Here is a 52,881-nt window from a genome sequence, read left to right as displayed (position 1 = left end):
CCCCTCAAACGCTCCCAACACCGCAACTGGCCGCAACCAGAACCGGCGACAGTCACCATCACCCAGCCAGGAGCAACCTAAAGTCACCGGCATTGAACCTAGGCCGCCAGGACCTAGGGCTTCCTCGCCAGGATCAGTTCGCGCCGCACGCCGTCGGCCATCAGGTCGCCGGGCTCGTCGGTCTCGGCGAACCCGTTGCGGTGGTAGAGGGCGATGGCCGCGTCGTTGTCGGGGTTCACCGCCAGCTTGAGGGTGGTGAACCCCTGCTCGGCGGCCCAGCGGGCGATCGCGCCGATCAGCCGGTCCCCCACGCCCCGGCCGCGCGCCGCCGGGCCGACCCACAGGGAGATCAGCTCGGCGGCCGCCCCGCCCTCGTCGGCCGGGACTCCGCTGGCCATCGCGACCGGGCGGCCGTCCAGCACCGCGACCAGGTCGAGGGCGCCGGGGATCTCCAGGCGGGAGCGCCAGCGGGCCTCGTGGTCGCCGGCGCCCTGCCAGTCCGCCAGGGCGGAGCCGAAGGCGTACGGCGCCTCGGTCAGCGCGGCCAGGCGCAGCTCGCGCCAGAGCGCCCAGTCGTCGGAGCCGAGCCGGCGCAGTTCGGGTTCGGGCAGTTCGGGTTCGTGCAGTTCGGACATGGTGCGGACCTTGCCGCAGGCCGGGCGGCACGGCAAGCGGATTACCCGGTTCAGCCCACGAGCGGCGGGTTGAGGCGGGCGAAGGCCTCCTGCCGGCGGTAGGGGAAGTACGGGTACGGCGCGGTGCGGGCGCTGGCCGCGTCGAGCCGGGCGACCTGCTCGTCGGTCAGCGACCAGCCGACCGCGCCGAGGTTCTGCCGCAGTTGCTCCTCGTTGCGGGCGCCGATGATGACCGAGGAGACGGTCGGGCGGCGCAGCAGCCAGTTGATGGCGATCTGCGGGACGGTGCGGCCGGTCTCGGCGGCGATCCCGTCGAGCGCGTCGACCACCCGGTACAGCAGTTCGTCCTCGACCGGCGGGCCGTAGTCGGCGGTGTCGTGCAGCCGGCTGTCGGCCGGGAGCGGCCGGCCGCGCCGGATCCGGCCGGTGAGGCGGCCCCAGCCGAGCGGGCTCCACACCAGGGCGCCGACGCCCTCCTCCTGGGCGAGCGGCATCAGCTCCCACTCGTAGTCGCGGCCGACCAGCGAGTAGTAGACCTGGTGGGCGGCGTAGCGGGGGCGGCCGTAGCGCTCGGCGACGGCGAGGGACTTCATCAGCTGCCAGCCGGAGAAGTTGGAGACGCCGGTGTAGCGGAGCTTGCCGGCCCGGACGAGGTCGTCGAGGGTGGCCAGTACCTCCTCGATCGGGGTGCCGGCGTCGTAGGCGTGCAGTTGGAAGAGGTCGAGGTAGTCGGTGCCGAGACGGCGCAGCGCGTCGTCCACGGCCCGGGTGAGGCGGGCCCGGGAGGTGCCGGCGTCCTGCGGGCCGTCGCCGGTCGGCAGGCCGGCCTTGGTGGAGACGAGCACCTGGTCGCGGCGGCCGCGGATGGCCTGGCCGAGGACCTCTTCGGAGGCGCCGTCGGAGTAGACGTCGGCGGTGTCGAAGAGGGTGACTCCGGCGTCGATGGCGATGTCGAGCAGGCGGCGGGCCTCCTGGACGTCGGTGGTGCCCCAGGCGCCGAACAGCGGTCCGCGGCCGCCGAAGGTGCCGGTGCCGAGGCTGAGCGCGGGGACCTTGAGGCCGGACGAGCCGAGTCGGCGGTATTCCATGGCGGTTGCCGTGCTGGTTGTCGTGTTGCTTTCCATGGCAGTTCTCCCCTCGGAGCCCTTAACGGGACTCCCATTCCGTTAGAATGGTTCGACCTTAGCAGGGCCCATCGACCTAATGGAACAGGAATCCCGTTAATGACTGCCGAGCCCTCCGCGCCGGACGCACCGGACACTCCGGACGCGCCGGAGACCCCCACGCCCGGGACGCGGCGCCCCGGTGGCCGCACCGCCCGGGTCCGCACCGCCGTCCTGCGGGCCGCCGAGGACGCCCTGGTCGAGCGCGGCTTCAGCGGGCTCGACCTCGGCGACGTCGCCCAGCGGGCCGAGGTCGGCCGGACCACCGTCTACCGGCGCTGGGGCACCACCAGCGCGCTGGTCGCCGACCTGCTCGCGGACATGGCCGAGCAGTCACTGCCGCGCACCCGCAGCGGCTCCCTCGCCGAGGACCTGCGGGCCAACGCCCGGCTGGTCCAGCGCACGCTGGCCGACCCCCGGCAGGGAGCGCTGTTCCGTGCGGTGATCGTCGCCGCCACCTGCGACCCTGACGCCGCCGAGGCGCTGCGGCACTTCTACCTGCGCCGGGTCGAGGAGTGGGCGCCGTGCGTCGCCGAGGCCGTCGAACGCGGCGAACTCCCGCCGGACACCGACGCGTTCGAGGTGGTCCGGGCCGTCTCCGCGCCGCTCTACTACCGGATGCTCACCACCGCCGAGCCGCTCGACGAGGCCGCCGCCGACCGCGCCGCGACCGCCGCCGAGGCGGCCGCCCGGGCGGGGGCGCACCGGCGGGAGAGCGTCTGACGGCGCCCGAGAACGCCCGGGAACGCCGCCGGCCGCGCAGTTCGACGAACTGCGCGGCCGGCGGGAGGGCGGGCGGTCCGGGGGCGACCCGGGGAGCGGCCTAGAAGAAGCTGTCGTCGTCGCCCTCGTAGTAGTTGTTCACAACCACCTCGGGCGTGTCGTCGCTGAACGCCTCGTTGAGCAGCGCGCCGCCGACCAGGCCGGCCGCGCCCGCGCCGATCAGCGCGCCGGTGCCGAAGCGGCGCCCGCCCTGGCCCGGCTGGCCCTGAGCGGGCTGGCCCTGGACCGGCTGCGGATAGCCCTGCTGGACCGGCTGCGGGTAGCCCTGCTGCGGGGTGTAGAACGGCGGCACGGTGGTCTGCACCCGCTGGGCGCAGGCGGCGCAGGTCTCGATCTGGCGCGGCACGCCCCACTGCGGCGACCACAGCACCGCCGTCGAGCCGAGGCCGTGCGAGGGGTCGAAGAAACACGTCACGGGGGAACTCCCTGGTCCTGGCTGGGTCATCGGGACAGCGGGCGCCACGGCGGGCACGGCGGGCGCCATGGCCGGCGCGGCGGGCACGACCGGAGCCGGCGGGGGCGCGGGGGCGGCGGGTGCCGGTTGCAGGACGTCCACCCCGAAGTCGGCGGCGATGCCCGCGAGCCCCGACGCGTACCCCTGCCCGACGGCCCGGAACTTCCAGTCCGCACCGTGCCGGTACAACTCGCCGAACACCATCGCCGTCTCGCTGCCCGCCTCGGCCGCCACGTCGTAGCGGGCCGTCTCGGCGCCGCCCTCCGGGTCGGTGAGCCGGATGTACGCGCCGCGGACCTGGCCGAAGCTCTGGCGCCGCTGCACCGCGTCGTAGACCGCGACCGCGAAGACGATCTTCTCCACCCCGGCCGGGACGTCCGCGAGCCGGACGTCGATCCGCTCCTGGTCGTCGCCGCCACCGGTGCCGCCCTGGTGGCGGACCGAACCGTCCGGGCTCTGCAGGTTGTTGAAGAAGACGAAGTGCTGGTCCGAGACGACCTTCCCGGAGGCGTCGCAGAGCAGGGCGCTGGCGTCCAGGTCGTACCCGGCGCCGGCCGTCCAGCCGAGGCCGACCCGTACGACCCGCAGCCCGGGGGCCTGCTTGCCCAGGGAGACGTTGCCGCCCTTCGTCAGGGCCACACTCATGGGACTCCTCCGCAACCGTTCGAATTACCGCTGTTTCCGCTGTTCGACCACGACAACGCTGTAGAGCTCGCGCCGGTTCCCGACTTCCCGTCAGTACTGGACGGGACGTTCCAGCAGGCCACGGGCCCGCGGCGCGGCCTTGCCGGCCGGGGCGCTCGGGCGGTGCGCCCTGGCGGGGCGTCGGCCCCCGACCTATTGTCAGGTGACATGACACGCCTTCGTCGCGCCGCCACCCTGGCCGCCGCCCTCACCGGCACCCTCGCCGCCCTGCTCGCCCCGGCCGCCGCCCAGGCCGGCCCGGCAGCCTGCCAGATCGTCGGCACCGCCCCGGTGGACACCGAACAGGCCCGGCTCCAGGACCAGCGGACGACCGCCTTCACCGAGCGCTCCGGCCTGCGCGACCTGCTCCGGGGCTTCCCCGCCGCCCTGTGCGCCGCCCGGAACACCCGGCAGGCGGAACGGGTGGCGGGCGCCTGGGGCCGGGCGCTCTGGCAGGCCGGGGTGGACCGGGCCCAGGGCCGGCGGCCCAGCGGCGAACTCCCCGCCCGCGACGACCGCCCCCTGTACTGGACCAGGCTCGCCATGACCGTCCAACTGGCCCGCTGGCAGCCCGGGTTCGACGTCGACCCGGCCGACCTCCGAGCCCGCTTCGAGGACGCCTCCCGGGGCCTCGACGACGGCTTCACCGCCGCGCCCGGCGTCCGGCGGATCTTCGTCAGCGGCTTCGACCCGTACGGCCTCGACACCGAGCCGCGCCGCGCCAACCCCTCCGGCGCGGCCGTGCTGCAACTGCACGGACGGCGGATCACCCTCGCCGACGGCAGCCCGGCCGAAGTCCGGGCCGTCCTGCTGCCGGTCCGCTACGGCGACTTCGACGACGGCGTCGTCGAGCGCGCCTTCGGCCCGCACCTCACCCCCGGCCCGCAGGCCGCCGACCTGATCACCAGCATCAGCCAGGGCTACCCGGGCCTGTTCACCCTGGAGGCCTGGGCCGGGCGGGCCCGCTCCGCCGATCCCGCCACCGACAACACCGGCACCCTCTCCGGCGGCACCCGGCAGCACCCGGTCACCGCTCCGGGCCTGGACGACGGCCCGGAGTTCATCCGCACCACCCTGCCCACCGACGCCATGACGGCCGTCCAGCAGCCCTACCCCGTCCGCCTCAACACCACCGTCACCGAGATCCCCGAGGGCGGCGTCGACCCCGTCGACCGCGCGGACGGCCCCACCCCCGGCTCCCGCGCCGTCGCCGGTGGCGGCGGCGGGTACCTCTCCAACGAGGTCGCCTACCGCTCCAACCGCCTGCGCCTCGACCTCGCCCCCGACCTCCCCGGCGGCCACCTGCACACCCCCGTGCTCACCGGCCTGCCCGCCCAGCAGGACCGCCTCACCGCCCCGGAGTTCGAGCAGAACGAGGCCGCCATCGCCGACCAGGTCCGCGAGATCCTGCGCCACGCCCGGTTCTGAGCCCCGGTGCCGCGCCCGGTTCTTGAGCCCCGGGCGCGGCGGGGACGGCTACTACACCGGCCGGGCGAAGCGCGTCCCCGCCGCGCGCGCCCGGGACTCGGCGATCTGCGCGTACGCGGCCTCCCGGTCCGCCCAGTGCGAGCCCTCGACCGACTTGCCGCGCTCCAGGTCCTTGTAGACCTGGAAGAAGTGGGTGATCTCCAGCAGGTCGAACTCGCGCAGGTCGCCGATGTCGCGCAGGTCGCCGTAGCGCGGGTCGTGGGCGGGGACGCACAGCACCTTCTGGTCCGGCCCGCGTTCGTCCCGCATCACCCACATGCCGACCGCCCGGCAGGTGATCACGCACCCCGGCACGGCCGGTTCGCCGCCGAGCACCAGCGCGTCCAGCGGCTCCGCGTCGCCGCCGAGGGTGCCCTCGACGTAGCCGTAGTCCACGGGGTAGCGGGTGGCGGTGAACAGGGTGCGGTCGAGGCGGATCCGGCCCGCCGCGAAGTCCATCACGTACTTGTTCCGCGACCCCTGCGGGGTCTCGATCAACACCTCGAACTCCACCGCCGCCTCCTCCTCTGCGCCTGGGGAGATTGTCCGCCGTCCCGGCCGTCCGGGCACCCTCCGCAAACGCCCTCCGCGGCCCGCTGGGGTCCGTTAGCATCCGGATCATGGGGAGTTGGCGTGTCACCGTCCAGGACCATCACCGGCGCAGCGGCGGGCGGCCGCAGGGGCGCCCGGAGGGGCCGCTGGCCCGCCACGGCGGCCTGGCGCTGTACGGGCGGGACGGCGAGATCAGCTGCGTCGACGCCGAGGGCCTGGTCCGCTGGCGCCGCCCCTGTGCGGGGCGCCCGAACGCGGCCCACCTCTCCGGCGGCCGGGCGCTGGTCACCACCGACTCCTTCGAGTACACCGCCTGGGGCCACCTCGGCCCGGCCCTGCTGCTGGACCTCGACGACGGCGCCCTGGTCGCCGAACTGCGCGGCGAGCGCGGCACGGCCCTGGGCGGCGGCCGCTTCGTGCTCGGCCTGGAGGGCTACGGCGCCTTCGACACCTGGGCCTACGACCGGGACGCCACCCTGGTCGACTCCTGGCGCAGCTACGGCCACTACGTGGTCGGCGGCGGCCTGCGCGTCGTCGAGACCGACCGCCGCCGGCCGACCGGGAGCCGGGTGGTGCGGCTGCTGCCCGGCGGGGGGATCGAGAGCGGCCCGCTGCTCGCCGACCCGCAGGCCCCCGCGCCGGTGGTGCTGGCCGACGGCACCGTCCTGGTGCTGGACGCGGGGGTGCTGCGCGCCGTCGGGCGCGACCTCGACACCACCGTGCTCGCCGAGTTGCTCCCGCTAACCGGCGACGACCTGCACCGGTTCACCGGCACGCTGCGCCGCACGGCCGACGGCCTGACCGTGACGCTCGTGGAGCGCCACCCGACCCGGATGGGCGGCTACACCACCCACCGCTGGACCCTCGGGCTGGAGTCGCCGAACTAGGGCGTGTCCGGCCGGGCGAACTGCTCTCCCGGCCCCCGGCGTTCCCCGGCGGCCACTCTCCGCGACCGCTCCCACGGAGCAGTACCGGGCGCGGGGCCGCTCCGGCGGCGGTAGGACGGACACAGACGTGCCCGGGAGGAGAGACCGTGAAGATCGTCGTCGACCTCAACCGCTGCCAGGGCTACGCGCAATGCGCGTTCCTCGCTCCCCGAGTGTTCGAGCTGCACGGGGAGGAGGCCCTGCTCTACACCCCGCAGGCCGCCGAGGACCAGCGTGACCGCGTCCGGCGGGCCGTCGCGGCCTGCCCGGTGCAGGCCATCGTGGTCGAGGAGGAGGGCCGGTCCGATGTCCGATGACCTCAAGAACGGCCGGATCGTCATCGTCGGCGCCTCGCTGGCCGGCCTGCGCGCCGCCGAGACGCTACGGGACGAGGGCTTCGCCGGGCAGCTGACCGTGGTCGGCGAGGAACGCCTTCCCCCGTACGACCGGCCGCCCCTGTCCAAACAGGTGCTGCTCGGGCGGGTGCGCGCCGAGGAGACCGCGCTGCCCCGGCGCCGCGAGGTGGACGCGCAGTGGAAGCTCGGCGTCCGCGCCACCGGTGTGGACGGGGCCGGCAGGCAGGTCCTGCTCGCGAACGGCGAGCAGCTGCCCTACGACCGGCTGCTGATCGCCACCGGCACCCGGGCCAGGCCCTGGCCGAAGGCCGAGCAGGCCGCACTCGACGGGGTGTTCACCCTGCGCACCGCCGAGGACGCGGCCGGCCTGGCCGAGCGGCTGGACGCCGGCCCGAAGCGGGTGCTGGTGATCGGCGCCGGGTTCACCGGCTCCGAGATCGCCTCCGCCTGCCGGGAGCGCGGTCTGGCGGTGACCGTCGCCGAGCGCGGCCCCGCCCCGCTGGTCGGGGCCCTCGGCGGGGCCTTCGGCGCCCTCGCGGCCAAGGTCCAGCTCGCCCACGGCGTCGACCTGCGCTGCGGGGTGACCGTCTCCGCGCTGACCGGCCGAGCGGGCCGGCTCACCGGCGCCGAGCTCTCCGACGGCACCCGGATCGAGGCGGACGTCGCCGTGGTCGCCCTGGGCGCCGTCCGCAACACCGAATGGCTGGCCGAGTCGGGGCTCGCCGCCGGTCCGCGCGGGGTGGCCTGCGACGCGGGCTGCCGCGCCTTCAACATGTACGGGATCGTCACCGACGACGTCTTCGTCGCGGGCGACGTCGCCCGCTTCCCGCACCCCCTCTTCGAGTACCAGCTGCTCTCCCTCGAACACTGGGGCAACGCGGTCGCGCAGGCCGAGGTGGCGGCGCACAACATGGTCAGCCCGGGGCCGCAACGGCGGCCGCACCTGAGCGTCCCCTCCTTCTGGTCCAGCCAGTTCGGGCTCAACATCAAGTCCGTCGGCGTGCCCACCTTCTCCGACCACGTGGTCCTCGCCCAGGGCTCGGTCGAGGAGCGCCGGCTCGTCGCGGTCTACGGGTACCGGGGCCGGATCACGGCCGCCGTCAGCGTGAACCGGGCCAAGTGGCTGGAGCACTACCAGCGGCTGATCGAGGCCGCCGCGCCGTTCCCGCCCGACTGGGACGGCGTGGAGCCGCCCGCCTCCCGCATCCCGGTCCCCTCCGACGTACCCGACCCGAAGGTGCTCTCGCACGGCCCGACTGTCGCCCTCACCGGCCACCTGCCCGACCGGCGGCTGACCCTGCGGCGCTGGGGCGGCTGAGCCCACCCGCCACCGCTCGACGGGCGCACGCCCACCGGGCCCCGCCGCCCGTCGAGGACCACTACCGCCGCCACCCCCGAGGAGCCACCGCGCATGGCCGCCGCCGACACCCTGTTCCGCCGGATCACCGACTACGCCAACCGCGCCGACCCCTACCCCCTGTACGCCGAGCTCCGCGACCACGGCGTGGCCCGCCAGGACGACGGCAGCTACCTGGTCGGCACCTACCACGAGGTCGCCGCGCTGCTGCACGACCCGAGGATCAGCTCGGACCGCCGCAACCGCACCATCCCGGACGAGATGCAGGGCAGCGTCCCGGTCGCCTTCATCGGCCGGGACGACCCCGAGCACGAACGGCTGCGCAACATCGCCATGCGGCCCTTCGGCCCGCCCCACGCGCCCGACCGGGTCGACGCCATGCACGACGAGATCGCGCGGATCACCGGGGAACTGGTCGACGGGCTCCGGGGCCGCGACCGGATCGACCTCGTCGAGGACTTCGCCTACCCGCTGCCGGTCACCGTCATCTGCCGGCTGCTCGGCGTGCCGCGCGAGGACGAGCCGCGGTTCCACGCCTGGTCCGAGACACTGATCGCGGGCTTCGACCCCACTCCCGACAGCGATCCGACCGAGCGCCAGCGCGCGGCCACGCAGGCCCGGATGGAGATGGGGCTGTACCTCGGCGAACTCGCCGAGAGCCGCCGGGGCAAGCCGTCCGACGACATGCTCTCCGCCTTCGTCAACGACCCCGGCCCGTCGGGCGGCTTCACCCAGACGGAGCTGATGGCCACCGCGGTCCTACTGCTCATCGCCGGGCACGAGACGACCGTCAACCTGATCACCAACGGCGTGCTCACCCTGCTGCGCCAGCCGGAAAGCCTGGAACTGCTGCGCGACAAGCCGGAGTTGATGCCGCGCGCGGTGGAGGAACTGCTGCGCTACGAACCCCCGGTCCAGCTGTTGCCGCAGCGCACCGCGCTCACCGACATCGAGGTCGCCGGGGTCACCGTCCCCAAGGGCGCGCCGCTGATCCTGGTGCTCGCCGCCGCCAACCGGGACCCTCTGCGGTTCCGGGAGCCCGACCGCTTCGACCCGAACCGCCCGGACAACCAGCACCTCGGCTTCGGCAGCGGCGTGCACAGTTGCTTCGGCGCACCGCTCGCCAGGGTCGAGGCGCAGCTCGCGCTCACCGCGCTCATCCACCGTCTGGACGGCCCCCGGCTGCTCCAGGACCCGCCCGAGTACCGGCGCAGCCCCGTCCTGCGCGGGCCCCGGCACCTGCCGCTCGCGCTGTCCGGCGTCAGGGACTGAGCAGCCCGGGCCCGGGAGGCCGATGCCGCCTCCCGGGCCCGGGCACGTTCGGCGGCGCTACGGGGTGCCGCGCACCACCGGCAGCTCCAGGAAGGACGGGTCGGCTCCACCGTGCCCGATCCGGTAGCTCGCCCGGCCGTCGGCCGGGAGCAGCTGGAAGGAGTCCGGGTTGGCGGCGGCGACGGTGAGCCGGATCCGCTCGCCGGCCCGGAAGAGCACCGCGACGGGTTGCAGGTCGATGGTGACCTGACGGGCCCGGCCCTGCGGGAAGGGCGCCGCGTCGGCGGCCGCGTAGCTGCGGGGCGTGCGCAGCCGGCGCCAGTCGGGGTTGTCGTCCCGGTCGGCCACGGCCCGGTCGGCGAGGGCGAGTTGGCCCTCGGTCAGGTAGGTGACCCGGCCGTCGGGGGTGACGTCCTCCAGGTAGACGTGCAGGGCGCCCTGGGCGGTGCCGTCGAGGCCGGTGACGTCGAGCGTGACGCGGCCGTTGCCGGTCACCCGGGTGTCGCCGGTCAGCGGCGGGGTGGTGTAGCTGAGGAGTTCGGCGTCCACGGCGGCCCGGTCGGGGTAACTGACCTGGTTGCCGGTGAGGTTGGTGTTCCAGCGGTCCAGCGGGCCGGTGCCGGCGGTGGGGTCGAGGCGCAGCAGGTCGGTGCCGGGGCGGTCGTCCGGATCGGGCCGCCGGCGGCTGAGCGTGGTGTCCTCGCCGAGGTAGAGCCGCTGCGGGCGGGTGCCGGGCAGCGGCCAGCGGGTGGTGGTGCGCCAGACGCCCTCGTTGAAGGTGTAGTAGTGCAGGTGCCGGGTGCCGTCGGGGCGGCCGTCGGCCCGCACGTAACGGTCGAAGAAGTCGAACGTCCGCTGGGCGATCTGGGCGCGTTCCTGGTCGGTGAGGTGGCGGGCGGGCTGGAAGGGGTCGGCGAGGTAGCCCTGGCCGTGGCTCCACGGGCCGATCCAGGCGTCCTGGGTGTTGGAGAGGCCGGTGAACTGGGAGAGCACGCCGTTGGCGGTGCCCGCGTCGAGCCAGCCGGCGTCGGTGAGCACGGGGACGCCGCCGGCCTCGACGGCGTCGGCCTTCTCGCCGACGCTGCCGACCGTCCAGCTCTTCGGGCCGTCCTGGTAGTCGCGGTACACGCCGGCCTCGGCCATGTCGACCAGGTTGGCGTTGCCCGCGTGCTCGGCGCGCGCGGCGGCGAGCAGGGCCGGTCCGTCCGGGCCGTCGACCGGCCGGGGCACGGCGCCGGTCAGGCCGGTGGCCGCGCAGGCCTGCCGGGTCTGCTCGTCGGTGTCGCAGGTGGTGCCGCCGGCCTGGTCGAGGATGCGCAGCAGCAGCGCGTACGGGGCGATCCGGGGTTCGATGAGCAGGCCGCCGGGGCGCACCAGGTCCTCGTACGGATCGAAGTCGTAGGAGATCGGGGCGGCGGCGGTGATGTGGTGGTTGCCGAGGGCGGTGGCGAGCATCGCGGTGTCGCCGCCGTAGGAGACGCCGGTGGTGCCGACCCGGCCGTTGGACCAGGGCTGGGCGGCGATCCAGTCGCTGAGCGGGCCGCTGTCGGCGACGGTGTCGGCGCCGAGTTCGGAGCTCAGGGTGCCGAAGGAGGCGCCGGTGCCGCGCAGGTCGGCGACCACGTAGGCGTAGCCGTGGGCGTTCCAGCCGTCGGCGTCGCTGCTGCGGCCGCCGTCGCCGGGTGCGCCGGGGTAGACCCGGGCCCGCCAGTAGCGCTGGGTGACCAGGACGGTGGGCAGGTTCGCACCGTCCCTGGTGCCCTCGGGCAGCCAGACGTCGACGGCGAGGCGGACGCCGTCGGGCATCGTCACGTAGCGCGACTGGAGGTGCGGCTCGGCGGCCGGGGCGGCCGCGGCGGGCGCCACCGCGAGTCCGAGCACGGCCGCGGCCGCGACCAGCGCCGCCAGCGGGCGGCGCGGGATCCCCCCTGCCCGGCTCACCGGGAGGTCGCCTTCCAGGGGCCTTCCTCGGGCCTGGCCTCGGTGTCGGTGCCGGGCCAGGGCGGCATGGTGACGGCGGCGATCCGCAGCGGCCGGTCGGCGTCCTCGTCGGCCCGGAACTGGAACGCCGTACCGAGCGGGATCGAGGCCGCCGTCCCGGGCACGAGCCGGACGGTCTCCTCCCGCCCGCCCTGGCGGCGCCACAGCTCCCCGGCGCCCTCGACGACCTGCCACAGCTCCTGCACGGTGGCGTGCGACACCGCGTGCGACACCTGCCCGGGGGCGAGCTCGAACACCGCGAGGCTCCCCTGTCCGTCCAGGACCAGCAGCGGGAACACCGCGGACCCGTCCGGTGCGGTCACCACCTGGACGCCACCGACGTCCGCTGTCTGGAACGGTTGCTGCGCTGGCTGACTGGTCATCCGACCCGGCCTCTCTCGCGTCACGGAGTACCTTGGTCTCGCCCCCCACCGCCGATGAGAACACGCCCCGGCGCCCGGCCGCCACCCTGAGATGTCCCGTAGTTCGACCCGCCGGCCCCGCGCCGGTCCGACGGTGGCCCCGCGCCGGCCACGCGCCGGTCTCAGCCGCCGGCGGGCGTGCCGAACTCGCGGAGGGCGTCGGTGACGATCGCGTCCAGCCGGGCGTGGTGGGCGCCGCGCCAGTAGGCCTGGCCGCAGTCGACGCACTGGGCGAAGACGTCGTAGGAGCGCTCGGTGCCGTCCCGCAGCTGCTCGCGCACCGAGGTCTTGTCGGCCTCGCGCAGCGTGCCGTTGCAGGTGGTGCAGCGGCTCCACGGATCGAGCGGGGGCGCGAAGCGGGAGAGCACGTCGCGCAGCTGCTCGTTGGGGCGGTGGCTGTAGACGTAGGCGCCGGCCCACAGTTCGCGGCGGCGCAGCAGGCCCCGGTCGCGCGAGAGCAGGACGCGCTGCTCGGCGGCGGAGCGGGCGGCGAGCGCGGCGTCACCGATGTCCGGGTTCTCGTAGGCGGCGTCGACGCCGAGCAGGCGCAGTCGGCGGGTGAGCGTGCCGAGGTGGACGTCCAGCAGGAAGCGCGGCGGGGCGGGCGAGGGCTGCGGCCGGTCCACGGCCCGGACGGTGACGTGTTCCTCGTCGACCGGCACGTGCGACCCGGACACCGGCCGGCCGTCCACCAGCAGGGTGCCGACCTCGGTGAGCGGGACGCCCAGGGACTCGACGACATGGCCGAGCGTCGAGGTGCCGTCGGTGCGCAGCGCCGAGCGGCCGGCCCGCCGGGGCCCGGAGACGAAGAGGTGCAGCTCGGGGGCGAAGTCGAGCCAGATCTGGGGTCGGTCCACGCGGCCAGCATGCCAGCGGGCGGCGGCCCGGGCCACCGGTTTCCGGTCAGCCGTCGGAGCATTCTCGGGCGGGCTCGCGGCGGCGGCGGCCGGCGCGGGCCCCGACCGGGGCTGAGCAGCCGGTGCGGGGCGGCGCGCAGGGGCGTCGAGAAGGGGCGTCGAGGAGGGCGCCGGGTCGGCGGGGAAAGCCGGTGCGGGGGGAAAGCCGGTGCGGGGGAGGGCGCCGGGTCGGCGGGGAAAGCCGGTGCGGGGGCCGCTACGGGACTGCGACAGCGGAGGTGACCGGCGCCGGGCGGCCCCGGTCGCGGTCCCGCTCGGCCCAGCGGACGACCGGCCCCATCGCGTACCCGGCCGCCAGGAAGAGGCCGCCCAGGACGAGCCAGCCCGCGAGCCCGCCGTCCAGCAGCAGGGTGGTCAGCAGCAGCGGCCCGAGGGTGCGGGCGACGGCCACGCCGGTGCCGAAGAAGCCCTGGTACTGGCCGATCCGCTCGGGCGGGGCGAGGTCGAAGCTGATCTGCCAGGAGCCCGCCGACTGCCGCATCTCGCCGATCACCTGGAGGACGGAGGCCACCACCAGCAGCGCGGCGACCGCCCACACCGGGACGTCCAGGGCCGACAGGCCGAACACCGCGCAGGAGGCGAGCAGCACCAGCCCGGCCGAGCGGACGGCCCGTGCGGCCGGGCCCAGGCCGGTGACGCCGCGCGCCGCCCGGACCTGGAAGGCCAGCACGGCCAGGGTGTTGAGGACGAACAGGGCCGAGCCGAGCCAGCCGATCCCGGGCGCCCGGTCGGCGATCCAGAGCGGGATGACCAGGCTGAGCAGCGGCATCCGCAGCAGCAGCACGGTGTTGACCAGCGCGACGGCGGCGTACCGGCGGTCGCGCAGGACGGCCAGCCGGGGCCCGGCGCCCGACCGGGCCGGGGCGGGCGGGGCTTCGGGCAGCCGCAGCAGGATCAGCGCACCGGCCAGGAAGCCGAGCGCCGTCACCACGAAGGCGCCGAGGAACGCGGCCCGGGTGCCGACGGTGAGCGCGATGCCGCCGATGGCGGCGCCGACGGCCAGCCCCCCGTTGAGGGTCGACTGGAGGTGGGCGAGCAGCCCGGTGCGCTGGGCGGGCGGCACCAGGGTGGCGACCAGCGCCTGCCGGGCGGCGGTGAGCCCGGACTGCGTCGTGGCGTAGAGGCAGACCGCGACCAGGAACGGCCCGTAGGAGCGGACCACCAGGAAGGCGGCGACCACCACCGCCGTGGCCAGGGCGAGCGCCACGGCCGTCCGGCGCGGGCCGCGGCGGTCGGCGAGGGCGCCGAGCGGGACGCCCGCCAGCGCGCCGAGCGCCCAGGCCACGGCGAGGCCGGCGCCGAGAGCGGTCGCCGACATGCCGACGACGTGGGTGAAGTAGAGCGCGGAGCAGGTGTAGTAGGCGCCGTCGCCGACGGAGCTGGCCAACTGGGCTGCGGCGAGGGTCCGTTGGGGCCCCGGGGGCGGGATGAGGGCGGGCGCCGGGGCGCTGCTGGTCGACACGGGTCTCCTGGCTGGGGGCGGCGCGCGGGCCGGGTGTTCGCAACGGGTTCACGGCCCAGCCTAGGCAGGAGGCGGACCGGCGGTAAGGTCCAGTGATCACGGAACTCCTTGGTCCACTTCCGGGCCCCACCGCACCGGCGGGCGAGCGCTGAACCCCCGTACGACGGCGGCGGATCGCTCCTCCCGCGGGCCCGGAACCGGCCCCGGCCGTACCGCCGCCGCGCCCTCCGTACCCGCTCCGAATCCGCCTCGCCCAGCGGCCTTCGGGCGTCACCGACCCCGCCGAAGGGCCAAGTTTTGCCGTATTGACCGGTCAGTAACGCCCTCCTATGCTCAACGGCGTTCGCGATCCGGCACCGGGCCCGGCGCCGCCGTGCCCGCCCGATCCGCCGCCGTCATCGGCTCGAAGGGCTCTTCCCATCAGCACCTCCATCGCCCGCTCGGACGACACCGGCCACTCGGGCAACGCACGGGACGGCGCCGGCACCCGCCGCCGCCGTTTCCTCACCTACCTGCTGGCCGCCCCGACCCTCACCGTCGGCGCCCGGCTCGGCCTCGACGCCGCCGCGCCCGCCACCGCGCGGGCCGCCGTCCGCGCCGCCGCGGCCGCCCAGGACGCCGCCGCCCCCTCGCAGTTGATCGGCCTGCCCGGCATCCCGGACATCCTCGACCTCGGCGACGCACTGATCGTCGCCGGCCTGCCGACCTCGCACCTGCTCGTGCTGGAACTCACCGCCGCCGGGCGCGCCGTGCTGCACCTGCCCCGGCTGGAGGTCGGCCAGGGCCTCACCACGGCCATCGCGATGCTCGTCGCCGAGGAACTCGACGCCCGGATCGGCGACGTGGACGTGCCGCTCTCCGACGGCCGCCCCGAACTGCTCTTCAACCAGCTGACCGGCGCCTCCAACTCGGTGCGCTCGCTGTACGACCCGGTGCGCGCCGCGGCCGCCGCCGCCCGCGCCCGGCTGGTGACCGCCGCAGCACGGCGCTGGAACGTTCCGGCAGACACCCTGCGCACCGCCGACTCCGCCGTCCTGGCCCCCGACGGCCGCCGCGCCGGCTACGGCGACCTCGCCGCCGAGGCCACCGCCGTCGCCCTCCCCGCCGTGTCCAGCTCCCCCAAGACCGCCGACCAGTTGCGCCTGGTCGGCCGGCCCACCGGCCGGATCGACGCCCGCGACATCGTCACCGGCCGCGCCAAGTACGCCGGGGACCTCGCGATCCCGGGCGCCGTCCCCACCGTCGTCGCCCGCCCGACCACCATCAACGGCACGCTCAGGACCCTGGACGCCTCGGCCGCCCGCGCCATGCCCGGCGTGCTCGGCGTGGTCCGGATCCCCAGCGGCGTCGCCGTCCTCGCCGAGACCTTCGACCAGGCGCTCAAGGCCCGCGACGCGCTGCGCACCTCCTGGAACCCGGGCCCGGTCGCCAACCTCTCCACCCCCGACATCCGCGCCCAACTGCGCGCCGCCCACGCGCCGTTCCTCATCCCCCCGCTGCTCACCCAGTACCTGGACGGCGAATTCGACTTCGCCTTCGTCAACCACGCGCCGATGGAGGTGCTGACCGCCGTCGCCGACGTGCGGCCGAACCGGGCCGAGCTGTGGTTCGCCGCGCAGGCGCCGATCGTCGCCCAGCAGGCCATCGCCGCCGAACTCGGCCTCCCGCAGAACGCCGTGACCGTCCACGTGGTGCGCGGTGGCGGCTCGTTCGGCCGGCGGCTGTTCTTCGACGCCGCCCTGGAGGCCGCCCAGATCTCCAAGGCCGCGGGCCGACCGGTCAAACTCATGTGGACCCGCAACGACGACATGCGCCACGGCCGGATGCGCCCGGCCAGCCACCACCGGATCCGGGCCACCTACGCGCTCGGCCAGGTGCTCAGCTACGAGCACCGCGCCGCCACCGTCAAGACCGACTTCCGGCACGGCCTCGGCGAGATGCTCACCGCCGCCGGCTTCAACCTCTCGCTCGCCGGGCTCAGCCTCGCCCAGGCCTTCTTCCTGCTCAGCGAGAAGAACCCGTACAACGTCGGCATCCCCACCCAGCTGCTCGCCGAAGTGCCGCTGGACGTTCCCACCGGCAGCTGGCGGTCGGTCTACTCCGGCACCGTCCGGGTCGCCGACGAGATCATGATGGACGAACTCGCCCGCCGGATGGGCCAGGACGCCGTCGCGTTCCGCCGCGCCCGGCTGCGCAGCGCCGCCGGCCGGGCCGTCCTCGACACCGTCGCCAAGGCCGGCGACTGGGGCCGCCCGATGCCCCCCGGCCACGCCCAGGGCATCGGCTACCACGACGAGAACAGCGGGTGCGCCGCCTACCTCGTCGAGCTCGACGCCACCGACCCGGCCGACCCCCGGGTCACCAAGGCCGTGATCGCCGCCGACGTCGGCCGGGTCATCAACCCCCGGGGCCTGGAAGCCCAGCTGACCGGGGCCCTGATCGACGGCATCTCGGTCATCCTGCAAGCCGGCAACCACATCGACAACGGGGCCGTGCGCGAGGGCAGTTACGCCGACTTCCGGTACGCCCGACAGCGGCACACCCCGCCGGCCGTCGAGATCCACCTCATGCCGCCGAGCGGAGCGCCCGGCGGCGCCGGCGAGCTGGGCGTCCCGGCGGCCTCCGCCGCGGTCGCCAACGCCTACGCGCGCGCGACCGGCACCAGCCCGCGCTCCTTCCCGATCAACTTCTGACTCCCCCAGCCAAGGAACCCCACCACCCCATGCCCACCCACACCTTCGTCCTCAACGGGCGCCCCGTCACCGTCGAGGCCCCGGACGACATGCCGCTGCTCTGGGTGCTGCGCGACAAGCTCGGCGTCACCGGCCCCAAGTACGGCTGCGGGGTGGGCGTCTGTCGCGCCTGCACCAGCCACCTGGACGGTGAGGAGTTCCAGCCCTGCACCCGCTCCGTCAAGGACTGCGAGGGCCACCGCGTCACCACCATCGAGGGCCTGGCCGACGGCGACACCCTGCACCCCGTCCAGGAGGCCTGGCTCGGCTGCGACGTCGCCCAGTGCGGCTTCTGCCAGCCGGGCCAGATCATGACCGCCGTCGCCCTGCTGCGCCGCACCCCGAACCCGACCGACGCGGACATCGACCAGATCCAGAACATCTGCCGCTGCGGCAGCTACCCGCGCATCCGCGAGGCCATCAAGCAGGCGGCGGCCCGGCAGGTGTCCGGCTGACGGCACGCCGCCCCGCCCGGGGCGCGGGCGGGGCGGACGGGTTCAGCCGGTCGTCAGCACGCCCGCAGGCCGTTGTGGAAGTACCAGTTGCCGTCGGCGTACGCGCCGTAGACGTAGGCCGGTCCGAAGAAGTTGCCGTTCGTCCCGCCCACCTGGTACCAGACGTTGCCCTGGCTGTTGATGTCCTCGCCCCTGATCCAGCACTCGATGTAGATCTCGTCGGACGACCACGTGTACGACCCCAGGTCGCCGGCGACCTTGGCCGTCCAGGAGTACTGCTGCGCGTAGACGCCCACACCGTGGCCGCTCGCGTGGTAGCGGAGCGCGTACCAGCCGTCGGCGAACGCGCTGCCCTCCGAGACGCCCACCGCGCCGGCGGCCAGCGCCACCACGGCCGCCGCGGTCGCGCCACGGCGGCCGATCTTCTTGAGGATGCCCTTGGCCATGTCGATTCCCCTGTTCGGTCGGACCGTTGCGCCGCCCCGTTGGTCGCGGCGACTGGGACAGCTGACCCGACTTCCCACGGTGTTCGGTACCGCCTGACGGAAACTGACAACACCTGACACCGGCCGACGCCCGCCCCGAACACCCCGTCCTGCCAACCGGAGTCCGTCGATCACGTAACGCCGCAGCCACGCGTCACTATGATCCGTACGCGACAAGCACACACCGGTCGCCGTTGGATCTGACATCTGACAACAGGGGGACGCCATGGCGGAACAGGAGTCACAACCCGCGGAGAGCGAACAGGCCCCGAGCGCGGCGGAGGCCCTCGCCGCCGACCTGCGCCGGCTGCGCCTGGGGGCGGGCCAGCCCTCGTTCCGCACGATGGCGAAGACGGCCGGCTCCATCTCCCACACCACGCTCCACGAGGCGGCCTCCGGCTCGCGCCTCCCGTCCTGGACCACGACCAGGGCCTACGTCCGGGCCTGCGGCGGCGACGAGGCCGAGTGGCACCGCCGGTGGACCGCCGCCGCCGACGAGGGGGCGGCCCAACCTGCCCCACCGACCCCACCGGTCGAGCCCTCGGGACCACCGGTCGCCGCGAACACCACGGCCGACACCCCGGCCGACGCCAGGGCCGACCGCACGGCCGCCTCCGCCGCGGAGCCCCCGGCCGCACCGGGCCGGGGCCGCCGCCGGATCTGGACCCACGCGTTCTGCCTGCTCCTCGGCGTGGCGCTCGGCGTCGGCAGCACGCTCGGCGTGGTCGGCTTCCGCGCGCCGGACGCCCCGCCGCCGTCCGCGCACGGCTGCCCGTCCGGGGACACCGAGTCCGCGCCCGCCGAAGCGGCCGCCCGCCCCGCGCCGGGCCCGCGGCCGGCGGCGGCACGCACGGCCGCCGACGACGGCGCACCGTCCTGGGCCTCTCGGATCGCCTTCGACCAGCAGGCCGTCTCCAGTACCGAGATCGTCCTTCCGGTGCTCTCCCCCGTCACCCCGGGTGACGCCCTGGTGGTCACGATGATGCTGACCAGCACCTGTCCCGGCGCGGTCACGGTCACCGACAGCCGGGGCGACCGCTTCCGGATCGTCGGGGACGTCACCGACTCGCTCCGGCACCGGGTGCTCCTCCTCGCGGCCTTCGGGGCGTCCGCACTGACCGCGGAGGACTCGATCCGCGTCGCCCACCCGCGGGCGAGCAAGTACCACGTCGCCGTCGACGAGTTCCGCGGCGTCTCCGCCGTCCGGTCGGTCGGCCGCGCCTCCGGTGACGCCGGCGGGACGACCTTCTCCACCGCGGCCAACGCCGCCGCCTGCGCGCCGGGCGACCTCCTGGTGGGCACGGTCGGCAGCAACAGCGGCAGCGCCCCCGAGTTCGGCACCAGTTGGACCAGCCTGCCCGCCCTGCGGCTCTCCTCCTACCGCCTCACCACCGCCCACCGGATCGCGACGGATCCGGACCACTGCGCCGCCACCGGGCAGACCACCTCGCAGTGGGGCGCCGTCCTCGCCGTCCTGCGCTGACCGCCCCCACCGCTCCGCCACCCCTGGCCCGGCCGGTCCGGACCACTTAGGCTGACCGCACCTCAACCACCCCACCACCGAGGGATGCTGGATGATCAGGCGCCGTTCACTGCTGGCACTCGCGGGCCTGGGCGGCGCCGCAGCCCTGCTGCCCACCGGGCCCGCCCAGGCCTCTCAGACCAATTCCGCTCAGACCGCCCGGCCGCGCACCATCGACCTGCCCGCCCCCACCACCGGTCGCCCGGTCGGCACGACCACCCTGCACCTGGTCGACCGCGATCGCCCGGACCCGTTCGTGCCCGCCGCCGGCCCGCGTGAGCTGATGGTGCAGCTCTGGTACCCGGCACGCGCCACCGCCGGCCGCCCCCGCGCGCCGTACACCACGCCCCGGGTCGCCGCCGCCATCGATCAGCGCCTGCCGCTGGATCCGGGCACCATCGCGTCCGTCCGCCCCACCGCCCGTACCGACGCGCCCGCGCTCCCCGGCCCGCTCCCCCTGCTGCTGCTCGGCCACGGCCGCACCGGCTTGCGCAGCAACTGCACCGCGCTGGCCGAGGAGTTGGCCGCCCACGGCTACCTCGTCGCGTCGGTCGACCACACCTACGACGCCCTCGCCGTCGAGTTCCCGGACGGCCGGCTGGTGCGCACCGTACTGGAGGACGAGCCGGCCGACTGGGAGGCCTCCGAGCGCCGCGAGATCGCCGCCCGGGTCGCCGACCTCCGCTTCGTCACCACCGAACTGACCGAGCGCCAGGACCGTTTCCGCGTCGACGGGGGCCGGATCGGCGCGCTCGGCCACTCGATGGGCGGCTCGGCGGCCGCCGAGGCGATGCGCCAGGACGAGCGGTTCCGGATCGGCCTCAACCTCGACGGCGGCCTGTTCGGCTCGCCCGTTCCTGACCTCGGCCTGGACCGGCCCTTCCTCCTGCTCACCTCCCTCGCCGACCACGAGACCTGGCAGCGCTGGCGCAGCCACCAGCACGCCTGGGGGAGGCAGTTGCACACCTTCGGCGCCGGCCACCTCAGCTTCACCGACCTGCCGCACGCCGCCCTCCCCGGCAACCTGCCGGGCCACCTCCCCGCCGACACCTACGCCGCCCTGCTCGGCACCATCGCCCCCGCCCGGGCGACCGCGCTCACCCGCGCCTACACCCGGGCGTTCGCCGACCACTTCCTCCGCGGCCGCCCCGCGCCCCTCCTCGACGGCCCGTCACCGCGCTTCCCGGAGGTCGAACTCCGCTGGAGCCGTGACTGACACCCGGCCGGGGCCGCGACCTCGGACGTCAGGCCCGCCGGGTCGCCCGCAGCGAGTTGCCGTCCCGCCGAACCCGGAGGAAGAGCACCGTCAGCGCCACGACGGTGAGCGTCACCAGGATCCCGGTCTCGACGAGCTGGATCGGCACGAAGTGCCCGACGGGGTGGTACTCGATCCAGTTGCTCGTGGCATCCTCGCAGCCCTTCGTCCGATCGCCGTCCCAGCAGAACTCGTTCGAGGCCCACCGGCCGTCCTGGAGCACGACCCCGCGGTCGATCAGCCACGCGTTGCTGGGCTGCCCGAAATAGACGCCGCGCGGGGCCAGCTCCCTGACCGACGGGTAGAAGGAGGCGCGGTTCCACCGGAGCAGGCCGTGGACGACCGCCAGCAGCACACCGGTGGTCAGGACCGAGGCCACCGTGCGGCGCACCAGCTGCCCGACCAGCAGGCCCAGCACCAGCGCGAACAGCGACCAGGCGACCGGCACCACCCCGAGGACGGGGTAGGTGAGGCCCTGGAACGGCGGATCGAAGGCGAACGGGCGGCCGCCGATGTCCGCGCGCCACACCCAGGTCGCCAGGACGGCGAGCACCGCACCGGCGGTCAGCACCGCCAGTGCGGGCAGGGCGATCCGCGCGGTGAGCCAGCGCAGCGGGCTGACGGACTGGGTCCAGGCGAGGCGGACGGTTCCGCGCTCGTACTCCTGGGCGAGCATCGGGGCGCCGAGGAACATGCCGATCAGCAGGGGGACGGCGGCCAGGGCCGGCTGGAGCCACATCGTGTACAGGTAGGTGCGGCGGGTGATGGGCGCGACCATGCCCTGGCAGCCGGCGTTGGACCAGCTGACGATCTCGGAGCACTCGGCCCGGCGCAGATCCGCCATCAGCGGCTGGAGGGAGAAGTGCAGCCACAGCAGGGTGGCCGACGCGGTGACGACCAGGGCGGCGATCGCCCAGAGCGCGGTGCGGCTCTGGCGCCAGCTCAGCCAGATCAGGCCGCCCGGGCGGGGCGCGGTCCGCGGCTCGCGCGGTGGCGCCGCGGTGGCGCGGCCGGCCAGGACGTTGGTGCTCATGCGGCGATCCCGTTCTCGGTCGTCTGGGCCTGCGTGGCCGGTCCGGTGGCGGCCCGGGCGGTGCCGGCCGGGGTCCGGAGGTAGCCGAGCAGCAGCTCCTCCAGGCTCGGCCGGCCGCTCTCCCACGGGCCGTCCACCGGATCGCCGGTGCGGACCAGCGCGTCGATCCGGCGGCCGGTGGAGCGCTGTTCGACCAGGACGCCCTCGGGGAGCGCGCTGCCGGCCGGGCCGGTGAGCAGCTGGTGTCCGTCCAGCAGGTCCTCCACGTCGCCGCAGAGCCGGATCCGCCCGGACTGCACCAGCAGCAGGTAGTCGATGACGCCGTCCAGCTCGGGGATGATGTGCGAGGAGACCACGATGGTGGTGCCGCGCTCGGCGGCCTCGGCCATCAGGGTGCCCATCAGCTGGTGCCGGGCCAGCGGGTCGAGGTCGGACATCGGCTCGTCGAGCAGCAGCAGGTCGGGGCGCTTGCCGAGGGCGAGCGCCAGGGCGACCCGGGTGCGCTGGCCGCCGGAGAGCGAACCGATCTTCACCCTCATCCTCAACTCGCCCTGATCTATGACCTGTTGAGCGAGGTCCTGGTCCCAGGACGGGTTCAGCTCCCGGCCGAGCCGCAGGGTCTCGGCCACCGTGAAGCCGGGGTAGAGCGGCTTGTCCTGGGCCACGTACGCGACCCGGGCGCGCAGGTCCTCGGTGGTGGCGGGCTGACCGAACACCCGCAGCTCGCCCTCAGTGGGGGTGAGCAGACGGGCGGCGATGCCGAGCAGGGTGCTCTTGCCCGCACCGTTGGGGCCGGCCACCCCGCAGATCCGCCCGGCCGGGACGGCGAACGTGCAGTCGCGCAGCGCCCACTCGCCCCGGTAGCGCTTGCCCAGGCCGTCGGCCGCGAGCGCCTCCGGGGCCTCCGGCGCCGCCGCTGCCGGTGCTGTGTTCATCGGGTCGTCCACCCGGTCCCCCCACTGTCCTCTAACTCGGTGTTTCCGGGGAGACCCCGGTGTCGAATCACTGCTCCAGAACGGAGGCCATCAGCGCGGCGATGTCCTCACGCTCCAGTCCGACCTCGCGGGCCCGGTCCACCCAGCCGACCAGGTCCGCGCGCAACGGCCCGTCGGCGGCCGCCTCCGGCCGGGCGAGCGAGCGCCGGACGAAGGTGCCGAGCCCCGGCCGGGGCTCGACCAGGCCTTCGCGTTCCAGTTCGCGGTAGGCCTTCAGCACGGTGTTGGGGTTGATCGCGGTCAGCTCGACGACCTCCCGCGCGGTCGGCAGCTTGTCCCCGGGCTGGAGCAGCCCGAGCCGCAGGGCCTGCTTGGTCTGCTGAACGATCTGCTGGTAGGTGGAGACGCCGCTGCGCCGCTCGATGCGGTACTCGATCACACGCGATTCGACCTTTCACTAGTCCAATAGTGGAATAGTGACCCACTGCGGCACCCGGGTCAAGCCGGACCGGGGGCCCGGCGATGCGGACGATCAGGGCCGTCGCAGCAACAGGAGGGAGTCCTGGTCGACGACCCGCCGGTAGCCGCGCTGCTCGTACTCGACCAGCATCCGGGCGGTGTCGGCGGTCGCACACGGGGCCTGCACGCTCGGGTCCGTCCGGTCCACGACCACCCACTCGGGCCCCGGCCCGGTCGGCGCCTGGCAGACCAGGGTGACGGTGGCCCGGCCGGTCAGCTGCGCGGCGAGGCGGTTGGAGGCGGCGACGGTCGCGCCGTCGGGTATCGAGCCGAGCAGCGCCCGGGTGTACGCGAGCCGGGGCGAGGTGCGCCACGCCTCGGGCATCACCACCTCGTGCAGCGGATAGACCGGCACCGTCACGGCCGCCACCAGGGCGCTGACGGCGAGCGCGCGCCGCGCCCGGCGCGGGTCGGTGCGGGTCAGGGCGTCCACCAGCGCGGCGAGCACCAGCGGCATCAGCACCGCACTGTAGTGGTAACTGACGCCCCAGTAATGCGGGTTGGCCGAGAGCAGCCGCCAGCCCAGGGTGGGCACGCAGAGCAGGACCAGCGGCGAGCGCAGCCCGAGGAAGCCCGCGGTGGCGGCGAGCAGGAAGAGCAGCAGCCACTTGATCGGGGGCCAGCCGATCCGGGCCGCCAGCGACCAGGGCGAGGGCCGCCCGCCGCCGTCCAGCTGCTGCCAGTAGTCGAACCCGCCGTGCGGGTTGAACGAGGGCAGCACCACCGTCACGGTGAGCACGGTGGCCGCGAGCCCGACGCCCGCGAGCACGAGCCCCGGCAGCGGGCCGGGCCGGCCCCGGCGGGCCTGCCGGGCGATCAGCAGCCCGAAGGCGGCCACGGTCAGGCCCAGGTCCTCCTTGACCAGCAGCAGCGGCAGCGACCACAGCGCCGCGGCCAGGTGGCGGCGCCGGCCGAGCGCGGCGGCTGCGAAGGCCAACAGCGGTACGGCGAAGGCGATTTCGTGGAAGTCGTCACTGGCGGCCCGGACGATCCCCCAGGACGCCCCGGTCACGCATCCGATCACCAGGGCGACCCGCGGCCCGCCCGCCTCGTACGCCCACCGGGTGAGCGGCACGACCGCCAGCGCCATCAGCAGCGCCTGGGCGACCAGCAGGGTGACGGCCCCCGGGAACAACCGGTAGACCGGAGCGAGCACGGCGATCAGCGGATGGAAGTGGTCCCCGAGCAGGTGGTAACCGGGCCCCTTGAGCGGCACGATCGGCGCCTGCCCGTGCGTGTACGCGCGGATGGCCTGCTCGAAGATGCCCAGGTCGTAGGCCTTGCTCAGGCCGCGCCGGTAGCGGTTGACGGCGACGCAGGTGTAGAGCGCGGCGAACCCCGCGGCCAGGCCCCAGGCCAGGACGGCAGGTCGACGCGGCGGACGGAACAGACGCATCGGCAAAGTACCCTTTCACTATTCGATTAGTGGAAGGGTGGTGGAAGGGCACACCGTCGTCAACCCCGGTCCGGCCGCGCCGACCGGGCCTCTGACCTGCCCGGATGCGGTCCGCTAGGCGGGTGATGTGGAGCCTGCGGAGCCCGCCGGCTCAGTGGGACTCAGGACCGCACGGCCTCCGGGTCGCGGCCGAAGAAGCCGGCGAGCCGGTCGTACGGCGGGGCGTCCTCCGGAACGGCGACCTCGGGTCCGAAGGCGTGCCGCTCCTCCTCGGCGCCGCGGTACCCGGGCGTGAGGGCGCCGCGGGCCCAGGCCAGGGCGGCGAGAGCCACCTCATGGTCCAGCCCCTCGGTGGACTGGTCGGTGGCATGGGCCAAGTCCCAGTCGTGGACGGCGAATTCGGCGATCTGCTGGTCCACCGGGAAGCGGGCCGGCAGGGCGCCGACGCCGGGGACCTCCAGCGTGCCGGTGAGGTCGCCCGCCGCCCGCCAGGCGTCGACCAGCTCCTCGGCGCCGGCCTCGAAGGCGTGCAGCCAGTCCTCCTCCACCCGCTCGAAGGGCTGCGACCAGTCCGGCTGCCCGCCCCCGGCCCGGACGGTGAACTGCCGCAGGTCGAACAGCAGATGGCTGACCAGGTCGCCGACGTCCCAGGAGCGGCAGGCCGTCGGGTGCCCGGCCAGCTCGACGCCGACACCGTCGATCAGCCCGGCGGTCTGCGCGAGGGCCCGGGCGAGCAGGTCGATCGGGTCTTCCGCTGCGGTCATGGCACACCTCTCGGTCGGGAGCGCGTCGCCGGCGTGGCCGGGTGCGGTCGGGAGCACCGCTCGGACCGGGCGATCGTAAACGCGTCCGTCGACGACCGCCCGCCACGACACCGGCCCGGTGGTCGCACCACCGGGCCGGTCTCCGTACTGCGACGTGCCGCGAGCTGTCAGGCCTGAACTGTCAGGCCCGAACTGTCAGGCCGCGAACCCGCCGTCCACCGCGAGCTCCGCGCCCGTGACGTACCGGCCGTCCTCGCCCGCCAGGTAGGCGACGGCGGCGGCGACGTCCGCACCCGCGCCGAAGCGGCCGAGTGCGGTCAGGCTGTTCTGGAGCTCGGCGGCCTCACCGTCCGCCGGGTTCATGTCGGTGTCGATCGGGCCGGGGTGGACCACGTTCGCGGTGATCCCGCGCGGGCCGAGCTCCCTGGCCAGCGCCTTGGTCAGGCCGATCATCGCCGCCTTGCTGAGCGAGTAGACGGTGGCGCCGGGGAAGGCGACCCGCTTGGCGATGCAGCTGCCGATGGTGACGATCCGCCCGCCGTCGGCCAGGTGCGCGGAGGCGGCCTGGGCGAACAGGAACGGCGCCCGGACGTTCACCTCCAGGACCCGGTCGACGTCGTCGAGCGCCAGGTCACCGATCGGGCCGAGGACACCGACGCCCGCGTTGTTCACCAGGACGTCCAGCCGCCCGAACCGCTCCGCGACCTCCGCGACCACGGACTGCACCGCCTGCGGGTCGGCACAGTCCGCGCGGACCGCCCAACCGCGGCGCCCCATCGCGGTGATCTTCGCCGCGACCGCCTCGGCCCGCTCGGCCCCGCCCTGATAGGTCAGGGCGACGTCGGCACCCTCCTCGGCCAGCCGTAGCGCGACCGCCGCCCCGATCCCCCGGCTGCCACCGGTCACCAGGGCCACCTTGCCGTCGAGCTTCGCCGCACCGTTCATCGTCATATCTCCAGAACTCCTCATTCGGATGTGATCCGACTCGTTCCGATCAGAACCCCCGGTTCCGATCTCGGACATGACTCGATCCTGGGCCTCGGCGCCGGAAAGCTCCGGCGGTATTCAGACATCGCGTTCAACCTTCAACTATCTCCCGAAGCGCCCGTGCGCACGGCCTCACGCCCGCTCGCACGCCCCCTCCCCTCGTGCCTGGCCATCTCTCGCGCCCGACCCCGGAAACGCACCGGGCCGAGCGGCCGGCCCCGGGGAGGGGCGGCCGCTCGGCGCGGGTGTGCGGAGGTGTCAGACGGTCAGGGTCTGGCCCGGGAAGATGAGATCCGGGTCGCCGCCGATGGTGCGGGCGTTCTTGCCGTACAGGTTGCCGGTGTCGGTGCCGAACTTGGCCGCGATGCCGCTCAGCGTGTCGCCGCTCCTGACGGTGTAGCCGCCACCGGAGGTGTTCTTCTCCGAGGACGGCGCCGACTGCGCCGGCTTGGCCGACTGCTGCGGCTTCGACGCCTCCTGCTGCTTCGGCGCCGGCTTGCTCTTCGGCGCCTGCGGGGCCTGCGGCGCCTGGGTCTTGGGCGTCTTGGCCTTGGGCGCCGGCTTGGCAGCCGGCTTCGAGGGTGCGGTGTCGGTGGTGTCGACGGCGGCCGGGGCGCCGCCCTTGCTCAGGCCCGCCTTGGCCGAGCAGACCGGCCACGCCCCGGGCCCCTGCGAGGCGAGGACCTTCTCGGCGACCGTGATCTGCTCCGCCTTGCTGGCCTGGTGGGCCTGGGGGGCGTAGGCGGTGCCGCCGTACGCCCTCCAGGTGCTGGGGGTGAACTGCAGTCCGCCGGAGAAGCCGTTGCCGGTGCTGATGCTCCAGTTGCCGCCGCTCTCGCACTGGGCGACGGAGTCCCAGCTGGAGGTGGGCGCGGCGGAGGCCGAGGTGGCCGTGACGAGGCCGGCCACCGGCAGGGCCGCGACGGCGGCGCCCGCGACGACCGCCATCCGCACGCGGTTGCGCTTGGTGGCGGTGGTGTCGGTGGCAGCGGCGGTCTCGTGACGGGAAGTCATATAAGTCCTCTCGGCAAGCCCCGGGCGGGCAGGCGGAACCAGACCCATGACGGGCCGATAGTCACGCTCACCTCGCTCGACGGGCGGCCGGACACGTCTGGGACGCGCCGTGCCGCCCCGGCCACCTCCACTCGCCGACGACCTGTTCGAGCTGGTCGCGTCGGCGGGCACGGCCCTCGCGCCGGGGGTCAGGTCGGCGGGCCATGCGTCGGGGTGAACCCGGGTGGTGCTCGTTGCACCGCCAATGAAGCTACGGGCCACCTCGGGGTGCAGCAAGCAATTCTTGGTCTCCGCAGGTCAGTTGACTGTTACCGGCGGTATTGATCAAGGCACCGTGCCCAGTTCGACCGGGTTTGACCACATTTCCAAGATCAACTGATCAACTTTCACGCCCCCCTTCACCTCTGTCCACCTGTGAGCCCGAGCACACCATCCACCCACCGCGACGATGAGCTGACGCACCGTCACCACGGAAGCCGGAGTTCCCCGTTCCGTCGGGCCATCTGGTGGCATCCGCCACACCCGACACGCTCCGCGACCGGTCGGACGCGTTCAGTCCCGGGCGCCGAGCTCCGCGTCCCGCGCCAACAGCGCCGCCTGCACCCGGTTCTCACAGCCCAACTTGGCCAGGATCCGGCTGACGTACGTCTTCACCGTCGCCTCGCTCATGTGGATCCGCGCCCCCGCGTCCGCGTTGGACAGCCCCTCGCCTAGCAGCGCCAGCACCTCCAGCTCGCGCGGCGTCAGCACCTCCAGCCGGCGCCGGGCCTCCGTACCCCGGGAGGCCGCCGAACCGCTGCGCCCGGAGGCCAGCGAGTCGACGATGTGCCGGGTGGCGGCCGGGGACAGGAACGCGTACCCGCCGGCCGCCGCGCGCACCGCCTGGATCAGCTCGTGCGGCGCCGTGTCCTTGAGCAGGAATCCGGCGCCGCCCTCGGTCACGGCGCGCAGGACGTTCTCGCGCTCCCCGAAGGTGGTGAGGATCAGCGCCCGCGCGCCGGGTGCGACCCTCGGCAGCTCCGCGAGCGCCGTCAGCCCGTCCATCACCGGCATCTGGATGTCCAGCAGCACCACGTCCACCCGGTGCGCCCGGGCCAGCTCCAGCGCCTCCCGCCCGTCGGCGGCCTCGGCGACCACCTCGATGTCGGCGGCAGAGCCCAGGATCATCCTGATCCCGGCGCGGATGAGCGGCTCGTCGTCGGCGACGAGGACTCGGATCACGGCTGGTCATTCCCCTCGAACGGTGCTGCGGCAGGAACACCATCCTCACATCCGGCCGAACCCCGCGCCCCACCCGGTCAGGGCGGTCAGGACGGTCGGAGCGATCAGGGCGTCAGGGCGGTCAGGGCGGTCAGGACTTCGTGAGGTAGTGCTCCTTCTCCACCAGCACCCCGTCCTTGAAGCAGAACCGCATCACGTTGTCCTGGCCCCAGGTGTCGCTGAGGTCACCGGACAGGTACCAGCGGCAGTGCGCGCCCTCCGGGGGCTTCGGCCCGCTGCCCCGGTAGTCGTCGGTGAAGAAGGTGTTCCCCGGCGGCAGCCGGTGCAGCACGTCGGCCTCGGGCGTGCCGGTCTCCAGCCCGTCGTACACCGACTTCGGCACCGTCGCGTCACCGGTGCCCTGGACGAAGGCCACCACGCCCCAGATCAGCAGCCCCAGCACGGTCAGGCCGACCACCCCCACCCCGACCGCGCAGCCGATCGCCGGACTGCGCCGCCCCTCCTCCGCCCCGACGACCGGCGGCAGGCCGTCCAGCACCCAGTCGTCGACCCCGGCGATCGCCGCGGCCCCGTCGCCCGCGCCCTCCGCCCCCTCGTACGGCAGCACGCCGGCCAGCCGGAACCCCTGGTCCGGCGTCGGCCCGGCGTGCACCATGCCACCGACCAGCCGGGCCCGCTCCCGCAGGCCGGTCAGCCCCTGGCCGCCGCTGACCGCCGGGCCCGCTCCGGCGCGCACGCCCACGGGCTCCGGGGCGCACGGGTTGACCACCTCCACCACCAGCGCGTCCGGCTCGTACCGGAGCGCGACGGTGATCGGCGCGCCGGGGGCGTGCTTGTGCGCGTTGGTGAGCGCCTCCTGCACCATCCGGTACGCCGCGTGGTCCACCGCGGCGGCCAGCGGACGCGGCTCGCCCTCCCGGGAGAAGGAGACCCGCGCCCCGGCCGCCCGCGAGGAGTCGACCAGCCCCTCGATCCCGTCCACCCCGCCCCGGGCCGGGGACGCGTCCGTCGCCGGCCGCACCGCCGTCGACTCGTCGTGCAGGACGCCGACCACCTCGCGCAGCTCCCGCATCGCCGCGACCGCCGCCTGCCGCAGCACCCCGACCGCCTCGCGCTGCCGGTCGTTGAGCGTACGGTCCACCTCCAGCGCGCCGGAGTGCACGGAGATCAGCGCCAGCTGGTGGCCCAGGCTGTCGTGCATGTCCTGGGCGATCCGGTGCCGCTCGCGCAGCCGGGCCTGGTGCACCACCATGACCCGCTCGCGCACCAGCTGGTCGTTGCGCTCGCGCAGCGCGTCCAGCAGGGCGCGGCGCTGGGCCCGGTAGCGGCCCCACAGCGCGGGCAGGACGGCGACCAGCAGGAAGCCGCCGAGCGAGAGCCCGACGATCAGCTTGGGCGAGGCCGAGCCGGCGTCCTTCAGCACCCCGGTCACCATGAACAGCACCCAGCTCAGCACGAAGGTGCCGACCAGCGCGGTGACCCGGCGCAGCCTCGCCCCGGCCGACCAGCCGGCGCAGACCAGCAGCAGCATCGGGCCGACGGCCCAGCCGGCCGCGGCCGAGGTGAGCAGCAGCACGGTCGCCGGGAAGGCCGGCCGCAGCACCCACAACAGCGCGACCCCCAGCCCCACCAGGACGGGGTGGCCGGCACCGGCGGCCACCTCCAGCAGGGCCGCGACCCCGCCCATCAGCAGGGCCAGCGCGCCCTGGCCCGCCACCCGCCGGGGCGGCCAGGGCCCGGGAAACGCCGTCCGTACCGCCTTCTTCCAGGCCCGCGCCATCGCATCCACCCGTCGAGGCTATCGGGCCGCGCCACCCGGCCGCCGCCACCGTTCGTCGCCCCCGCCCCCGACGAAAGTCGCCGCTCACGGCGTTCGGGGCACCTCCGTGGGCACCCCCGTGGACACGACTGTGGACACGTCTGTGGAGTCGTCTGTGGAGTCGTCCTCACCGAAGGCCATGAGCAGCAGCGCCACGTCGTCCACCCGGTGCGAGGAGCCGACCTCGCGCAGGATCCGTTCCGCCAGCAGCTCCAGGCCGTCCGGCCCCTGCGCCCCGCCGCGCCCGAGCGCGGCCCGCAGCAGGTCCACCCCCTGGTCGATCGCCATCGCCGGATCCTCCACCAGCCCGTCCGTGTACAGCGCGACCACCGTGCCGGGCGCCAGGCGCAGCTCGCTGACCGGGTACTCGGCCTGTTCCTCCACGCCCAGCAGCGGCCCGCCCGGCACGTACAGCGCCTCGGCCCACCCGTCCGGGAAGCGCAGCACCGGTGGCAGGTGCCCGGCCCGGGCGATCCGGGCGCGGCCGTCGGCGGGGGTGAGGCGGACGAGGCAACAGCTGGCGAGCAGTCCGGGGTCGAGGTCGAGGAGGAGCCGGTTGGTGCGGGCGAGCACCTGGTCGGGCGGGTCGCCGCCGGTGGCGAAGGCGCGGACGGCGCTGCGCAGCTGGCCCATGGTGGCGGCCGCGCCGACGCTGTGGCCCTCGACGTCGCCGATCACCAGGGTGACGTCCCCGCCGGTGACGATCGCGTCGTACCAGTCGCCGCCGATCTCCATGCCCTGGGTACCGGGCAGGTAGCGGGCGGCGATCCGGATGCCGGGCACGTCCGGGAGGCGGTGCGGCAGCAGCGCCTGCTGGAGGCCGCGGGCCAGGGCGAACTCAGCGTCGTACAGCCGGGCCCGTTCCAGGGCCTGGGCGATGAAGCCGCCGAGGGCGGTGAGCAGGCCGCGGTCCTCCGCGGTGAAGGGGCGCGGCCGGTCGAAGCCGAGGATGCAGCTGCCGACGGGGTGGCCGGAGGCGATCAGCGGCAGGAAGGCCCAGGCGCCCATGTCGTCGAGCGCGATGCCGGGGTAGGCGGCGGCGAGTTCGCGGACCGATTCGAAGAAGATCGGGGTGCCGGTGCTGAGCGTCTCCGCGCCGGGGATGCGGGCGGCGACCGGGGTGCCCTCGAAGCCGTCCAGGAAGCCGTCCGGGTAGCCGGTCTGCGAGATCAGGTGCAGGTGTTTGTCGCGCACCCCGTAGATGGCGAGCTCCTGGCCGCCGAAGGCCGGCAGGATCTCCTCGGCCACGGCCCGGCAGACCTCGCGCACGCTGACCGCCTCGGTGAGCGCGCTGGCGAGCTGGAGCAGGTGGTAGGTGCCGCCGATGCCGGCTGGGGCACCGGTCGGGGTGGCGCCGCGGGCCGCGGACGGCGGGGGCGCGGCCCTCGGTTCGGCCGCGCCCGGCGGGGCTTCGGCGGCCACCACCCGGCCGGTGACGCCGTGCGTGTCGGGGTAGAGCGAGAAGGCGAGCCAGCCGTCCGGCGGGCGGGCGGCCAGGAAGGCGGTGGGCTGCTGGGAGAGCAGGGCGGCCCGGTAGCGGTTCTCGAAGAAGGGGTCGGCGAGCCAGGGCAGCACGTCCCACAGGTGGTGGCCGACCAGGTCCTCGCGGCGCGCCTGGAGCAGTGGCTCGGTGGCGCGGTTGGCGTAGCTGACCCGGCCGTCCGGGTCGAGTGAGAAGACGCCCTCGCGCAGTCGCTCGACGGCGGCCGCGGCCGCGGTGAGGGTGCGGGCGTCCAGCACGGCGCCGACCAGATGGGTGCGGCCGTCCGAGATCGCCGCGGGCACCCGCGCCCAGAGCTCCACCGGGTACGGGTGGCCGTCCGGCCCGAGCACCCGGACCCTGGCCGCCAGCACCTCGCCCCGGGCCAGGGCGGTCCGGGCGGCGGCCCGGAACTCGGGCAGGTCACCGGGGGCGATCCGGCTGCCGAGGGCCGCCACCGTACCGTCGAACTCGTCGGGCTCGAGGCCGAAGATCGCGAGGAACTGCTGGTCGGCGGCCAGCGCCCCGGTGGCGACGTTCCAGTCGAACATCCCGACCCGGCAGGTCGGCGCGGACGGCGGCGGCAGCTCGACCACGGCCGCGTCGCCGCCCGGCTCCACGGGGTGCCCGGCCGCCGCCAGGCCCGCCAGCCCGGCGGCCAGCCGCTCGGCCACCTCCGCCAGCCGCGACGGGGCGTCCTCCGGGACGCCGTCGTCGGAGGCCGGCCAGAACACGCTGAGCACCCCGAACCGCTCCTCGCCACCCGCCACCGGCACGCAGGCGGAGGCGAAGTCGTACGGCATGCCGACCGCGAGCTGCGGGAAGCGCCGCATGGTGTCCTCGGTGTCGGCGAGGGTGACGGTCCGCCCGGTGCGGAAGCTGACGGCGACGGGCAGCGGGCCGGCGGCGGCGATCCGCCGGAACGGGCTCATGATCGACAGCGGTACGCCCGCGATCGTGCAGAGCACCAGCGAGCGGCCGTCCCGCGAGCGCAGGTACACCATCGCCCCGTACGCCCCGGTGCCGCCGAGCGCCCGGCGGACGGCGCCCGCCAGCAGGTCGTCCCGCTCGGCCGCCGCCGGGGCGGCGTGGGGCTCCAGCGGCCGGTGCGGGCCGGGCGGCGCCGCCCGGTCACGGCCGCCCGCGTGCGGATGGCGCATGCTCTTTTGCTACGCCGGGCCCCGGGGCGTGTCAAGGCGAGCCCTCCGGGGCCCCGGATGCCCGTCGGCCCCGGTTGCGCCAGCATGGACGGCATGCCGACCGCCTCCGGCCGCACCACCGTGGTCAACCTCAAGGGCCACCGCGACGACCCCTCCTGCGCCGACGTCGTCTACGTCGGCCGCGCCATGCACCGCGGCGGCTGGCACCTGTCCGAATCCCCGCTGCACTGCCCCTACCGCCCCGGCCCCGACCTCACCCGCGAGCAGATGGTCGCCGACTACCGCGCCTACCTCCTCGCCCGCCCCGACCTGCTCGCCCTCGTCCCGCCCCTGCGCGGCCACCGCCTCGGCTGCTGGTGCGCCCCGCTCCCCTGCCACGCCGACGTCCTCGCCGACCTCGCCGACCACCCCCCGCAGCACTGACGCGCGGGCGCCTCTGCTCCTGCGGACCATTACGCCCCGGGTCGGGGTTTCGGGTGGTTCGGGGGCTGTTCGATATCCTCCGGGCGAGTGGTGGCGCGTGGGGCGCCATGGGGGAGGTGGGAGCCGGTATGCAGTCGCCGTCGTCCGAGGGGCCCGTGCGCGAGGCCTCGTGGCAGTGGGACGGGGAGGCGGACGGCGCCGCGCGGGAGCCCGTGGACGTGGTCGGCGGGGGCGGGGACGGGCCGCGGCTGAGCCGGCGCGGGCTGCTGGCGGGGGCCGGGGTGCTGGCGGCGGGCGCGGCGGTGTGGGCGTTCGGCCGTTCGGGTGCGGACCAGCCGGCTCCGCCGCCGAAGCCGCGGCCGACCGCGCTGTCCGGGCCGACCCCGCTGTGGACGTACCGGGGGCCGGAGGCGATGACCCCGGAGCGGCTGACCGGCCCGCCGACCCGGCCGGTGTTCCTGTCCCGGGCCGGGCTCCAGGTCCTGGACCCGGCCACCGGCGAGCCCGCGCGGCTGCTCACCGTCGACCCACCGCGCGGGAACTGGCCGAGCGACCTGGAGGTGCTGGGCAAGGTGGTGCTCGGGCCGGACCGGGTCTTCACCACCTCCCCGGGCCACCTGGACGCCCGCCACCTCGGCGACCCCGCCGCCGACTGGAGCCTGCCGCTGCCCGACGACCTACAGGGCTCCGTCCAGTTGTCCGGCTTCGACGACGGCACCCTGTACGGCTACGTCTGGGACTGGTCGCAGCAGAGCTCGACGCCGAACGGCCGGCTCTTCGCCGTCCGGGTCGCGGACCGCTCGGTGCTGTGGCACCTCTCCATCGACCGCAACGAGCGGCCGTTCACCCCGGTCACCGCGCCCGGCAGCCGCCTCCCGTGCCTGCGCAACCTGGGCGACGGCAGCGAGCTGGTGGTCCGGGACGCCGCCGACGGCCGGGAGCTGTGGACGGCCCCCAGCACCGGCGGCCTGAGCTGGTGCGTCGGCGGCCCGGTGCACGTCTACGTCCCCGACGGCGCCGACGGCGTCCGTGCGCTGCGCCCCGGCGGCGAGCCGGCCTGGACGGTCTCTCCCGCCCGGGGCGAGTCGTGGCGGGCGATGGCCCTGGTCTCCGACGGCCCGCGGGTCTACCTGACCCGCGACAACGGCCTGGTCACCGGGCACGACGCGGTCACCGGCGCACGGCAGTGGGCCTACCGGCTGCCGTTCCTGCTGGACCGCCGCAGCCATCCGCTGGTGGTCGGCGGCACGCTGTTCGTCCCCGGCCCGGCGGCCGCCGGGGTGTGCGCGATCGACACCGCGAGCGGCACGCCGCGCTGGACGTTCCTCGACTCGGGCCCCGGCAAGGACGTCTGGTCGCTCGCCGTCGACGCGAACCACCTCTACGCCGGCCACGACGACGTCCTGCACGCCCTCCCGCTCACCTGACCGCCCGGCACCACAGCCACGATGGCACGACAGCACGACAGGATGGCCTGATGCAGGTGCACCCGATCTCCCCCGACCGGCTGGCCGAGGTGCTCGCCGACCGCATCGCCGCGCTGTCCGACCCCGGCGGCCGGTGGCTGCGGGTCGCGGTGGACGGCGCGCCCGCCGCCCGCCCCGACGTGCTCGCCGACGCCCTGGTGGAGCCGCTGCGGCTGCGCGGCCGCCCCGCGCTGCGGGTGTCGGCGGCGGGCTTCCTGCGCCCGGCCTCGATCCGGCTGGAGTACGGCCACCAGGACGCGGACGCCTTCCACGACCTCTGGCTGGACGACCGCGCCCTGCTGCGCGAGGTACTGGACCCGCTGGAGCCCGGTGCCAGCGGCCGCGTCCTGCCCTCGCTGCGCGACCCGGTGACGGACCGCTCGACCCGCGCCGCGTACACCGAACTGCCGCCCGGCGGCGTGCTGTTGCTGGACGGCGCGCTGCTGCTCGGCCGCTGGCTGCCGCTGGAGCTGGCCGTCCACCTCGCGCTCACCCCGAGCGCCCTGGCCCGCCGCACGCCCGCCGACCAGCAGTGGACGCTGCCCGCCTTCGCCCGCTACGAAGCGGAGACCGGCCCGGCCGAGGCCGCCGACGTCACCGTCCGGGTGGACGACCCGCGTCATCCGGCCCTGGTCGAGCGGACCTGACACCCGTACCGGCCGGGGCCGGGCCGCGCTGGCAGTAGGGGCACCAGTACGCCACCCGGTCCTGCGGGGGCGCGCCCTGGCGGGCGGTCCGCACGAGGGTGCCGCAGCGCGGGCAAGGGAGGCCGGCCCGGCCGTAGACCCAGTGCTGGTGGCCGCGCCGGGTGTCGCCGGTGGTGACGTGGCCGGGGCGCAGCCGGTTGGCGTCGAGGATCTCCCGGGCCCGCTCCACCAGCCGGTCGGGGCGCGGGAGTTGGCCGACCTCGGTCCACGGGGTGACGCCGGCCAGGTAGCAGAGTTCGGCGGCGTAGACGTTGCCGATGCCGGCGAGGTTGCGCTGGTCGAGCAGCGCCTCGGCGAGCGGGCGGCCGGGGTGGGCGAGCAGCCGGCGGACGGCCTCCACCGGGTCCCAGTCGGGGCCGAGCAGGTCGGGGCCGAGGTGGCCGACGGCGCGTTGCTCGTCGGCGGTGCGCAGCAGGTCGACGACGGGCAGCCGGTAGCCGACGGCGGTGCCCCGCTCGGTGCCGAGGACGGCGCGGATCTGCCAGGCGGGGCCGCCGGACCAGCGCTCGCCAGGCCGGTAGACCTCCCAGCGGCCGTCCATCCGCAGGTGGGTGTGCAGGGTGAGGCCGCCTTCGAGGCGGGTGAGCAGGTGCTTGCCGCGCGGGGCGACCTCCAGCACCCGGCGGCCGGCGAGGACGGCGGTGGCGTGCGCGGGCACCCGCAGGTCGGCGCTGGTCAGCACCTGCCCGGCGAGGGCCTCGTGCAGCCGGGCCGCCGCGCGGTAGACGGAGTCACCTTCTGGCATGCCTCCATCCTCCACCGCGCGGCGGCCCGGCGGGGCGGCGCGCTACTCGGCCTCGGCCACCTGGCCCTCCCGGACGACGACGACCGGGCAGGGCGCGTGCTCGGTGAGGTGGCGGCTGACCGAGCCGAGCAGCACGCCGGAGAAGCCGCCGAGGCCGCGGCTGCCGACGACGAGCAGCGCGGCGCCCTTGGCGGCCTCCAGCAGGGCCTGGGCGGCGTTGCCGGGCATCACGCTCTCGCTGATCCGCACGCCCGGGTCGTCGCCGACGACCCTGACGACGGTGTCGGAGAGGGTCTTGCCTGCCAGTTCCTCGGGGTTGAAGACCTCGGCGGACGGCACGCTCGGCGCGGCCCAGCCGTAGAACGCCGGGTACTCCCAGGCGGCGATCGCGGTGATGGTCCCGCCGACGGCCCGCGCGTAGTCGACCGCCCAGCGCAGCGCCTGCTCCGAGGCGGGCGAGCCGTCCACGCCGACGACGATCCGGGGGTTGGCACTCATGGCGTTACTCCTTGGCGCTCAGTTCCTGCTCGGTCCCGACACCCCGAACATAGATCAAATCGGGCGTGTGGTCGATATTTGCCACGCCGTGATCGGCGTTTTGCATTCAGATCGATGGCAATAGGCCTGACCGATCTGCGGTTCTGCGGTTCTGCGGTTCTGCGGTTCTGCGGTTCTGCGGTTCTGCGGTTCTGCGGTTCTGCGGTTCTGCGGTTCTGCGAGGATGCCCGCTTACCGGACCATCCCTGACGGCTCAACTCCGGTAAGCGGCCCAGGAGTCGGCCATCCGCTGGACCTGGCCAGGGGTGAACTGGCTCATGCAGGAGTCGTAGCTGTAGTCCATGAAGTTGTGGATCGGGTCCAGGCCGGGCCCGGTGCAGGTGTGGCGGCCCTCGGGGCAGCCGTAGGCGGGGGTGCGCTCGGGCGGGGTGTCGTCCACGTAGTCGCCCGGGGGCAGGCAGCCGCCCTGGAAGGTGTGGAAGAGGCCGAGCCAGTGGCCGATCTCGTGGGTGGCGCTGCTGCCCTCGTTGTAGTGGGCGGCGGCGCCGCCGGGCAGGGAGGCGTCGAGGACGACCACGCCGTCGTCGGCGGGGTTCGAGCGGTAGGCGCCCGGGAAGGTCGACCAGCCGAGCAGGGACTGGCCGAGCTTGGCGGTGTAGAGGTTGAGGGTACCCGCGTCGCCCTTGCGCAGCGCGCTCTTCATCGCCGCCTCGGCCCCGGAGCCGGGAGTGATGCCGTCGTACCAGGAGGCGTTGTCGGTGTAGTCGGTGCCGGCCAGCTCGAAGTGGAACTGGCTGGGGGTGTTGCCGTCGCCCTGGCCGCCGTAGGTCGCGTTGAGGTGGTCGATCTGGGCGGCGACGACGCCCCCGTCGAGCCGGCCGGCGTCACCGGCGTGGATCACGTGGACGAAGACCGGCACCGCCGTCGGGGCGCCGATCCGGGCGTGGGCGGAGGAGAGCTGGGCGAGCCGGTCGTCGAGGTCCGCCTGCATCGCCCGGGCCTCGGCGGCGGTGACGGCGTTCGGGTCCCGCCCCGCCTGGCTGCCGGCCGGCTTGCGGGCGGCGGCGTCGGAGTCGGAGCCCGCACAGGCCGCGGTCACGGCGGCCGCGGCGGCCGCGGCGGTCACGGCGGCGGAGTGCGGGGCCGGGGCGGCGAGCTGGCTGAGACCGGTGGCCGCGACCAGCGCGGCGGCCCAGGGGAACAGACGGGGGGCACGCGAGCGCACCCGGGCAGTACGGCGCATCTGCGCTCCTGACAAGGGAGTTGACGGAGTGTCGGCCGCGCCCCGGGCCCGCCCGGCTCGGCGCGGACCCGCCGAGACTACGACGCGGCGAAGACGATCTCCCGCAGGGCGCGCGCGGCGGCCCGGTCGAGTACCACGGCCGACGCACAGCCCTCCGGCGGCCGCCCGGCCCCGGTGAGCCGGCGCCGCAGCCTGTCGACGGCGGCCCGGTGCCGGAGGAAGGCGTAGCGGGAGACGCCCTGCCCCCGGCTCTGCTGGCCCTCCCGCGCCTCGGCCGGTTCGGCGTCCAGCAGCAGCAGGTGCACCCGGCGGCCCTGCCGGGCGGCGGCGCGGGTCAGCCAGAACCGCACCCAGGACAGCGAGCCGCAGTCGTGGACGGCGAGCGGCCCGCCGGCCAGCACCGCGCGCCGCAGCCGCCGGTAGTGCGCGATCCGCGCCAGCGGGCGGTAGAGGGCGTACGGGAGGCGGCCGGGCAGCCTGGCCGCGTACTCCTCGCGGACCAGCTGGGAGTCGACCAGCGGGGCGCGCACGCAGCGGCGCATCAGGGTGCTCTTGCCGCTGCCGGGCAGGCCGGAGACGACCAGCAGGTCGCCGGCGGGGTAGTGCAGCGCCACCGGGGCGGGGCCGGTCCGCAGGTCGTGCAGGCCGGGGTGCACCCGTAAGACCTGCGGGGCGGCGGCGGGGCCCCGTCCAGGGGGCGGCGGCACCCGGGGTGCCGCCGCCTCCGCCGTTCTCGTCCTGGTCACCGGTCCTCCCCGCGCCGTTCCCTCCCTCGGAGCATTACGCATTCCCAAGAGCGAGTAAAGAGCGGTGGTCGCCGGGCCCGGTCGGCCGGTGCCGGATCAGGGCGTGCCGTGCGGGCGGGTCAGCCGAGCTGGGGGGCGACCCGGGAGGCGATGAGCTCCAGGTGGTCGAGGTCGTCCAGGTCCAGGATCTGCAGGTAGACCCGCTCGCTGCCGACGGCCGCGTACCGGCCGATCTTCTCGGCGACCTCGTCCGGGGTGCCGGCCAGGCCGTTGGCCTTCAGCTCGTCCACGTCCCGGCCGATCACGGCCGCCCGGCGGGCCACCTCGGCGTCGTCGCGGCCGACGCAGGCCACCAGGGCGTTGGAGTACACCAGGTCGCCGACCGAGCGCCCGGCCTGCTCGACGGCGGCCTTGACCCGGCCGAACTGGGCGGCGCTGTCCTCCACCGAGGCGAACGGCAGGTTGAACTCGTCGGCGAAGCGGGCGGCCAGCGCCGGGGTCCGCTTCGGGCCGAGCCCGCCGACCAGCACCGGGATCCGGTCCTGGGCCGGCTTGGGCAGCGCCGGCGAGCCGGTCAGCGTGTAGTACTCGCCGGCGAAGTCGAAGGTGTCGCCGAGCTTGGTGTTCCACAGGCCGGTGATGATCGCCAGCTGCTCCTCCAGCCGCCCGAACTTCTCCTTCGGGAAGGGGATGCCGTAGGCGGCGTGCTCGGCCTCGTACCAGCCGGCGCCGAGGCCGAACTCGACCCGGCCGCCGCTCATCGCGTCCACCTGGGCGACCTGGATCGCGGTGACGCCGGGCAGGCGGAAGGTCGCGGCGGTCATCAGGGTGCCGAGGCGGATGGTGCGGGTGTCGCGGGCGAGGCCGGCCAGGGTGATCCAGGCGTCGGTCGGCCCGGGCAGGCCGTCGACGTCGCCCATCTTCAGGTAGTGGTCGGAGCGGAAGAAGGCACTGAAGACGCCCAGGTCCTCGGCGGCCCGGGCGACCGCCAGGAGGGTGTCGTAGCTCGCGCCCTGCTGCGGTTCGGTGAAGATGCGGAGATCCATGCGGACCATTCTGGTACAGACCACCCGCGGATCGGCGCAGAGAACCGGCCAAGCCGCCGAAGCTCCCGAAGGTGGCCAAGGTCTCAGCACGGAACCGTCACGAGCCGCCGGTCCGGCCGACCCGCTCGCCTACCGTGGACGGATGTTCGCCACCCCCGACGAGTCCTTCCGGCGCTCCCCCGACGAACCGGCCGGCTGCCCGCTGCCCGGCATCGTCGCCGCGTTCACGCCTCGGCTGGCCGAGTTCGCCTTCGAGCCCGGCTTCGTCGCGATGGTCGACCAGCACGTCGCGATGCTGCGCGAACTGCTGTACGCACAGGGACCGGAGCTGGCGCCCCGGCCCCTGGACCGTGAGGAACTGTCGGACTACGCGCTCGGCTTCCTGGACGCGCTCACCGAGATCGGCTGGCGGGAACCGGTGGGGTACGACTACGCGGTGCACCGGCTGACCGCGATCTGCTGGCTGGTGCGCGAGCAGGGCCTGCTGCGGGCCTGAACCCGCTGCGGGTCGCCACCTACCTCGGCTGGTCGCCCGGGCGGCCCGGGTCGATGCCGGGCGGCGGCGGGGTGGTGCCCGGAGCGGCCTGGGTGGTCGGCCGGGCCGGCTGGTTGGCCAGCACGTCCGCCCGGCCCGCCTGGTAGGCGCTGCCGCGCAGTTTGGCGCTCTCCTGCTCGGCGTGGTCCAGCCAGCGCTCCCAGCGCTGGCGCATCGGCAGGATCAGGCCGCCGCCGACACCCACCACCAGCACACCGGCGATCGTGGCGAGCGCCGCGATCAGCACCGGTCCGGTGATCGCGGTGGCGATCCCGGCCTGGCCGAGCGCCGCGATCACGCCCAGCGCGACGATGAACGCCCAGGCGATCGTGGCGACCGTCCGGCCGTACGAGGCGCCGGCGAGCGCGTTGCGCACGATGTCGCGGACGCCGTTGGCGATGGCCATCGCGACCACCACGATCGCGACCGCCACGATGCCCCTGGGCAGCCAGGCGACGATGCTGTGGATCATCACGCTGATCGGGTTCGGGCCGAAGACACCGAACGCCAGTTGCAGCACCATCAGCAGGATCGCGTAGTAGACGATCTTGCAGATGATGCCGGTCATGTCGTAGTTCGACCCGCTCAGGTGGCGGGCCATCCCGGCCCGCTCGGCGACCCGCTCCGAGCCGACCTTGCGCAGCACACGGTCCAGGACCTTGGCGATCGCCTTCGCCACGATCCAGCCGATGACCAGGATCGCCAGGAAGGCGATGAACTGCGGGATGAATTTCGCGATCTTGGACCAGGCGTCGGTGAAACCCGATCCGAAGTCCACGGAGAGTGCGAGCTGCTGAGCCACGGAGTCCTCCACTCGGTGACACGGCGCCACGAGCGGCGCGTGCGGCCCCCCACCCTTCGTGGATAGCAGCACCCCGCCCGGCCCGCGCGCGCCTGGTCCCCGGGCTGCTCCCCCCGGGTGAAACGGGCCCGTAGACGCCCCGCGTAAAGTGATGTTCAAGGGCACGGGACGGGGGCGGGACGGGACGGGACGGTGCGGGTGTGAGCAGCGACACGGTGGACGGCGGCACGACGACCGGCAGCACGGCCGGGCACCCGGCACTGCGCTGGCGGGTGCGGCCCGAGGCGGCGCGCGCCGCCGTCCTGGTGCTGCACGGCGGCGAGGAGCACAACCTCTCCCGGCCCGGTCCGGTCAACCTGCCGCTGCTGCGGATGCACGGCTTCCTGCGCTCCCTCGCCAAGGACACCGCCGGCGCCGACGTGGCCGTCGGCACCGTCCGCTACCGCCACCGGGGCTGGAACGGGCAGCGCGCCGACGCCGCGCTGGACGCCCTCGCCGCCCTCGACGAGCTGGCCCGGGAGCTGGGCGAGGTGCCGACCGTCCTGATCGGGCACTCGATGGGCGGGCGCGCGGCCCTGCGGGCCGGCGGCCACCCGGCCGTCACCGGCCTGGTCGCCCTCGCCCCCTGGTGCCCGGCCGAGGACCCGTGCGAGCAACTGGCCGGACGGGACGTGCTCCTGCTGCACGGCGACCGCGACAAGGTCACCCCGCCCGCCGAGACCCGGGCCTTCGCCGCCCGCAGCCGGGCCGCCGGCGCCCGTGTCTGCGGCTACACCGTCACCGGCAGCGGCCACGCCATGCTCCAGCGCATCCCCGACTGGCACCGGGCCACCACCCGCCTGGCCACCGCCCTGCTCGGCCTGCGCCCGCTCCCCGCCGAGACCGCCTCCGCCCTCGCCCTCCCGCCCGCCTCCCCCGAGGCCCTCACCCTCGCCCTGCCCCGCCAGCCGCGCGACTGACCCGGCGCGGACCGGCGGGCGCGCGGGGTCAGCGGGCCAGGCGGCCGAGGAGCGCGGAGGCCGCGGTGATGCCGAGCACGGTGGCCAGGGTCAGGACGGCGAAGTCGAGCGGGAGGTGGGCGCGGGTGCCGATCAGCAGGCCGCGCAGGGCGTCGACCTGGTAGCTGAGCGGGTTGGCCCGGCTGACCACCTGGAGCCAGCCCGGCATCAGGTCCACCGGGTAGAGGGCGTTGGAGCCGAAGAAGAGCGGCATCGTGATCGCCTGGCCGATGCCCATCAGGCGGTCACGGGTGAGCACGATGCCGGCGATGGTCATCGAGAGGCAGGAGAAGAACGCCGAGCCGAGCAGCACGGCGACCACGACCCCGAGCAGCCGCAGCGGGTTCCAGGTCATCGCGACTCCGAGCAGAGCGGCGATCACCACCACGACGACGGCCTGGATCACCGCCTTCACCCCGGCGGCGAAGGCCTTGCCGGTCACCAGCGCGGCGCGCGGGGTGGGGGTGACCAGCAGTTTGGTGAGCACCCCGGAGTCCCGCTCCCAGATGATCATGATGCCGTAGAAGATCGCGATGAACATGGCGGACTGGGCGATGATCCCGGGGGCCAGGAAGTCCAGGTAGGGGATGCCGCCGGTGGGGATGGCCTTGAGCCGGGTGAAGGTCTCCCCGAAGATCAGCAGCCACAGCGCGGGTTGCACGGCCCGGGTGTAGAGCTCGGTGCGGTCGTGGCGCAGCTTCTGCAGTTCGACGGTGCACATCGCCAGCGTCCGGGCGGGCACCAGCCGCCAGCCGGTGCGGGCGCGCGGGGGGACCAGCAGCAGGCCGAGGTCGGGACGGGCGGCGGTCGCGGCGGCAGTGGCAGCGGCAGTGGCGGGGCCCGGGGGCTCAGCCGACGCGGGAGGCGGTGCGGCGGGTACGGCGGACATCGCTGAACTCTCCTTCCGGAGCCTCGCCGGGGGCCAGCTCGCGGCCCGCGAAGTGGCGGAACACGTCGTCCAGACTGGGGTCGGCGAGCTGCGGATCCTGCGCGCGGACCACGGTCTTCAGTTCCTCGGTGGTGCCGAGCGCGCGGATCCGGCCACGGTCCATCAGGGCGATCCGGTCGCAGTAGCGGTCGGCCTCGTCCATGTAGTGGGTGGTGACCAGCACGGTCATCCCGGTGGCCTGCCGGACCGCCTCGACGCACTCCCAGACGCCGGTGCGGGCGATCGGGTCCAGGCCGATGGTGGGCTCGTCCATCACCAGCAGGCGCGGGGCGCTGACCAGGGCCTGAGCGAGCTCCAGCCGGCGGACCATGCCGCCGGAGTAGGTGCCGGCCATCCGGTCGGCCGCCTCGGCGAGGCCGACGGCGGCCAGCGCCTGGGCGACCCGCTCGCGGCGCTCGCCGTGCGACACGTCGAAGACGCGGGCGAACAGCGCGACGTTCTCCCGACCGGTCAGCCCGCCGTCCGCGGAGAGCTGCTGCGGCACGTAGCCGAGCAGCCGGCGGACCTCCATCCGCTGCCGGGCGGGGTCGTGGCCGAAGACCCGCACCATGCCGGCGCGGACCGGCAGCAGGGTGGTGATCGCCCGGATCGTGGTGGTCTTGCCCGCGCCGTTGGGGCCGAGCAGGCCGAACACCTCGCCGGTGCGCACCGTCAGGTCGACACCGTCGACGGCCTTGGTGCCGGCACCCTTCCCGCGCCCGTGGTGGAAGGTGTACTCCAGACCGCGGCAGGCCACCGCCGCGTCACCGCCGTCCTCCGGGAACGTCATCGCTCCTCCTCCCCCGGCTCACCGGGCCGGGTGCGCAGGCCCGTCGCCACCTCGCGCAGCGCGGGCACCGCGGCGGCCAGGGCCGCCCGGGAGTCGGCGGGCAGCCCGGCCACCACCTCCCCCACCAGCGCGGCGCGCCGGGCCCGCCAGACCGCGAGGCGTTCGACGGCCTCGTCGGTGGCGTACAGCAGGGCGGCCCGGCGGTCGGCCGGGTCCACCTCCCGGCGCAGCAGCCGCAGCGCGACCAGCTGGTTGACCAGGGTGGAGACCGAGTTGCCGGCGAGGCACAGCTCCTCGGCCGCGTCGGACACCCGCAGTCCGGGGGCGTCCATCACCAGGCGGAGCAGTTCGATCTGCGCTCCGCGGAGCCTCGGCTCGGTGAGTCCCTGCCGCAGCCGGCGGCGGACCAGGCGCTGGATGCCGACCAGCAGGGCGGAGAGTTCGTCGGCCACGTCGGGATCGGGGGTCGCCGGGAGGCCGGCGGCCGGTGCGGGGGCGAGCGTTTCCGGTGTCGCACTCATACCCCCGATTTTAGCTCTCAGTGAGAGGTATTCGTCCAGAGGACGGACGGGGTGGACCGGAGGGCTGCCGGGCGGGGCGCGGCTGTGCCAGGATCCCGGGTGACCGTGTACGGACACCCACCCACCCTCACCGCTGGGGACCATCATGAGAAGACTCGCGCTCCGCGCGCTGTCCGCGGCAACGGCGCTGTCCGCGTTGCTCGTTGCGCCGGCGGCCACTGCGGCGACCGGCGCTGCGGCGACCATCCCCGCCAGGGCCGCCGCCCCGGCCGCCGCCACCGACGCCGCCGCCCCGGTGCCGCTCAGCGGCGCGCAGTTGGCGGCCTCCTGGGCGGGGCCGCTCAGCACCCGGGGGCGGTACGTCGTCGACGCGTCGGGCGACCGGTTCAAGCTGAAGTCCGGCAACTGGTCCGGCGCGCAGGGCACGTGGCAGGGCAGCGGCTCGACCACCGATCCGGCGAACAACCAGGCCGGCCAGGTCTCGTACAACCTGCCGCTCGGCCTCGACCGGGCGCCGCTGTCCGAGATCATGGCGGGCTTCCACAGCCTCGGGCTGAACAGCGTCCGGCTGCCGTTCGCGGACGCGATGATCCGGGACACCGCCGCCGTCCCGGACGCCGCCGTCGCCGCCAACCCCGGGCTGCGCGGCAGCACCCCGCTCCAGGTGTACGACGCGGTGGTGGCGGCGCTCACCGCCGACGGGTTCGCGGTGATCCTCAACAACCACACCACCGGGTACCGGTTCTGCTGCGGCCTGGACGGCAACGAGCGGTGGAACAGCGGCCAGTCCACCGAGACCTGGGAGCAGGACTGGCTGTTCATGGTGAACCGGTACCGGGCCAACAAGCGCGTGGTCGGCGCCGACCTGCGCAACGAGGTCCGCCGCGACACCTGGGACGACCCCAACTGGGGCCTGGGCGACGGCCACGACGCGTACGCCGCCTTCGAGGAGGCGGGCAACCGGATCCTCCGGGCCGCCCCCGACCTGCTGATCATCATGGAGGGCATCAACTGGCAGGGCGTCCCGCTGGCGGGCCTGCCGCACGGCCGTCCGATGCTCAAGCCGGTGGCCACGCTCTCCCACACCCTGATCGACTCGGGCAAGCTGGTCTACTCGGCGCACTTCTACGGGTACACCGGCTCGGCCAACACCGGCGCGGGCAGCGGGCCGGGCGCCACCGGCGATCCGCGCTACCAGGATCTGACGCCCAGTCAACTCGCTGCGGTGGTCGACGAGGAGGCGCTCTTCGTCACCCGCGCCGGGCAGCACTTCACCGCCCCGGTCTGGATCAGCGAGTTCGGTGCGGGCGGGCGGGGCTCGACCGACGCCAAGGAGCAGGCCTGGTTCGACCGCTTCACCGCGATCCTGGCCGAGCACGACACCGACTTCGCCGTCTGGCCGCTGGTCGGGTGGAACAACGACGGCGTACCACAGGACAGTTGGGCGCTTCTCCACTACGACCGGGCGGGCCGGCGGCTGAGCGTCGAGGACCCGGGCGACTGGCGCGCCGCGTACTGGAACCGACTGGTCGCCGCCCCCGGGTACACCGGCCCGGTCCCGGTCCCCGCCCGCTGGAACCTGCTCGACCTCGACCACGCCGACCAGAACGCCTCCCGGCGGATGCTGGCCCTGCCCGACTGGAGCAGCGGCAACCGCAAGGGGAACTGCCCGGACGGCCAGCGCCTGATCGGCCTCGGCCGCGGTGACGGCCGTGGCCTGTGCACCGACGCCGGGCAGCCCGCCACCGGGCCCGACGCCTGGACGACCGTCACGGACGAGCGCTACGTCACCGGCGGCGACTGGGCGCCCGGCTACGACAAACTCCAGTGCCCGGACGGCCGGTTCGCGGTCGGCTACAGCGTCCGCGCCGACGCGATGGCCGCCCTGCTCTGCGCCCCGGCCGCGGCCGCGCCGCCCGCCGCGACCGACCGGGTGCTCTGGTTCGACCACGGCGACAACCGGCCCCCGGTCACCACCGGCGCCGACTCGGCGGCCAGCGACTGGGCTCCCGGGGCCTACAAGGGGCAGTGCGCCTCGAACGAGTACGTCGCGGGAGTCGCCTTCACCTGGCGCTGGCTGCACGCCGGCGTCCCGGACGCGCTGCTCTGCCGTCCGCTGGCCTGACACCGCCGCTGCCGGGGCCCGGCCGACGGGCCGGGCCCCGGCGGGAACGGTTCAGCTCAGCGCGGCCTGGGACTCCACGACCACGCCGTACAGGTCGCCGATGGTCGCCAGGGCGCTGCGGTGCAGTTGGGCGGCGCTCACCCGGGTACCCGCCGAGGCGAGCGGGCGGGTCGCGCAGGCGTCGGCGACGACGGTCGGCCGGTTGCCGCGCAGGAAGGCGCCCGCGGTGGTGAAGGCCACGCACATGTGGGTCATGAAGCCGGCGACCACCACGTCCTGGTGGCCGGCCTCGTCGAGCAGGGCGCCCAGGCCGGTGCCGACGAAGGCGTCCGGGGCCTGCTTGACGACCACGGCCTCGCCCTCGGCCGGCGCCACGGCGGGGTGGATCTGCCCGATCTCGGCACGGACGTCGTACGGGGTGCCCGCGCCGCCGTCGTTGATCACGTGGATGACCGTGGCGCCCGCCGCACGCGCCCGGGCGAGCAGGGCCGCGGCCGCGTCGAGCGCCTCCCGCCAGCCCTCCAGCTCCATCACGCCGCGCACGTAGGTGTTCTGGTAGTCGATCAGGATCAGCGTGGACGCGGCGAGCGTGGCGGGCGTCTCGTCGAGGCCGTTCAGGGCGCGCAGGGTCGTCGTGGGCATGGGGGGACCACCTTCGGTTCGGTACACGGGTAAGGGCGGGCGGCGGCTGCGACGGCCGCGGCGGCCCGCCTCCGGAACGCTACGACCGGCCACCGGATGTCGGCAATGCCGTCTAACCTGCAGATTCCGACATCGAGAGAGCATCGAGAGAGCAAGGTGGGGGCCGTGGGCGCCGTACAACGACTGATCGTCATCGTCCTGTTCGAGGGCGTCGACCTGCTCGACGTCACCGGACCGCCCGAGGTGTTCTCCCTCGTCCGGCGGGAGACCGGCGACGCGACCGGCTACCGCGTCGTCCTCGCCGCCGCGACCGCGGACCCGGTCACCACCGCCGCCGGCGTGCGGATCCTGCCCGACCTCACCTTCGACGAGGCCGCCGCGAGCGCCATCGACACCCTGCTGGTGCCCGGCGCCGTCGAGGTGGACGGCCCGCGCCGGGTCCACCCGCGCACCGACCCGGCCGTGGTCGACTGGGTGCGCACCCTCGCCGGGCGCTCACGCCGCATCGCCTCGGTCTGCGTCGGCGCGCACCTGCTCGCCGCCGCCGGGCTCCTCGACGGCAAGCGCGCCACCACCCACTGGTCGACCGCCGCGCAACTGGCCGCCGAGTACCCGGAGATCGAGGTGGACGCCGACCCGATCTTCATCCGCGAGGGCGACGTCTGGACCGGCGCGGGCATCAGCGCCTGCCTCGACCTCTCCCTCGCCCTGGTCGCCGAGGACTTCGGCGAGGAGCTCGCGCTGAGGGTCGCCCGCCAGCTCGTGATGTACCTCAAACGCCCCGGCGGCCAGAGCCAGTTCAGTGTCCCGCTGGAACCCGTCTCCACCACCCGGCGGGTCGAGGAGCTGCGCCACCACGTCCTGCGCAACCTCACCGGCCGGCTCACCGTCCCCGACCTCGCCACCCACGCCCACGTCAGCGAACGGCAGTTGACCCGGATCTTCAAGACCGAACTGGGCACCACGCCCAGCGCCTACATCGAGTCGGCCCGGGTCGAACTCGCCCGCCACCAGCTCGAATCCACCGATGCCACGCTCGACCGCGTCGCCGCCGACTGCGGGTTCGGCACCACCGACACCCTGGTCCGGGCCTTCCGCCGCCGGCTCGACACCACCCCGACCGAGTACCGCCACCGCTTCCGCACCGCCACGCCCACGCCCTGGGGGCCGCCCCCGGTCAGGGCGGCAGCCGGACCGTGAACACGGTGCGCCCCGGCCGGCTCGCCGCGTCCACCGTGCCGCCGTGCGCCCGGACCACCGCCCGCACGATCGACAGGCCGAGCCCCGTCGACCCGGTCGAGCGCGAGCGGGCGCGGTCCCCCCGGACGAACCGCTCGAACATCCGGCCCGCCAGCTCCGGCGCGATCCCCGGGCCGTCGTCGGCGACGGCCAGCCGCACCCCCGCCCCGGCCGGCTCCAGGCTCAGCTCGACCTCGGTGCCGGGCGGGGTGTGGGTCCGGGCGTTCGCCAGCAGGTTGACCACCACCTGGCTGAGCCGGTCCGCGTCCCCGCGTACCAGCACCGGTTCCTCGGGCAGCGCCAGGCGCCAGCGGTGCCCGGGCCCGGCCGCCCGGGCGTCGGCCACCGCGTTCAGCGCGATCCGGGTCAGGTCGACCTCGGCGTCGGCCAGCGGCCGGCCGGCGTCCAGCCGGGCGAGCAGCAGCAGGTCCTCGACGATCGCGCCCATCCGCACCGCTTCGGCGTCGATCCGCTCCAGCGAGTGCCGGACCGGCCCCGGCACCGCGCCCGGGTGGCGCAGCGCGAGTTCGGCGTGGCCGCGGACCGCCGCCACGGGGGTGCGCAGCTCGTGGCTGGCGTCGGCCGCGAACGCCCGCAGCCGCTCCTCCACCGCGTGCCGGCGGGCCAGCGCGTCGCCCACGTGCCCGAGCATCCGGTTGAGCGCCGCGCCGACCCGGCCGACCTCCGTCCGCGGATCGTCGTCCGGGACGCGTTCGGCCAGCGTGACGGCGCCGCTGGCGAGCGGCAGCGCGGCGACCCGCTCGGCCGTGCCCACCACCCGCCGCAGCGGACGCAGCGACCAGCCGACCCAGACCGCCCCGGCCGCCCCCGCCCCGGCGACGGCGATCGCGAAGACGGTCAGCTCCAGGGTCGCCAGCCGGTCCACGGTGTCCTCGGCCGGGCGCAGCGGCAGTCCGCTGACCAGCACGTCGCCGTCCCGGCCGGCCACCGCGCGCACCCGGTAGTGGCCCTGCGCGCGGCCCAGGTCGACGGTGCGGGCCGGCCCGCCGACCGGCAGGGCGGCCAGGGCTCGCTGCTCGGCCGGCGAGAACACCAGCCGGTCGTCGGCGCTGGGGCCGTTGGCGTCGTCGGCGTCCCCGTCGACCACGCCCGCCGCGGTGACCCGGCCGTCCAGCAGCCGGGCGCCCAGGGTGCCGGGGGTCTGCGCCCGGGTGTCGGTGCCGCCGCCCTGGCCGGCGTGCTCCAGGCTGGCGGCGTAGCGCCCGCCGGCGTCGGCGAGCTGCTGGTCCAGGCGGTCCACCAGGAAGTGGCGCAGCGCCGCCGTGGTGGCGAGGCCGACCGCGGCGCAGGTCACCACCAGGAGCACCAGCAGGCCGGCGATCAGCCGGGCCCGCAGCGTCCGCGGCACCAGCCGGGCGGCCCGGCGGCGCGCCCTGGCGGCGCCCGTCACGGGGCCGCCGGTCGTGGGCCAGCCGGTCACGGGGCCGCCTTGATCAGGTAGCCGGCGCCGCGCACCGTGTGGATCATCGGCGTCCGGCCCGCGTCCAACTTCTTGCGCAGATAGCTGATGTACAGCTCGACGACGTGCGCCTGCCCGCCGAAGTCGTACGACCAGACGGCGTCCAGGATCTGCGCCTTGCTGAGCACCTGGCGCGGGTGGTGCATCAGGTGGGCGAGCAGCGCGTACTCGGTCGGGCTGAGGTCGACCACCTCACCGGCGCGGGTGACCTCGCGGGCCCGCTCGTCGAGGAGGAGGTCGCCGAGCACCAGGGCGTGCGCGGGCGGTTGCCCCACGGCCCCCGGCGGGGTGGCGCGGCGCAGCAGCCCGCGCAGCCGGACCACCACCTCGGCCAGGCTGAACGGCTTGGTCACGTAGTCGTCGCCACCCGCCGCGATGCCCGCGATCCGGTCCTCGACGGCGTCCCGGGCGGTGAGGAAGAGCACCCGCACCTCGGGCCGCTCGGCGTGGATGCGGCGCAGCACCTCCATGCCGTCGAGGTCGGGGAGCATCATGTCGAGCACCACGGCGTCCGGGCGCCAGTGCGCCGCCGCCCGGACGGCGGCCAGACCGGTGGTCTCGCCCCGTGCCTGCCAGCCCTCGTAGCGGACCGCGCCGCAGACCACCTCCACCAGGTCCGGTTCGTCGTCGACGACGAGGACCCGCCAGTCCTGCCGGTCGGCGCCCCGCTCGGCGGTGTCGTCCATGGTGCTCCCTGGGTGCAGGCGGTCGGCCGCCTTCATCCTGGCCCACCGCGATGAGAAAGCCGTGAGACCGGCAGTCGCCCGGGAAACCCGATCCACCCACCCTGACCTGCGGCGACATCGCCGGAGGCGACGGGGGTGGCGGCCCCGGTTCAGAGCCGGCTCAGAGGTTGCGGTGCGATCGTGGTGCGCCCCGGCGGTGCTCGCCCGCCGGGCCCGAAGGAGGATCCCCGATGGCCACCGCCGCCCCGCCGAGACCCGCCGCCCGCACCCGCCGGGCGGCCCCGCGCCGCCCGGCCGCCGCCCGGCCGGACGCGGTGCTGGGCCTGATCGCCGCCGGGGCGCTCGGCGTCCTCGCGCTGTGGTGGTCCGACACCCCGGCGGTCGCCGGCGCGGCCGGCTGGCTGACCGGGGCGGGCCGGATCACCGGCCTGCTCGCCGGGTACACGGCGCCGGTGCTGCTCCTGCTGATGGCCCGGCTGCCGCCGGTGGAGCGCGGGGTCGGCGCCGACCGGCTGGCCCGCTGGCACGCGTTCGGCGGGCGCTGGCTGGTCGCCGTGGTGACGGTGCACGTGCTGTCGGTCGTCTGGGGGTACGCGCTGACGGACGGGCGCGGCCCGCTCGGCGAGGGTGTGGAGATCGTCCTCCACTACCCCGAGATGCTCAAGGCCGCGCTGGGCACCCTGCTGATGCTGGGCACCGGCGCCGTCTCCGCCCGGGCCGCCCGGCGCCGCCTCCCGTACGAGGCCTGGTACTACCTGCACCTGGCCACCTACCTCGCGGTGGCGCTCGCCTTCGGCCACCAGCTGGCCACCGGCGCCGACCTCGGCGACGGCCCGGCCCGCGCCGCCTGGTACGCGCTCTACCTCGGCACCGCCGCCCTGCTGGGCTGGTACCGGCTGGCCCGGCCCTGGCGGCTCGACCGCCGGCACCGGCTGCGGGTGGCGGAGGTCCGCCGGGAGGGGCCGGGCGTGGTGTCGCTGTTCCTGACCGGTCGGCGGCTGGACGAACTCCGGGCCGAGCCGGGCCAGTTCTTCCGCCTCCAGTTCCAGACTCCCGGCCTGCGGTGGGCCGCCAACCCGTACTCGCTGTCCGCGCCGCCGCGCCCGGACTTCCTGCGCTTCACCGTCAAGGACCTCGGCGGGCACAGCGCCGCGGTGGCCGCGCTGCGCCCGGGCACCCCGGTGCGCGCCGAGGGCCCGTACGGGGCGTTCACGGGGCGGCTGCAACGGCGGCGCCGGGTGCTGCTGCTCGGGGCTGGGGTGGGGATCACCCCGCTGCGGGCGCTGTTCGAGACGCTGCCGGGCGAGCTGACCCTGGTCCAGCGGGCCGGACGCCCGGAGGACGTGCTGTTCCGGGCGGAGCTGGCGGAGGTGGCCCGGCGGCGGGGCGCCGCAGTGCACGAACTGGTCGGCCCGCGGGCGCGGATCGGCGACCTCGGCCGCGCGCTCGCCCGGCTCGTCCCCGACCTCGCCGAGCACGAGGTCTACCTGTGCGGGCCGGACGCGCTGGCCGAGGAGGCCGTCCGTTCGCTGCGGGCCGCCGGGGTGCGGGCGGGGCGCATCCACCGGGAGTCCTTCGACTTCTGAGCCCGATCGCCGAGCCCGCCGGACCTGCCGAGCCCGTCCCACCACGCCACCTCCACCACACCCCGAGGAGCCCCGCCCATGCGCCGAGCCGTCGTCACCGGTGCCGCCACCGCGGCCGGAGTCGTCCTGCTGCTCTCCCTCAAACCGCACGGGGCCACCGGGCCCGCGCCGGTGATCAGCTCCGGCGGCACGGGCTCGTCCGGTGCCGCGGGCTCGTCCGGCACCGGTTCGTCCGGCACCGCCGCCGGGGCCTCCGACGCCACCGCCGGGCCGTCGGGCTCCCCCACCGCACCGGCCACCGGTGGCTCTGGCGGCACCGGCGGCACCGGCGGCACCCGGAAGGTCACCGGCGACGCCGTGAACACCCGCTACGGCCCCGTCCAGGTCGAGGTCACCCTCGCCGGCAGCCGGATCACCGCCGTCGACGTCGTCAAGTACCCCACCGAGGACCGCCGGGACCGCGAGATC

General features: G+C 75.1%; 50 protein-coding genes (1 of these 50 cut by a window edge). 19 read left to right on the top strand and 31 right to left on the bottom strand.

The window, feature by feature from the left end; all coding sequences use genetic code 11:
* Positions 1-113 precede the first annotated feature (113 nt).
* Together ACIO9K_RS30955 and ACIO9K_RS30950 are read right to left on the bottom strand one after the other, a co-directional pair.
* The gene (locus ACIO9K_RS30955) at positions 114-635 is read right to left on the bottom strand and encodes a GNAT family N-acetyltransferase (RefSeq protein WP_400334855.1); all 522 of its coding nucleotides are present in this window, start codon (positions 633-635) and stop codon (positions 114-116) included.
* A 50-nt stretch (positions 636-685) separates the two neighbouring features.
* A complete protein-coding gene (locus ACIO9K_RS30950; RefSeq protein WP_363617619.1) occupies positions 686-1,723 on the bottom strand; it encodes an aldo/keto reductase in 1,038 nt (345 codons plus the stop codon).
* Between the two features lie 135 nt (positions 1,724-1,858).
* Between ACIO9K_RS30950 and ACIO9K_RS30945 the strand changes: the two genes are divergently transcribed.
* Positions 1,859-2,521 carry a TetR/AcrR family transcriptional regulator gene (locus ACIO9K_RS30945; RefSeq protein WP_400334853.1) on the top strand — a complete coding sequence of 221 codons (663 nt, stop codon included), beginning with the start codon at positions 1,859-1,861 and terminating at the stop codon, positions 2,519-2,521.
* A 100-nt stretch (positions 2,522-2,621) separates the two neighbouring features.
* On the opposite strand, the gene ACIO9K_RS30940 is transcribed toward ACIO9K_RS30945, so the two are convergent.
* Positions 2,622-3,680: a TerD family protein gene (locus ACIO9K_RS30940; protein ID WP_400334851.1), complete on the bottom strand. Its 1,059-nt coding sequence runs from the start codon at positions 3,678-3,680 to the stop codon at positions 2,622-2,624.
* A 207-nt stretch (positions 3,681-3,887) separates the two neighbouring features.
* Here ACIO9K_RS30940 and ACIO9K_RS30935 point away from each other — a divergent pair, with 207 nt between their 5' ends.
* Positions 3,888-5,147: a pyroglutamyl peptidase gene (locus ACIO9K_RS30935; RefSeq protein ID WP_363617520.1), complete on the top strand. Its 1,260-nt coding sequence runs from the start codon at positions 3,888-3,890 to the stop codon at positions 5,145-5,147.
* Positions 5,148-5,198: 51 nt separating this feature from the next.
* On the opposite strand, the gene ACIO9K_RS30930 is transcribed toward ACIO9K_RS30935, so the two are convergent.
* On the bottom strand, positions 5,199-5,699 hold the full coding sequence (locus tag ACIO9K_RS30930; protein ID WP_363374548.1) for an inorganic diphosphatase: 501 nt from the start codon (positions 5,697-5,699) through the stop codon (positions 5,199-5,201).
* Positions 5,700-5,806: 107 nt separating this feature from the next.
* On the opposite strand from ACIO9K_RS30930, the gene ACIO9K_RS30925 reads away from it, so the two are divergent.
* The 4 genes from ACIO9K_RS30925 to ACIO9K_RS30910 all read left to right on the top strand — a co-directional run bounded on the left by ACIO9K_RS30925 (position 5,807) and on the right by ACIO9K_RS30910 (position 9,649).
* Complete coding sequence (locus ACIO9K_RS30925) at positions 5,807-6,625, top strand: hypothetical protein (protein ID WP_400334849.1); 819 nt, start codon at positions 5,807-5,809, stop codon at positions 6,623-6,625.
* Positions 6,626-6,771: 146 nt separating this feature from the next.
* Entirely contained in the window at positions 6,772-6,981 is a 210-nt protein-coding gene (locus ACIO9K_RS30920) for a ferredoxin (protein ID WP_363589618.1), read from the top strand.
* Positions 6,971-8,338: an FAD-dependent oxidoreductase gene (locus ACIO9K_RS30915; RefSeq protein ID WP_363617523.1), complete on the top strand. Its 1,368-nt coding sequence runs from the start codon at positions 6,971-6,973 to the stop codon at positions 8,336-8,338. The genes ACIO9K_RS30920 and ACIO9K_RS30915 overlap by 11 nt, the downstream gene beginning before the upstream one ends.
* Positions 8,339-8,431: 93 nt before the next feature.
* On the top strand, positions 8,432-9,649 hold the full coding sequence (locus ACIO9K_RS30910; protein ID WP_400334846.1) for a cytochrome P450: 1,218 nt from the start codon (positions 8,432-8,434) through the stop codon (positions 9,647-9,649).
* Positions 9,650-9,706: 57 nt separating this feature from the next.
* Here ACIO9K_RS30910 and ACIO9K_RS30905 read toward each other — a convergent pair whose 3' ends face one another.
* The 4 genes from ACIO9K_RS30905 to ACIO9K_RS30890 all read right to left on the bottom strand — a co-directional run bounded on the left by ACIO9K_RS30905 (position 9,707) and on the right by ACIO9K_RS30890 (position 14,430).
* The gene (locus ACIO9K_RS30905; protein WP_400334844.1) at positions 9,707-11,590 is read right to left on the bottom strand and encodes a CocE/NonD family hydrolase; all 1,884 of its coding nucleotides are present in this window, start codon (positions 11,588-11,590) and stop codon (positions 9,707-9,709) included.
* On the bottom strand, positions 11,587-12,012 hold the full coding sequence (locus ACIO9K_RS30900) for a cupin domain-containing protein (RefSeq protein ID WP_400334842.1): 426 nt from the start codon (positions 12,010-12,012) through the stop codon (positions 11,587-11,589). The genes ACIO9K_RS30905 and ACIO9K_RS30900 overlap by 4 nt, the downstream gene beginning before the upstream one ends.
* Before the next feature lie 161 nt (positions 12,013-12,173).
* Entirely contained in the window at positions 12,174-12,908 is a 735-nt protein-coding gene (locus tag ACIO9K_RS30895) for a Mut7-C RNAse domain-containing protein (RefSeq protein WP_400334840.1), read from the bottom strand.
* Positions 12,909-13,164: 256 nt separating this feature from the next.
* Positions 13,165-14,430, bottom strand: coding sequence for an MFS transporter (locus ACIO9K_RS30890; RefSeq protein WP_363617533.1), 1,266 nt, complete (start codon positions 14,428-14,430; stop codon positions 13,165-13,167).
* 329 nt (positions 14,431-14,759) lie between these two features.
* On the opposite strand from ACIO9K_RS30890, the gene ACIO9K_RS30885 reads away from it, so the two are divergent.
* A complete protein-coding gene (locus ACIO9K_RS30885; RefSeq protein ID WP_400334838.1) occupies positions 14,760-17,123 on the top strand; it encodes a molybdopterin cofactor-binding domain-containing protein in 2,364 nt (787 codons plus the stop codon).
* Positions 17,124-17,152: 29 nt separating this feature from the next.
* Positions 17,153-17,617 (top strand): (2Fe-2S)-binding protein, encoded by a 465-nt coding sequence (locus tag ACIO9K_RS30880; RefSeq protein WP_400334836.1) that lies wholly within the window; start codon positions 17,153-17,155, stop codon positions 17,615-17,617.
* A gap of 53 nt (positions 17,618-17,670) precedes the next feature.
* Here ACIO9K_RS30880 and ACIO9K_RS30875 read toward each other — a convergent pair whose 3' ends face one another.
* Complete coding sequence (locus ACIO9K_RS30875; protein ID WP_363588467.1) at positions 17,671-18,063, bottom strand: hypothetical protein; 393 nt, start codon at positions 18,061-18,063, stop codon at positions 17,671-17,673.
* A gap of 265 nt (positions 18,064-18,328) precedes the next feature.
* Here ACIO9K_RS30875 and ACIO9K_RS30870 point away from each other — a divergent pair, with 265 nt between their 5' ends.
* The gene (locus tag ACIO9K_RS30870; RefSeq protein WP_400334834.1) at positions 18,329-19,585 is read left to right on the top strand and encodes a hypothetical protein; all 1,257 of its coding nucleotides are present in this window, start codon (positions 18,329-18,331) and stop codon (positions 19,583-19,585) included.
* 91 nt (positions 19,586-19,676) lie between these two features.
* Positions 19,677-20,840 (top strand): alpha/beta hydrolase family protein, encoded by a 1,164-nt coding sequence (locus tag ACIO9K_RS30865; RefSeq protein WP_400334832.1) that lies wholly within the window; start codon positions 19,677-19,679, stop codon positions 20,838-20,840.
* 28 nt (positions 20,841-20,868) lie between these two features.
* On the opposite strand, the gene ACIO9K_RS30860 is transcribed toward ACIO9K_RS30865, so the two are convergent.
* From ACIO9K_RS30860 to ACIO9K_RS30815, 10 genes are all read right to left on the bottom strand, one after another.
* Entirely contained in the window at positions 20,869-21,912 is a 1,044-nt protein-coding gene (locus ACIO9K_RS30860; RefSeq protein WP_400334830.1) for a hypothetical protein, read from the bottom strand.
* On the bottom strand, positions 21,909-22,847 hold the full coding sequence (locus ACIO9K_RS30855) for an ABC transporter ATP-binding protein (RefSeq protein ID WP_400334828.1): 939 nt from the start codon (positions 22,845-22,847) through the stop codon (positions 21,909-21,911). The genes ACIO9K_RS30860 and ACIO9K_RS30855 overlap by 4 nt, the downstream gene beginning before the upstream one ends.
* Positions 22,848-22,914: 67 nt before the next feature.
* Positions 22,915-23,286, bottom strand: a complete 372-nt coding sequence (locus ACIO9K_RS30850; RefSeq protein ID WP_400334826.1) for a GntR family transcriptional regulator — start codon at positions 23,284-23,286, stop codon at positions 22,915-22,917.
* 93 nt (positions 23,287-23,379) lie between these two features.
* Positions 23,380-24,762, bottom strand: a complete 1,383-nt coding sequence (locus tag ACIO9K_RS30845; RefSeq protein ID WP_400334824.1) for a DUF2079 domain-containing protein — start codon at positions 24,760-24,762, stop codon at positions 23,380-23,382.
* A 161-nt stretch (positions 24,763-24,923) separates the two neighbouring features.
* Positions 24,924-25,526 carry a TIGR03086 family metal-binding protein gene (locus ACIO9K_RS30840; protein ID WP_363617549.1) on the bottom strand — a complete coding sequence of 201 codons (603 nt, stop codon included), beginning with the start codon at positions 25,524-25,526 and terminating at the stop codon, positions 24,924-24,926.
* 195 nt (positions 25,527-25,721) lie between these two features.
* Entirely contained in the window at positions 25,722-26,477 is a 756-nt protein-coding gene (locus tag ACIO9K_RS30835) for an SDR family NAD(P)-dependent oxidoreductase (protein ID WP_400334822.1), read from the bottom strand.
* Positions 26,478-26,771: 294 nt separating this feature from the next.
* Positions 26,772-27,527 (bottom strand): transglycosylase family protein, encoded by a 756-nt coding sequence (locus tag ACIO9K_RS30830; protein WP_363588481.1) that lies wholly within the window; start codon positions 27,525-27,527, stop codon positions 26,772-26,774.
* 552 nt (positions 27,528-28,079) lie between these two features.
* A complete protein-coding gene (locus ACIO9K_RS30825; RefSeq protein ID WP_363617551.1) occupies positions 28,080-28,748 on the bottom strand; it encodes a response regulator transcription factor in 669 nt (222 codons plus the stop codon).
* Between the two features lie 130 nt (positions 28,749-28,878).
* Complete coding sequence (locus ACIO9K_RS30820) at positions 28,879-30,528, bottom strand: histidine kinase (protein WP_400334859.1); 1,650 nt, start codon at positions 30,526-30,528, stop codon at positions 28,879-28,881.
* Positions 30,529-30,612: 84 nt separating this feature from the next.
* Complete coding sequence (locus tag ACIO9K_RS30815) at positions 30,613-33,207, bottom strand: SpoIIE family protein phosphatase (protein ID WP_363617553.1); 2,595 nt, start codon at positions 33,205-33,207, stop codon at positions 30,613-30,615.
* A gap of 93 nt (positions 33,208-33,300) precedes the next feature.
* Between ACIO9K_RS30815 and ACIO9K_RS30810 the strand changes: the two genes are divergently transcribed.
* From ACIO9K_RS30810 to ACIO9K_RS30800, 3 genes are all read left to right on the top strand, one after another.
* Entirely contained in the window at positions 33,301-33,630 is a 330-nt protein-coding gene (locus ACIO9K_RS30810; protein ID WP_400334819.1) for a DUF4326 domain-containing protein, read from the top strand.
* A 128-nt stretch (positions 33,631-33,758) separates the two neighbouring features.
* Positions 33,759-35,057, top strand: a complete 1,299-nt coding sequence (locus ACIO9K_RS30805) for a PQQ-binding-like beta-propeller repeat protein (RefSeq protein ID WP_400334818.1) — start codon at positions 33,759-33,761, stop codon at positions 35,055-35,057.
* A gap of 50 nt (positions 35,058-35,107) precedes the next feature.
* Positions 35,108-35,743, top strand: coding sequence for a uridine kinase (locus tag ACIO9K_RS30800; RefSeq protein ID WP_363617559.1), 636 nt, complete (start codon positions 35,108-35,110; stop codon positions 35,741-35,743).
* Here ACIO9K_RS30800 and ACIO9K_RS30795 read toward each other — a convergent pair.
* From ACIO9K_RS30795 to ACIO9K_RS30775, 5 genes are all read right to left on the bottom strand, one after another.
* Positions 35,691-36,548 carry a DNA-formamidopyrimidine glycosylase family protein gene (locus ACIO9K_RS30795; protein WP_363617561.1) on the bottom strand — a complete coding sequence of 286 codons (858 nt, stop codon included), beginning with the start codon at positions 36,546-36,548 and terminating at the stop codon, positions 35,691-35,693. The genes ACIO9K_RS30800 and ACIO9K_RS30795 overlap by 53 nt on opposite strands.
* Positions 36,549-36,590: 42 nt before the next feature.
* Entirely contained in the window at positions 36,591-37,046 is a 456-nt protein-coding gene (locus ACIO9K_RS30790) for a universal stress protein (protein ID WP_363617563.1), read from the bottom strand.
* A gap of 253 nt (positions 37,047-37,299) precedes the next feature.
* Positions 37,300-38,289 (bottom strand): zinc metalloprotease, encoded by a 990-nt coding sequence (locus tag ACIO9K_RS30785; protein WP_400334815.1) that lies wholly within the window; start codon positions 38,287-38,289, stop codon positions 37,300-37,302.
* A 77-nt stretch (positions 38,290-38,366) separates the two neighbouring features.
* Entirely contained in the window at positions 38,367-39,077 is a 711-nt protein-coding gene (locus ACIO9K_RS30780; protein WP_400334814.1) for an AAA family ATPase, read from the bottom strand.
* Between the two features lie 77 nt (positions 39,078-39,154).
* Positions 39,155-40,081, bottom strand: a complete 927-nt coding sequence (locus ACIO9K_RS30775) for an LLM class F420-dependent oxidoreductase (RefSeq protein ID WP_363617569.1) — start codon at positions 40,079-40,081, stop codon at positions 39,155-39,157.
* Between the two features lie 142 nt (positions 40,082-40,223).
* Between ACIO9K_RS30775 and ACIO9K_RS30770 the strand changes: the two genes are divergently transcribed.
* Complete coding sequence (locus ACIO9K_RS30770) at positions 40,224-40,577, top strand: DUF6401 family natural product biosynthesis protein (RefSeq protein WP_363588504.1); 354 nt, start codon at positions 40,224-40,226, stop codon at positions 40,575-40,577.
* Positions 40,578-40,596: 19 nt separating this feature from the next.
* Here the strand turns inward: ACIO9K_RS30770 and ACIO9K_RS30765 are convergent, their stop codons facing one another.
* Positions 40,597-41,418, bottom strand: a complete 822-nt coding sequence (locus ACIO9K_RS30765; protein WP_363617571.1) for a mechanosensitive ion channel family protein — start codon at positions 41,416-41,418, stop codon at positions 40,597-40,599.
* Positions 41,419-41,618: 200 nt separating this feature from the next.
* Between ACIO9K_RS30765 and ACIO9K_RS30760 the strand changes: the two genes are divergently transcribed.
* Positions 41,619-42,377 carry an alpha/beta fold hydrolase gene (locus ACIO9K_RS30760; protein WP_363617573.1) on the top strand — a complete coding sequence of 253 codons (759 nt, stop codon included), beginning with the start codon at positions 41,619-41,621 and terminating at the stop codon, positions 42,375-42,377.
* A gap of 28 nt (positions 42,378-42,405) precedes the next feature.
* On the opposite strand, the gene ACIO9K_RS30755 is transcribed toward ACIO9K_RS30760, so the two are convergent.
* The 3 genes from ACIO9K_RS30755 to ACIO9K_RS30745 are packed head-to-tail and all read right to left on the bottom strand — an operon-like array spanning position 42,406 to position 44,655.
* On the bottom strand, positions 42,406-43,305 hold the full coding sequence (locus ACIO9K_RS30755; RefSeq protein ID WP_363617575.1) for an ABC transporter permease: 900 nt from the start codon (positions 43,303-43,305) through the stop codon (positions 42,406-42,408).
* The gene (locus ACIO9K_RS30750) at positions 43,265-44,134 is read right to left on the bottom strand and encodes an ATP-binding cassette domain-containing protein (RefSeq protein ID WP_363630592.1); all 870 of its coding nucleotides are present in this window, start codon (positions 44,132-44,134) and stop codon (positions 43,265-43,267) included. The genes ACIO9K_RS30755 and ACIO9K_RS30750 overlap by 41 nt, the downstream gene beginning before the upstream one ends.
* On the bottom strand, positions 44,131-44,655 hold the full coding sequence (locus ACIO9K_RS30745; RefSeq protein ID WP_363617577.1) for a MarR family transcriptional regulator: 525 nt from the start codon (positions 44,653-44,655) through the stop codon (positions 44,131-44,133). Before ACIO9K_RS30745 ends, ACIO9K_RS30750 begins: the two co-directional genes overlap by 4 nt.
* Positions 44,656-44,800: 145 nt before the next feature.
* Between ACIO9K_RS30745 and ACIO9K_RS30740 the strand changes: the two genes are divergently transcribed.
* Positions 44,801-46,780 (top strand): glycoside hydrolase family 5 protein, encoded by a 1,980-nt coding sequence (locus ACIO9K_RS30740; RefSeq protein WP_400334810.1) that lies wholly within the window; start codon positions 44,801-44,803, stop codon positions 46,778-46,780.
* Between the two features lie 51 nt (positions 46,781-46,831).
* Here the strand turns inward: ACIO9K_RS30740 and ACIO9K_RS30735 are convergent, their stop codons facing one another.
* Positions 46,832-47,422, bottom strand: coding sequence for an isochorismatase family protein (locus tag ACIO9K_RS30735; protein ID WP_363617581.1), 591 nt, complete (start codon positions 47,420-47,422; stop codon positions 46,832-46,834).
* 165 nt (positions 47,423-47,587) lie between these two features.
* On the opposite strand from ACIO9K_RS30735, the gene ACIO9K_RS30730 reads away from it, so the two are divergent.
* Positions 47,588-48,622 carry a GlxA family transcriptional regulator gene (locus ACIO9K_RS30730; protein ID WP_400334808.1) on the top strand — a complete coding sequence of 345 codons (1,035 nt, stop codon included), beginning with the start codon at positions 47,588-47,590 and terminating at the stop codon, positions 48,620-48,622.
* Here the strand turns inward: ACIO9K_RS30730 and ACIO9K_RS30725 are convergent.
* Together ACIO9K_RS30725 and ACIO9K_RS30720 are read right to left on the bottom strand one after the other, a co-directional pair.
* Positions 48,600-50,072, bottom strand: a complete 1,473-nt coding sequence (locus ACIO9K_RS30725; protein WP_363630611.1) for a HAMP domain-containing sensor histidine kinase — start codon at positions 50,070-50,072, stop codon at positions 48,600-48,602. The two genes, ACIO9K_RS30730 and ACIO9K_RS30725, sit on opposite strands and share 23 nt — an antisense overlap.
* Positions 50,073-50,098: 26 nt before the next feature.
* Positions 50,099-50,827: a response regulator transcription factor gene (locus ACIO9K_RS30720; RefSeq protein WP_400334806.1), complete on the bottom strand. Its 729-nt coding sequence runs from the start codon at positions 50,825-50,827 to the stop codon at positions 50,099-50,101.
* A 230-nt stretch (positions 50,828-51,057) separates the two neighbouring features.
* Between ACIO9K_RS30720 and ACIO9K_RS30715 the strand changes: the two genes are divergently transcribed.
* Both ACIO9K_RS30715 and ACIO9K_RS30710 read left to right on the top strand, forming a co-directional pair.
* Positions 51,058-52,413 carry a ferric reductase-like transmembrane domain-containing protein gene (locus tag ACIO9K_RS30715; protein ID WP_400334804.1) on the top strand — a complete coding sequence of 452 codons (1,356 nt, stop codon included), beginning with the start codon at positions 51,058-51,060 and terminating at the stop codon, positions 52,411-52,413.
* Positions 52,414-52,491: 78 nt separating this feature from the next.
* Positions 52,492-52,881: the 5' portion of an FMN-binding protein gene (locus ACIO9K_RS30710; RefSeq protein ID WP_400334802.1), read on the top strand. The gene runs 141 nt beyond the window's last position; only the first 390 of its 531 coding nucleotides appear in the window; it begins with the start codon at positions 52,492-52,494; its stop codon lies off the right edge, out of view.

Source organism: Kitasatospora sp. NPDC087271, assembly GCF_044744605.1.
GTDB lineage: Bacteria > Actinomycetota > Actinomycetes > Streptomycetales > Streptomycetaceae > Kitasatospora.
The sequence above is the reverse complement of the archived record's forward strand: the minus strand, read 5'-3'. Positions and strand labels throughout refer to the sequence as shown.

Bases quoted from the DNA above. Each gene is read 5' to 3' on its own strand.
- ACIO9K_RS30955 (WP_400334855.1), bottom strand. From the start codon at position 635: ATGTCCGAACTGCACGAACCCGAACTGCCCGAACCCGAACTGCGCCGG.
- ACIO9K_RS30950 (WP_363617619.1), bottom strand. From the start codon at position 1,723: ATGGAATACCGCCGACTCGGCTCGTCCGGCCTCAAGGTCCCCGCGCTC.
- ACIO9K_RS30945 (WP_400334853.1), top strand. From the start codon at position 1,859: ATGACTGCCGAGCCCTCCGCGCCGGACGCACCGGACACTCCGGACGCG.
- ACIO9K_RS30940 (WP_400334851.1), bottom strand. From the start codon at position 3,680: ATGAGTGTGGCCCTGACGAAGGGCGGCAACGTCTCCCTGGGCAAGCAG.
- ACIO9K_RS30935 (WP_363617520.1), top strand. From the start codon at position 3,888: ATGACACGCCTTCGTCGCGCCGCCACCCTGGCCGCCGCCCTCACCGGC.
- ACIO9K_RS30925 (WP_400334849.1), top strand. From the start codon at position 5,807: ATGGGGAGTTGGCGTGTCACCGTCCAGGACCATCACCGGCGCAGCGGC.
- ACIO9K_RS30915 (WP_363617523.1), top strand. From the start codon at position 6,971: ATGTCCGATGACCTCAAGAACGGCCGGATCGTCATCGTCGGCGCCTCG.
- ACIO9K_RS30910 (WP_400334846.1), top strand. From the start codon at position 8,432: ATGGCCGCCGCCGACACCCTGTTCCGCCGGATCACCGACTACGCCAAC.
- ACIO9K_RS30900 (WP_400334842.1), bottom strand. From the start codon at position 12,012: ATGACCAGTCAGCCAGCGCAGCAACCGTTCCAGACAGCGGACGTCGGT.
- ACIO9K_RS30885 (WP_400334838.1), top strand. From the start codon at position 14,760: ATGCTCAACGGCGTTCGCGATCCGGCACCGGGCCCGGCGCCGCCGTGC.
- ACIO9K_RS30880 (WP_400334836.1), top strand. From the start codon at position 17,153: ATGCCCACCCACACCTTCGTCCTCAACGGGCGCCCCGTCACCGTCGAG.
- ACIO9K_RS30875 (WP_363588467.1), bottom strand. From the start codon at position 18,063: ATGGCCAAGGGCATCCTCAAGAAGATCGGCCGCCGTGGCGCGACCGCG.
- ACIO9K_RS30870 (WP_400334834.1), top strand. From the start codon at position 18,329: ATGGCGGAACAGGAGTCACAACCCGCGGAGAGCGAACAGGCCCCGAGC.
- ACIO9K_RS30865 (WP_400334832.1), top strand. From the start codon at position 19,677: ATGATCAGGCGCCGTTCACTGCTGGCACTCGCGGGCCTGGGCGGCGCC.
- ACIO9K_RS30860 (WP_400334830.1), bottom strand. From the start codon at position 21,912: ATGAGCACCAACGTCCTGGCCGGCCGCGCCACCGCGGCGCCACCGCGC.
- ACIO9K_RS30855 (WP_400334828.1), bottom strand. From the start codon at position 22,847: ATGAACACAGCACCGGCAGCGGCGGCGCCGGAGGCCCCGGAGGCGCTC.
- ACIO9K_RS30845 (WP_400334824.1), bottom strand. From the start codon at position 24,762: ATGCGTCTGTTCCGTCCGCCGCGTCGACCTGCCGTCCTGGCCTGGGGC.
- ACIO9K_RS30840 (WP_363617549.1), bottom strand. From the start codon at position 25,526: ATGACCGCAGCGGAAGACCCGATCGACCTGCTCGCCCGGGCCCTCGCG.
- ACIO9K_RS30835 (WP_400334822.1), bottom strand. From the start codon at position 26,477: ATGACGATGAACGGTGCGGCGAAGCTCGACGGCAAGGTGGCCCTGGTG.
- ACIO9K_RS30830 (WP_363588481.1), bottom strand. From the start codon at position 27,527: ATGACTTCCCGTCACGAGACCGCCGCTGCCACCGACACCACCGCCACC.
- ACIO9K_RS30820 (WP_400334859.1), bottom strand. From the start codon at position 30,528: ATGGCGCGGGCCTGGAAGAAGGCGGTACGGACGGCGTTTCCCGGGCCC.
- ACIO9K_RS30815 (WP_363617553.1), bottom strand. From the start codon at position 33,207: ATGCGCCATCCGCACGCGGGCGGCCGTGACCGGGCGGCGCCGCCCGGC.
- ACIO9K_RS30810 (WP_400334819.1), top strand. From the start codon at position 33,301: ATGCCGACCGCCTCCGGCCGCACCACCGTGGTCAACCTCAAGGGCCAC.
- ACIO9K_RS30805 (WP_400334818.1), top strand. From the start codon at position 33,759: ATGCAGTCGCCGTCGTCCGAGGGGCCCGTGCGCGAGGCCTCGTGGCAG.
- ACIO9K_RS30800 (WP_363617559.1), top strand. From the start codon at position 35,108: ATGCAGGTGCACCCGATCTCCCCCGACCGGCTGGCCGAGGTGCTCGCC.
- ACIO9K_RS30795 (WP_363617561.1), bottom strand. From the start codon at position 36,548: ATGCCAGAAGGTGACTCCGTCTACCGCGCGGCGGCCCGGCTGCACGAG.
- ACIO9K_RS30790 (WP_363617563.1), bottom strand. From the start codon at position 37,046: ATGAGTGCCAACCCCCGGATCGTCGTCGGCGTGGACGGCTCGCCCGCC.
- ACIO9K_RS30785 (WP_400334815.1), bottom strand. From the start codon at position 38,289: ATGCGCCGTACTGCCCGGGTGCGCTCGCGTGCCCCCCGTCTGTTCCCC.
- ACIO9K_RS30780 (WP_400334814.1), bottom strand. From the start codon at position 39,077: ATGCGTAATGCTCCGAGGGAGGGAACGGCGCGGGGAGGACCGGTGACC.
- ACIO9K_RS30775 (WP_363617569.1), bottom strand. From the start codon at position 40,081: ATGGATCTCCGCATCTTCACCGAACCGCAGCAGGGCGCGAGCTACGAC.
- ACIO9K_RS30770 (WP_363588504.1), top strand. From the start codon at position 40,224: ATGTTCGCCACCCCCGACGAGTCCTTCCGGCGCTCCCCCGACGAACCG.
- ACIO9K_RS30755 (WP_363617575.1), bottom strand. From the start codon at position 43,305: ATGTCCGCCGTACCCGCCGCACCGCCTCCCGCGTCGGCTGAGCCCCCG.
- ACIO9K_RS30750 (WP_363630592.1), bottom strand. From the start codon at position 44,134: ATGACGTTCCCGGAGGACGGCGGTGACGCGGCGGTGGCCTGCCGCGGT.
- ACIO9K_RS30745 (WP_363617577.1), bottom strand. From the start codon at position 44,655: ATGAGTGCGACACCGGAAACGCTCGCCCCCGCACCGGCCGCCGGCCTC.
- ACIO9K_RS30740 (WP_400334810.1), top strand. From the start codon at position 44,801: ATGAGAAGACTCGCGCTCCGCGCGCTGTCCGCGGCAACGGCGCTGTCC.
- ACIO9K_RS30735 (WP_363617581.1), bottom strand. From the start codon at position 47,422: ATGCCCACGACGACCCTGCGCGCCCTGAACGGCCTCGACGAGACGCCC.
- ACIO9K_RS30720 (WP_400334806.1), bottom strand. From the start codon at position 50,827: ATGGACGACACCGCCGAGCGGGGCGCCGACCGGCAGGACTGGCGGGTC.
- ACIO9K_RS30715 (WP_400334804.1), top strand. From the start codon at position 51,058: ATGGCCACCGCCGCCCCGCCGAGACCCGCCGCCCGCACCCGCCGGGCG.